The following is a 55,337-nucleotide window of genomic DNA, read 5'->3' on the forward strand; positions in this document are numbered from 1 at the left end:
AACTTCTTCTGGATGTCGGGGACGAAGAACGTCCAGCCGTATTGCAGGTTGGCGATCATCACCATGCAGATCACGCCGATCACCAGCTGACCCCAGCGCCCGAAGGGCGGTGCGGACGCCGTGCCCAGGGTCGGTTGGGCGGTCCCGCCCGAACGTGGGGTGGCGGCGCGAACGGTCATGACCGTCTTCCTCGGTGTCTCGTCTGTTGTTTGCGGAGTTCTAGCCGGGAATATTTTGAATTCAAGAAACTTTGCTGGCAATGGCGCCGCAAGCCGAAACAAAAAATTTGGATCACGCGTATAAAAAATTCAAACTCTTGCTGCCGAGGCCTTTAACTTCACACCAGTGCTGCGATGCGGAGTTCCTCACCCGGATCGGTCGGGAATCGTACAATTCCACGGCCTCGGATCGGAACATTTCAGCAATTGTTATCGTTCGGCTTTCGACTTCGCGGTGCCCGGCGCATGCCGTGTCCCGGCCTCCCACGCGATCATGAGGATCATTTCGATGAGCAGCACCACCGACAAGATCAAGGGTCTCGCCAACGAAGCCGTCGGCAACATCAAGCAGGGCGTCGGCTCGGTCACGGGCAACGAGAAACTGCAGGCCGAAGGCAAGGCGCAGGAGCTCAAGGGCGAGGCCCAGAAGACCGTGGGTGATGCCAAGGACGGGATCAAGGGCGCGGCTCAGAGCGCAGCCGACGCCGTCAAGAAGATCTGACGATCCGGCCCGAAGGCCAGTCCGGAGAGGGGAGTATCTGTCCACTCACCGTTGGACCGACGTCCAGGCGACGTCCGGCCGAGACAAGATCGAAGACCGAACAACGATTCCGGGGCCTAGACCATGGTTCAGGGCCGAGACCCGGATCGGTGCGACGGCAGGATGGATCGGGCTCACGCCCGTCCATCGGATCGCGAAAGGAGATGTGTCCATGAACAGAGATCATTTCGACGGTAGCGTCCGCAACCTTCAGGGTCGCGGCAAGACGGCTCTCGGCGCGGTGACCGGCCGCGCGCGTCAGCAGGTCGAAGGCGCGTACGATCAGGCCGCCGGCGCGGCCCAATACGCGTATGGCGAAGCGCGCGACACGGTGAACGACCTGCGTCGCGATGGCGAGCGCTTCATCGACGAGACGAGCGCGCGTGCCCATGCCCTGGCCGACGAAGCAGAGCAGCGTCGCCAAGCGATCGCCGACCGTGGGTATGCGCTCGCTGACGAAGCTCAGCGCCGCGGCCGTCATTACCGGGGTGAAGCCGTGCGGCACGGCCGGGCCGTGGCGGCTCGGGCGGACGAGAACAAGGCCGTCACGCTCGCCCTCGTGGCGGCGGCGGCCTTCGGGCTGGGATGGCTGCTGCGCCCCTCGCGCTGAGTTCCGAGATCCGGACACCCTTCTTGTAGAGCCCCATTCGGCCTAGAAGACCACCCTGGCGGCGCGGGGCCGCGAGGGACACGACGACCATGGCGGTGCGGAACTGGTTCGATCTCACGACCGGCGAGATCGCGTCCGCCATGGACCGCTCGATCGCGGTTCTCCCCGTGGCAGCGGTGGAGCAGCATGGACCGCACCTGCCGCTGTCCACCGACGTCACCATCGCTGAGGGCTATCTCGCCCGGCTGGCCGAACTCGATGCGGGCGACCTCGACATCCTGGTCCTGCCGGTCCAGAGCATCGGCAAATCGGACGAGCACGATGCGTTTCCCGGCACGCTGACCCTCACGGCCGAGACGGCCCTGCGGGCGTGGGGCGAGATCGGCCACAGCCTCCATCGCGCCGGATGCGGCAAGCTCGTCATCGTCACCTCCCATGGTGGCAATAGCGGGCTCATCGATCTCGTGGCGAGCGACCTGCGCAGTCTCGGCATGCTCGCCGTCACCACGGCCTGGAGCCGGTTCGGCTACCCGCCGGGCCTCTTTCCCGACGACGAAATCAGACATGGCATCCATGCCGGCGCCGTCGAGACGGCGCTGATGCTGGCGCTGAAGCCCGATGCGGTGCGCCGTCCGGCCATCGCCGATTTCGAGCCCCGCACGGTGGCGATAGAGCGAGACTTCACCCATCTGCGCGCCGGCCGCCCGGCGGCCTTCGCCTGGAAGTCGCAGGACCTTCACCCTTCGGGCGCCATCGGCAACGCGACGCTCGGCACGCGCGAGGCCGGCCTCGCGGCCCTCGACCACGGTGCGAGAGCCTTCCTCGAACTTCTGCGCGACGTGGACCGCTTCCGCCTCGATCCGTGAGGCGCCTTCGCGGCGCCTAATCCTCGTCCTCGGTCTCCGGGGTGCGGCCGGGCCAGGTGACGATCTGGTCGAGGAGTTCGTCGGTGGTGAACTCCTCTTCGTTGCCCGAGATCCGGCCGCGCACCGAGATGCCGGCTTCGTGGACGCTGGCCTGGCGGCCTGAGACGAGGGGATGCCACGGATAGAGATCCTGCCCGTCGCGCACGAGGCGATAGGCGCAGGTCGGCGGCAGCCAGGGGATGGTGCGGACCGCCTCCGGCGTCAGGCGGACGCAATCGGGCACCCGTCTCTGGCGGTTGACGTAATCGCGGCAGTTGCAGGCGAGCCCGTCGAGGAGGGTGCAGCCGACATCGGTGTGGTAGACCTCGCCGGTATCGTCATCCTCGAGCTTGAGCAGGCAGCACCGGCCGCAGCCGTCGCACAGGCTCTCCCACTCGGACGACGACATCTCGTCGAGGGTCTTCTCCCGCCAGAACGGCTTCGATGGCTCGGGCGCCACCGCGTCCGGGGCAAGGAGGGGGGATGTGCGGTCCCTCATCGGGAGCACCTTCGGGGTTCGGAACGGGAGGGCGGAGCGCGCAGGCTCCTTGACGCATGTGGGCGTGATCGGCAAGCCGCGCCACCTCCGTGCCCCATTCCCGGATCAAGGTTGACGAAGGGTTATTCTCGCCGACGTCGCGACGTTTTCGCTTTCCGACGCATTATGATGGGAAGCCGGCCGTGCCGCCCCCGCGGAAGGGCGGACGATGTGCTTTGCCGGGCCTCGCGAAGACGCGCGGAGCTTGGTAGTGCTTGACCTGCGGCATCGGTGAGCGGTGCCGGCCGTGCGTTGAGGGACAGAGATCACGTCGTGCGCCTGCCCAAAGCCACCTCGCTCCTGACGCGCCTGAAACGCGCCGCCCTCGGCTTCGACGCCTGGGTGAATGCGAGCCTGTACGACAGCGGCCGCTCCACTGCCGAGATCTACGAGCGTTTCCAGCAGCGTATGCAGGTCTTCTCGGTGCGCGGCTGGAAGCGCGTCGCCCTCGACCTCACCAGCGAGGGGGTGACGCTCGGCACCGGCGGCGCCGTGCTGATGCTGGCCCTCGCGCAGCCCGCCTTCAACCTCACCAGCGAGAATTGGCTGAAGCAGCAGGATCTCGCCGTCACCTTCCTCGACCGCTACGGCGTCGAGGTGGGGCGGCGCGGGATCAAGCACGACGACTCGCTGAAACTCGACGACTTTCCCGACAGCATGATCAAGGCGCTGGTCTCCACCGAGGACCGGCGCTTCTACGAGCATTGGGGCATCGACCCGATCGGCACGGCGCGCGCACTCGTGTCGAACTCGCGCGGCGGCGGCAACACGCAGGGCGGCTCCTCCATCACCCAGCAGCTCGCCAAGAACCTGTTCCTCACCAACGAACGCTCCCTGGAGCGCAAGATCAACGAGGCGTTCCTGGCGCTGTGGCTCGAGAGCCATCTCAGCAAGAACGAGATTCTCAAGCTCTATCTCGACCGTGCCTATATGGGCGGCGGCACCTTCGGTGCGGTCGCGGCGGCCGATTACTATTTCGGCAAGCCGCTGAAGGACGTGAGCCTCGCCGAAGCCGCGATGCTGGCCGGCCTGTTCAAGGCACCGACGAAATACGCGCCGCATGTGAACCTGCCGGCGGCCCGCGCCCGCGCCGTGGACGTGCTGCACAACATGGTGGAAGCCGGCTTCGTCACCGAAGGCCAGATCCAGACGGCATTGCGCAACCCGGCGACGCCGGTGACCCGCACCCGCGACATCACCGCCGATTACTACCTCGACTGGGCCTTCGGCGAGATCAAGGGCATGGCGGATGCCGGCAAACTGCGCGGCGACCGCGTGCTGATCGTGAAGACCCCCCTCGATATCGGTATCCAGAAACGTGCCGACCAGGCGGTGGAGAACATCCTGCGCCAGTACGGCGACCAGTACGACGTGGACGAGGCCGCCATGGTCATCCTCGATCCGGACGGGGCGCTGCGCGCCATGGTCGGCGGGGCCGATTACGGCGAGAGCCAGTTCAACCGGGCCACCGATTCCCTGCGCCAGCCGGGCTCCTCGTTCAAACCCTACGTCTATGCGGCGGGCCTCGCCGCCGGCCTCTACCGGCCCGACACCCGGGTGGTGGACCGGCCGATCTGCCTCGGGAACTGGTGCCCGCAGAATTACGGCCGCTCGTTCTCCGGCGCCACCAACCTCACCGTGGCGGTGGCGAAATCCATCAATACGATCCCGATCCAGATCTCGGTCGCGTTGGGCAAGGCCATCGGCATCAAGGGCGACTTCCCCGCCGCCAAGGCCGGGCGCGCCAAGATCATCGACATGGCCCATCGCATGGGCATCACCACCCCGCTCACCGATTCCGTTTCGCTTCCCATAGGCTCGGCGGAGGTGAACGTCATCGATCAGGCGGCAGCCTATGCGGTGTTCGCCAATGGCGGCCGCAAAGCCAAGCCCTATGCGGCCATGGAGGTGAAGAACTCCTCGGGCGAAGTGATCTACCGCCATGCCGACGAGAAGCCCGAGCAGATCCTCTCGCCCCAGGTTGTGGCCGACATGAACTTCATGTTGAACAAGGTGGTGGAGGAGGGGACCGGCCGTCGCGCGCAGCTCGACGGCATCAAGGTCGCGGGTAAATCCGGGACGACCAACGCCTACAAGGACGCCTGGTTCGTGGCCTATACCGGCAATTACGTGGGCGCCGTCTGGTTCGGAAACGACGATTCCACCTCCACCAACAAGATGACCGGCGGTTCGCTTCCCGCCATGGCCTGGCACGACGTGATGGAGACGGCCCACCAGGGCATCGAGTTGAAGGCGATGCCGGGCCTCAAGGAGAACACCCGTCCGATGGCGCAGGCGGGGTCGTCCTCGCCGCCCAACGCGGCCGCCAGCGCGGCCGGCAAGCTCTCGCGGCGCTCGTTCGAGGTCATCGGCAGCATGAACGGCCTGTTCCGCACCGTGGAGGCGGGGACGCCCGCCGGCGCCCGCGCCGCCGCTGGGGAGACCACGGGCGCCGTCGTCGATGGCGCCCGCCCGGTCGGCCGCATCGGCATTCCGTAGCGACGGTGTCCACACGGCCCCAGGATGTCAGCCGCCGCATGAGCACCACAGATCACCCTGCCCGGTCCGGCGCGATGCCCGGCATCGCGGGCGTCGCCGGCCGGGGAAGCCGGGTCTTTCGCGCCGTCCTGAGTCGGACCTCGCGCGTCGGGCTCGTCTTCTACACCCTCGCCCTCGGCGCGGGCTTGGGGTTGGCGACGGCGGATTACGCCACGCGGGGCGGCTATCCGTTCGGTGGCGTTTCGGTGGGGAGCTGGATCGCGTGGCCGCGCACGGGCTCCCTCGGCGCCGACCCCTATGCCCGCGCGGTGAATGCCCGGCGCGGTGAGATTCCCCTGGCGGTGGGAGAGGGGCTGCTTCTCACCGCCTCCCAGGACGACGAGGGCCGCGCCCTCAATGCCGCCTGCACCTACCGGATCGCCGGCGCGACGCCTCCCGCCAGGGCCTGGACCATCACCGTCGCCGGGCGCGGCAAGCGTGACTCCGAACGGCCTGTGCTGCGCGAGGGCTTCACCTCCACGGAGGTTCTGCGCGACGTCGACGGGCGCTTCTCCATCGTGCTCGCTTCGGACGTCCAGCCCGGCAACTGGCTGCCCATGCCGCGCGCCGCCGGGCCGGTGCGGCTCGCGCTCCGTCTCTACGACACGCCGGTGGCGGCCAGCGCCGGCACGGTGGAGCGGTCTGCGGTTCCCACGATCTCCCGCACGGAATGCGCGGAATGAACCCGACCGGCCGTTTCCTTCTCGCGACCCTCGCCGGCCTCGTCCTGGCGGGGCTGGTCCATATCGCCGTGGTGCTCGCGATCCCGAGCCTGTCGGAATCCGACGCCCTGACGAAGGCGCGCACCAGCGAGGCCCTGGACCACGCGATGCCGGTCTATACGCTCTCCACCGGCATCAACCCGGCCCCCACCGAGGCGTGGCTGCCGATCCCCGATCCCTCGGTCGCGGTGGGTATCTGCGCCTACAACCTCGCCGATGGCCCGATGCGGGTCTCCGCCCGGACCGGCGCGCTGATGCTGTCCCTGGCCGTCCATGGGCGGCGGGGAGCCTTCTACGCCGTCACCGACCAGGCGGCGGTTCGCGGCGCCCTGGACCTCGTGATCCTCACCCGCGCCCAATACGACGAGGCCCTGGCCAACGAGGACGAGAACGACGTGAGCCGCGACGTGCGCATCGTCGCCACAGAACGGGAGGGTTTCGTGGTGGTGCGCGTGGTCGCGGCCCTTCCGAGCCAGCGGCAGGCGGCGAACGAGGCGGTCCAGGCCGTCTCCTGCACCATCGACAGTCCCACCGAGGACGCCGCGAAATCCGGCGGCTGACGGCCGACCGACGCCCTGTCCGGGCGGGCGGCCCGTCTCAGTATTTCGCGACGATGGGTCGGGCGGCCTGGGGGGCGGGTGCCTCCACCAATCCGCACCGCGCTTCGGCCGCCGCCGGGAGCAGCGGGTCGAGTATCACCCGGCGCCCGTCGAGACCGGCGAGACTGCGCTCGACCGATACGGCCTCGACCGAGGGGACCTCCACGAGGAGATGCTGCAGGGCGTAGCGGTAACGCTCCGCGCGAACCCCCGTCTCCAGCCGGACCCAGGCCACGAGGCAGCGGTTCTCGGCCACCCGCATGGCGGCCTGCCGGATGCTCTCGTCGTCGAGGCTCTTCACGAAGGGCAGGCTGCGCAGGCGCAGGGTATCGGCATTCGCCACCCGCGCCGCCGTGGCCACGAAGAGCGGGATCAGGCGCGCATCCGCCGTGATGTCGTCCGCCAGTCGGCGATAGCGCGAGACGGGCGAGCGAAAGGGTTCCGCGACCAGGGCGGCATGATAGCTGGTGACGTCGTCCTCGCGCCAGCTCGGCGGCAGCACGCGGGTGCGGGTGAGGTTGGCCAGGGCGTCGGTGAAGGTCTCGCTCTCGGCCGCCGGCATCAGGAAGCGCCAGGCCCGGTCGCGCAGGGTGCGCTCGTCGTCGGTGAGGGAAAAATCCGAGGCCGGCTCGTTGCGGTATTGCGCGGCCAAGGTGCCGGTGGTCGCCACGAGGCTGTTCCAGGCGCTCGGGGCCGGGCGGCCGAAATCGCCTTTCTGGGCGCAGCCGCCCATCAGCAGCATCGCGGCAGCGGATGCGGTCTTGATCAAGCGCCCGGTGGGGGGGACGGGGTGGGACGCCGGCATCGCACTTCCTCGGGTTGACGGTGCCTGCTCGGGCCTCACGGTGACCGGAGGCGTGGGGTGTCAGGAGTGCCGGCGCTGCCGGGGAGCGGATATCGCCGGTTCGGGCATGCGCTCGTAGCGGACGCCGGTGAAAAGCAGGATCTCGCCGCGCGTGGCTCTGTCGTTCTCGTGGTCCCGGCGGAACCGGCGGCCGGAGCCCTGGCGGAACGCCACGACGCTGGCCGTCGGCAGCGGTAGCGAACGGTCTCCCAGACCGACCGATGGCTCACCGGGGTGTGTTTTGGCACTCTGGGACTTGCGGTCAGGCGTCATCGCTGGCGATCCCATCGATCCTCGATACGCACCACCCGAACCCGTCGGAAACGTCCCCTCGAACTCTCCCGGGGCGGATCCCGTCGAATTCTCAATCGATCGTGATGCAGAGCGGAGAGCATCACGAGGTGGTTAATGAAAAGTTTCCGCTCTCCATCGAATCGCGGGAGAGCGCCAGGCGGCGGCGGCAGGGACCGAACCTCCGTGGCAATATCGCCGCAGCCGCGACGACTGTCGGAACTGAAGCCGCGGAATCTGCTCTGGCTTGCAACTTGCTTTGAATTTTACTGCCCATGGCGGGCGTTTCCTCCCTTGCACTCGGCCCCGCTCCGAAATGAGCGGGGCCTTTTTGTCGAGGGATCTCGAAAAACTGTGACCGGGGCGCCACGCCCATGGTTCCGCTCATATCCAGCCGGAACCGGGACGGTGTCCCGCGCGCTTGCTAAGCCATGGCTGCGCCCGATATGCCGCCACACTCAGATCCGAGCGAAGGACAACGCAGAATGCGCGTGGCGACCACACGATCCTCCAGCCCCTCGAAGGGCCGGTCCCTGGCCCTGAAGGCTGCACCCTTCGCCCTTCTGCTTCTGGCCGCCGGCCCGGCCCAGGCCCAGCGCGAAGACCAGGGCCTGCAACTCGGCTGCGCCAACGATTATTTCCGCCTCTGTGCCGGCGTCGATCCCAACAGCAACGAGGCCGAAAAGTGCATGGAGCGCAACCGTCCCCGCCTGTCGGCCGAATGCCGCAACGCCATCGGCGATTACGACCGTCGCAGCGGTGGCAAGTCCCGGTAAGGGTCAGGCCCGGTCTCCGACATCTCCCGGCAAGAAGCCTGTCGACGGAAGCCAGGCCATCGAATAGGCCTGCGACTCCGGTGGAAGACCGGGGGGCGGCTCCCCCGACCTTCGACCATGCTCGATCGTGAATGAGGCTCGTGCGCCATGGCCCTGACCGTCGCGGTTCAGATGGACCCGATCCAGGCGATCAGGATCGCCGGTGACACCACCTTCGCTCTGCTCTTGGAAGCGCAGGCGCGGGGACACGATCTCCTGTTCTATACGCCGGACCGGCTCTCCATGCAGGGTCAGGTGGTGACGGCGCGGGTCGAGCCCCTCCGGGTCCAGGACGTGGAGGGCGCCCACGCGACCCTCGGGGCCATGCAGCGTGTCGATCTCGCCGATGTGGATGTGGTCCTGATGCGCCAGGACCCGCCCTTTGATATGGCCTACATCACCGCGACCCACATGCTGGAGCGGATCCATCCTCGGACCCTGGTGGTGAACAACCCGGCCGAGGTGCGCAATGCGCCCGAGAAGCTGTTCGTCCTCGATTTCCCGCAGCTGATGCCGCCGACCCTGATCACCCGCGACAAGGCGGAGATCGAGGCGTTCCGCGCCGAGCACGGCGCCATCGTCATGAAGCCCCTGCACGGGCATGGCGGCGCGGCGGTGTTCCGGGTGTTGCCGGAGGACGCCAATTTCGGTTCGATGTTCGACCTGTTCTCGGTGACGTTCCGCGAGCCCTGGGTAGTTCAGCGCTTCCTGCCGAAGATCACCGAGGGCGACAAGCGCATCATCTTGGTGGACGGTGAGCCTCTGGGCGCCATCAACCGTGTCCCGGCGCTCAACGACATCCGCTCCAACATGGTGCGCGGCGGGGCGGCCGCCGCCTCCGATTTCACCGAGCGCGAGCGGGACATCTGCGCCACGATCGGGCCGGAGCTTCGCCGGCGCGGCCTCATCCTCGTCGGTATCGACGTGATCGACGGCAACCTCACCGAGATCAACGTCACCTCTCCCACGGGTATCCGCGCGATCAAGCGGCTCGGTGGACCGGATCTCGCGGTCTCGGTCTGGGATGCGATCGAAGGGCGGCTCTCCGCCTCGGTTTGACGGGATTAAGCCGCCTTTAAGCGCGGCAGCCTAACGCTCGGGGCCGGTTTCAAACCCTCCGGCCCGGTCGATGCACCCCATCACGCAAAGCCATTCTTCCGGCTGGTTCTCCGGAACCTGCCGGTGAGTGGTCGCGCCCTGCCCATACGGCTCGCCCGGATGTTCCTGGTCGGCGGCATCGCGACCCTGCTCTATGCCTGCCTGAGCCTAGTGGGGACGACGGTGGTCGGGCTTCCGCTTCCCCTGGCCTCGCCCCTTTCCTACGCCCTCGCCTCGCTCTGGTCCTATGCCGGTCATCGCTGGCTGACCTTCGGCGACAGACGGCCGGCGCCTCGCGCGGCGTTGCGGTTTTCCCTTCTGACGATGGCCGGCTACGGCGCGGCCGCAGCGATCCCCGCCATCGTCGGCGGGATCTTCGAGGGGCCTTCCTGGCTCTCGATCCTCGCCGTCTGCACCGGGATTCCCGCTGGGAATTACGTGATCCTGAGCCGGCACATCTTTTCCGAGATGCCACAGGATCCTCGACAGCCGGTAGGGCATACGGGATGAGATCCGATCCGGCCTCCATCCCGGTCTCGAGGCAGTCCCCCGGCGGGGCGTCGCGACCGTTCGTGCCGGGGGCGTGGGGAGCCTCGTCGATCCTCGTGTTCCTGGTCGTGGTCCTCACGCTGTCCATCCGCGCCGGTCAGTTGCTCAACGATCCCGACAGCCAGTGGCACATGGCCATCGGCCGCTGGATCGTCGCACATCGCACCGTGCCCTGGACGGACCTGTTCTCCCACACCTTTGCCGGATCGCCCTGGATCGCAAAGGAATGGGCCTCGCAGGTGCTGTTTTATGGGGCCTATGCGGTCGCCGGCTGGTGGGGCGTCTGCATGCTCACCATCCTGGTCGTTGCCGGCTCGCTGGCCGGCCTGCACCTGTGGCTGCAATGCCGTGTTTCCGCCACCGCGGCGCTGTTGGCGATCACGGCCGTGTTCGTGGTCCTCGCGCCGCACCTGCTCGCACGCCCGCACATCCTCACGGTGCCGGTCCTCCTCGTCTGGATGACGGGCCTCGTGGCGGCACTGGAGCGGGGGAGGGCGCCGTCGTTCTGGCTCATCCCGGTGATGGTGGCCTGGGCCAATCTACACGGAAGCTACCCGATCGGCCTCGTCATCGCCGGTATCCTCGCAGGCGAGGGCGTGCTCTCCGGCTCCCGCTCCGAATGGATCGGCAGGGCTTTGCGATGGGCACGCTTCCTCGCCCTCGCCACGGTCGCATCCTGCCTGACGCCCTATGGCTACGTGCCGTTTCTCGTGAATCTCGGCCTGTTCAACAGTGGCGAATCCCTGCCCTTCATCGACGAATGGCAACCCCTCGGACTGAACGGCGCGGGCGTCGTTGCCGTTGCGATGTTCATCGGCAGTATCGTGGTGCTGCTGACAGCCCCCCGAAAAACCCTGTTCCGGCTCGGCGTGGTCACGCTCCTCGGGGTGATGATGATCCGCCACGCGCGCTTCGCGGATCTGTTCGTCCTGGCAGCGCCGATCCTCGTGGCGGGGCCTGCCATGGCGCGATTCCCTGCCCTGCGTGGCGCTCCGACCATCGCCGCCTCACGGGGGCTCGGCCTCATTATCCTGGCCTGTACCGTCGCGGCGATCACGATGGCGGCCCTGGTCTCGCCGCGCCCCAGCGAAGCGATGACGCCACAGGCCGCACTCGACGCGGCGCGCGCACTGCGCCTCACCGGCCCGGTCTACAACGACTACGATTTCGGCGGTTTCCTGATCCGCTCCGGCGTGCCGACCTTCATCGACGGGCGCAGCGATCAGCTCTTCCTCGGCGGCTTCATGAACGGCCTCGACCGGGCGCTCGCCGCATCGGAGCCCGACCGCTTCGCCGCCCTGCTGGCGCGTTACCGCGTCACCTGGGCGCTCGTGCGGCGGGAGGGGCGAAGCGCCGATCAGCTGCGCCGCCTGGAGGGCTGGCGCCTCCTCCATGAGGACGAGACCGCTGCGGTGTATCATCAGGCCGGCGACGCGCCCGCCGCGCGGTAACAGCCCGTATGTCCCCGGCCGAAGCGAATGCCGGCCGGGATCCGCTTCGGACGGAGCGGCCTCGTCGCTTCAGCCCTTCGAGGCGCGGACCGCCAGTTCCGGCTTGTGGTTCAGGGTCTGGAACACGACGCAATAGCGCTCGGTCAGCTTCAAGAGCTGGTCGAGCTTCTCCTGCGGCGCATCGGTGTCGAGGGCGAAGTTCAGGCGAATCGCGCGAAAGCCCACCGGGGCTTCCTTGTCGACGCCCAGCGTGCCGCGGAAGTCGAGGTCGCCCTCGGCGCTGACAGTTCCGGCGCGCAGCTCGATCTCGAGGGCGGTCGCCACCGCTTTGATCGTGACCCCGGCGCAGGCGACCAGCGCCTCGAGCAGCATGTCGCCCGAGCAGAGTTCGAGCCCCGACCCGCCGGTGGCCGGGTGAAGTCCGGCGACGGCGAGCGCCCGGCCGGTCTCGACCTTACAGGCGATGGAGCTGTCGTCCAGCGTGCCCTTGGCTTTCAGCGTGATGACGGCGGATTCCGGCGCGCTGCGGTACTGGTCTTTCAGCGGGGCCTGGAGCGAGCGCAGGGTGGTGGCGTCCATCGGGTGTGTCCTCGATCGTCTTGGTGCGATTGTGATCTTTTTGTTTGCTTGGGCATCTAACCTGGGATGGAGGCAGACGCCAGAGAAGCCCTCACCACCATTGCGCCGCCTCGGTGGGCGCCGCCGCCTGGGCCGGCTTCAGCGAGCGGTCCAGGGCGGCGAGGATGCGCCGGGTGGCGGCCTCGCTATGCGGCGAGGCCGGATCGCGCGGGCGGGCCAGCGCCAGGGGGATGGCATCGTCCAGGCGGCCGGGCTTGGGGCGCATCACCACCGCCCGGTCGGCCAGCGCCACCGCCTCTCCCACATCGTGGGTGACGATGAGGATCGTCGGCTTCGTCTCCTGCCAGAGGGCGAGGAGATGGCCGTGCAGGTCCTTTCGGGTGAAGGCGTCCAGCGCCGAGAACGGCTCGTCGAGGAGGAGCACGCGCGGGTTCGCCACGAAGGCACGGGCGATGGACACGCGCTGCTGCTGCCCGCCCGAGAGTTCCCTCGGCCAGCGGCGGGCATGTTCGCCGAGCCCGACCATCTCCAGGGCATGGGCGACGCGAGCCCTGCGCTCGGCCTTGGGGAGATGGCTCAGTCCGAAGCCCACATTTTCGGCGACATCGAGCCAGGGCAGCAGGCGGGGCTCCTGGAAGACGAGGCCGACTCCTGGATGCGGCGCTGCGATCGTCTCCCCGTCGAGGGCGATGCTGCCCTCGCTCGCCCGGTCGAGCCCGGCGACGAGCCGTAGCAAGGTGGTCTTGCCACAGCCCGATCCGCCGATGAGCGCCACGATCTCGCCCTGCGGCACGGCGAGGTCGATGCGCTCCAGCGCCCGCGTGCCGTCGGAATAGGTCTTGGACAGGCTATCGAGGGTGAGCATCGCGGGGCGCCAGCCTTCTTCGAACCGGTGAGGGGACCTACAACGTCTCCCGCGCCGTGTCCTGCCAGCGCGTGAGAGGCCGGGTCACGGCGACGAGAACGGTATCGGCGAGCTTGCCGAGGATGGCGAAGGCGATGATCGCGGCAAGGATCTGGTCGGCCTTACTGAATTGCTGCCCGTCGATGAGGAGGTAGCCGAGCCCTTCGGAGGCTCCCATCAGCTCGGCGGCGACCACGAACAGGAAGCCGAGGCCGAGGCCTGTGCGGAGCGCAGTGAGGGTCGCCGGAAGCACGGCGGGGAGCAGGATGCGCCGTGCGAGCTGCAGGGTCGAGAGCCGGAAGATGCGGCCCACCTCGATCAGCTTGCGGTCGACGGAGGCGATGGCCCCCGCTACCCCGATATAGACCGGGAAGAACACCCCTACCGCGATCAGCGCCACCTTCGGCGTCTCGAGGATGCCGAGCCAGAGGATGAACAGCGGAACCCAGGCCAGGGACGGCACGGCGCGCAACGCCTGGAGCGTCGGATCGAGGATATGGCGGGCGGTGGGAAGCGCCCCGGTGAGGGCGCCCGCCGCGATGCCGGCCACCGCGCCGAAGGCGAAGCCGAGGGCGACGCGCACCAGCGTCGCCTGAACGTGCATCCAGAGGTCGCCGGATGCGGCGAGATCGTAGAGGGTCACCGCGATCCGGCTCGGCGGGGGCATCAGCCGCCCCTGGGCGAGGCCGGTATGGACGGCGGATTCCCAGCCGATCACCAGGGCGAGGGGCAGGATTAGGCCGAGGGCGACGCGGCCGCCCTGGTCCCATACCGTCTCTCGCCGAGGCTTCGGTGCCGCCTTCGTGTCGTCCGCTTCGGGTCCGGCCACGGATCAGCGGGCGGCAGGCGCGAATTGCGGATCGATCAGCCCGTCCACCGCCGCCTTCACGTCGGTACCGGCGGGGATCACCCCCGCCTGCTGCAGGGCGATGCCGGCGGCGGCGATCGATTCGGCCTGAGCCTTGCCGATGGCGGGCTGGGTCAGGTCGGTGCGCTCGATCTGCCGGGCGATCACCGGTTCGGGCAGCTTCGTCACCGCCACGAGCGCGCTCTTCAGGGCGTCGGGATTCTTGATCGCATAGGTCCGGGCGGTCTCGTAGGCGGCGATCACGGTGCGGACGAGGTCCGGGTTGGCCTTGGCGAAATCCTCGCGCACGTCGAGGACGCCCCAGGTGTTGGCGGCGGCGTCCCGGTAGAACAGCACGTCGTCGCTCTCGATCTCGGAGGCCGCCATCATCGGGTCGAGGCCGGCCCAGGCATCGACATCGCCCCGGTCGAGGGCGGTACGCCCGTCGGCATGCTGGAGCAGGACGAGCTTGGCGTCTTTTTCGGTCAGGCCGGCGCCCTGGAGCGCACGGATGAGGAAGATGTGCGGGTCGGTGCCGCGGGTCACCGCGATGCGCTTGCCCTTGAGATCGGCGGGCTTGGTGATGCCGCTGTCCTTGCGGGTGACCAGCGCCGTCCATTCCGGTCGCGAGAAGACGTAGACCGCCTTGATCGGGTTGCCGTTGATCCGGGCGAGCAGGGCCGCGGCCCCGGCCGAGGACCCGAAATCGATGGCGCCGCCATTGAGGAATTCCAGCGCCTTGTTGGAGCCGAGGGACTGGGTCCAGCGGACCGTGATGCCCTTTTCCTTCAGGGCCTCTTCTAGGAAGCCCTTCTCCTTCAGGATCAGGCTCACCGGGTTGTAGGTCGCCCAATCGAGGCGGATCTCCTTGACCTCCGCCGCCTCACCGGGGCGCGGCATCAGCAGAAGCGACGCGGCGCCGCAGATGACACTCAGGATGGCGCGACGGGACAGAGTCATCGGTCAATCGTCTCCATGGTCCCGGCAGTGACGCGGGGCATCCGAGGTAGCCAGGACCGTTCGTTTCGTCAAACGAATTTTCCGGCAGAGAGAACGATATCCTACGGATTGCCTATCACATCTACGCAGCTGCCTAGCGTTGTCTCTGGTGTCCCTCCGGGAACATGATAACGGGTTTGCGCATGTTCGACGCCGCCGACGCCCTCAAGACGGTCCTCACCACTCTCGACCGCGACGTGCGCGAGGCGACGCAGCTGCGCGCGCTTCTCGTTCCGGAGCTTCGGCGCATCATCGAGCTCGGCCATGCCGATGCCGAAGCCCGGTTGATGGAGGAGCGCGACGGCACCGCCTGCGCCCAGCGGATCAGCAACCTCACCGATGCGGTGATCCGCACGATCCACGATGCGGTGGTGTGGCGGCTCTACCCCAACGACAATCCCTCCACCGGCGAACAGCTCGCCGTGGTGGCCACCGGCGGCTACGGTCGCGGGACGATGGCGCCGGGGTCGGACATCGATCTCCTGTTCCTGCTGCCTTACAAGCAGACCGCCTGGTCCGAGAGCGTCGTCGAGGCGATGCTCTACGTGCTGTGGGACCTCAAGCTGAAGGTCGGCCATGCCACGCGCTCGGTGGAGGAGTGCCTGCGCGAGGGGCGGGCCGACATGACGATCCGCACCTCGCTCCTCGAGGCGCGCTACCTCTTCGGCGCGAGGGCGCTGTACGAGGAGCTGGTGACCCGGTTTGACACCGAGCTCGTCATGTGGACGGCGCCGGAATTCGTCGAGGCCAAGCTGCGCGAGCGTGACACCCGCGTCACGAAGGCGGGCGCCTCGCGCTACCTCGTCGAGCCCAACGTCAAGGACGGGAAGGGCGGCCTGCGCGACCTCAACACCCTGTTCTGGATCGCGAAATATACCTACCGCGTCCGCGACCAGAGCGAACTCGTCCCCGCCGGCCTGTTCACGCCGGAGGAGTACCGGGTGTTCGAGCGCTGCGAGGAGCTGCTCTGGCGCGTCCGCTGCCACATGCATTTCGTCACCGGCCGGTCCGAGGAGCGCCTGTCCTTCGGCCTGCAGCCGAGGATCGCCGAGCGCTTCGGCTACGAGCCGCGCGGCGGCCTGTCGGGCGTCGAGCGCTTCATGAAGGCGTATTTCCTGATCGCCAAGGAAGTGGGCGATCTCACCGCCATCGTCTGCGCCGCCCTCGAGGCCCGCCACGCCAAGCGCACCCCGGTCCTCGACCGCTGGATCGGCCGCTTCCGCGATCGCTTCCGCGCCACCGCCATCGAGGCGGAGGATTTCATCGACGATCACGGCCGGATCAACCTGCGCACGGCGGATGCCTTCTCGCGGGATCCCGTGAACCTGATCCGCCTGTTCTGGCTCGCCGACCGCCACAACCTGCCGATCCATCCGGATGCGACGCGGGCCGCCACCCGTTCGCTCCGGCTCATCGGGCATTCCCTGCGCTCGGACAAGGAAGCCAATGGGCTCTTCCTCGACGTGCTGACGTCGAAGAACTCACCGGAGACGATCCTGCGGCTGATGAACGAGGTCGGCGTGCTCGGCCGGTTCATCCCCGATTTCGGCCGTATCGTCGCGCTGATGCAGTTCAACATGTACCACCATTATACGGTGGACGAGCATCTGCTGCGGTCCGTCGGCGTCCTGGCGGCCATCGATTCCGGCACGGTCTCCGAGGACCACCCCATCGCCACGCGGCTCATCGACACGATCAGCCACCGGCGCGCCCTCTACGTCGCGGTGCTCCTGCACGACATCGCCAAGGGGCGCCCGGAAGACCATTCCATCGCCGGCGCGGCCATCGCCGAGAAGATCGGCCCGCGCTTCGGCCTCACCCAGACCGAGACCGAGATCGTGGCCTGGCTGGTGGAGCACCACCTGCTGATGTCGATGACGGCCCAGAGCCGCGATCTCTCCGACCCCAAGACGATCCAGAAATTCGCCTCCGTGGTGCAGACCATGGAGCGGCTGAAGCTCCTGATGATCCTCACCGTCGCGGACATCAAGGCGGTGGGACCGGGCGTGTGGACCGCCTGGAAGGGGACGCTGCTGCGGACCCTCTACGACGAGACCGAGGTGCTCCTGTCGGGCGGTCATTCCGAGATCGCCCGGACCGATCGGGTCCGCCTCATCCAGATGGGACTGCGCGAGCAGCTGGCGGATTGGGATCCGGCCTTCTTCGACGCCTATTCCGCCCGGCACAACCAGGCTTACTGGCTGAAGGTCGACGCCGTCCGCCAGTTCAAGAATGCGGGGTTCGTGCGCGGTGTCATGGAAGACGGGCGCACCGTCGCCACCGTCTACGAGACCGATCCGACCCGGGGCGTGACAGAGATCACGATCTACTCGCCCGATCACCCGCGCCTTCTCGCCATCGTCACCGGGGCCTGCGCGGCGCTCGGCGGCAACATCGTCGACGCACAGATCTTCACCACCACCGACGGCTTCGCCCTCGACTCGATCTTCATCTCCCGCGCCTTCGAGCGGGACGACGACGAACTGCGCCGCGCCAAGCGCATCACCACGGCGATCGAGCGGGCGCTGAGGGGCGAGATCCGCATCGCCGATCTCGTGGCGGACCGGCACCCGCCGAGCAACCGCTCCAACACCTTCCTGATCCCTCCGGACATGGCGATCGACAACGCCCTGTCGAGCCGGGAGACCGTGGTGGAGATCACCGGCCTCGACCGGCCGGGCCTGCTCTACGAGCTGACCACCGCCCTCGGACGCCTGAGCCTCAACATCACGTCGGCCCATGTGGCGACCTTCGGCGAGCGGGCGGTGGACGTCTTCTACGTCACCGACCTCACCGGGACCCGCGTCACCCAGCCCGACCGGCAGGCCGCGATCCGCAACGCGGTGATGGAGATCTTCGCCAGCGACGTTGCCGCTTTGAGGGCGGAGGGGCTGGAAGCACTGGTGGAGTCCCCGCCTCCGCGGGAAGCCTGAGCCCCCTGCAGACCTGAATCTCGCGGGGGGCTGAGGCGGAGAAGAGGGGCGGGACGGCGCTCGGCTTGATTTCATCCCGCGCGCGTCTGATATCAGCTGCGATCCCGGAGCATGGTGCCGAACCCCGTCGAGCGGGTTCTCGGCGCCGTGGCCCGGCCCCATTCCGATCGACCGCGTGCCGACGGTCTCCGGCGACAGAGACCGGCGACTGGCGCGGGGCGAGCAACCTTGCGATCGACGAAGAGCGATGATGGCGAACGACATGGAGCATGACGGGCAGCGCGCCGAGACGGCGCCGGAGACCGACGTGAAGCCCGAGGCGCGCGCGGAGGACAACGCCGTCGCCTTGGCGAGCCTGATCACCGAGCGCGACGAGCTGAAGGATCGCGTCCTGCGCACCTTGGCCGAAATGGAGAACCTGCGCCGGCGCACCGAGCGCGAGGTCGCCGATGCGCGGACCTATGCGGTCACGAATTTCGCGCGCGACATGCTGAACGCGGCCGACAACATCCGTCGTGCGCTGGAGAGCGTGCCGGCGGAGGCCGCCTCCACCGCCGAGGGTCCGCTCAAGGCGCTGATCGACGGGATCGAGCTCACCGAGCGCGATCTCGCCAAGACCCTGGAGCGGCACGGGGTGAAACTCATCGAGCCTCAGGGCCAGCGCTTCGATCCCAACCGGCATCAGGCGATGTTCGAAGTCCCCAATGCCGAGGTCCCGAACGGCACGGTGGTGCAGGTGATGCAGTCCGGCTACGTCATCGGCGACCGGGTCCTGCGCCCGGCCCTCGTGGGTGTCGCCAAGGGCGGACCCAAGGCGGCGGCCAATCCTGCGGATGCCGCCTGAGGCATCCGCCCGAACGAATGGCCTCGTCCCGGTTGATGAATCCGCGACGAGGCGACGAGGCCGTTACTTCACCTCGACGCTGTCGATGACCTCCCGGAACTTCGACAGCATGGCACTGCGCTGGTCGGCCCTCACCACGCCGAGCGCGCGGAGGTAGCCGTCCGGCGCGAAGCGGATTGTCTGGGACACCACCACCGGCGTGTTCGAAGGGCCGTCGACCGCGCGGGCGACGATCTCGTGCCAGTCGACGCCGTTCTGGCGGTAGGTCTGCGAGCGCTCGACCGCGAAATCCTTCATCGTCTGGTTCGAATAGAGCGCGGCGCGGGCGAAGGCATCGCGCTGTTCCGGCTGCGGCGGCTGCTGGACGGCCTGGGCCAGGACCAGGATGGGCTGTTCGAGATTCAGCATCTGGTCCTTCGGGCCTTGCGTCATCAGGACCGAATTACCCGCGAGCACCCGGACGGGCCGGAACCCGGCCGACTCGCGAATGCGGAACGGCAGGGCCGCGACCTGCTCGTCGAGGGTGAGTTCCGGCCGGATCTTCACGCTGGTCAGCATGTTCCGCATGGTTTCCGGCGTCTCGGCATCCGGCACGGTCTGGGCGATGATGATGCCCGTGACCGTGGTGTCGCCGACGAGCAGGAGCCATTTCTTGATGGCCGGGGTGGCCGCGCCCTCCGGAGCCGGCTGCTCTCCCGTGAAGAGTACCGCGTCCACGTCGCCCGCGACCTTGATGGCCTCGCGCGTCGCGACGACGAACCCCTGCGTGCGCAGGTTCTCGTCGGTGAAGCTCTTCTCCAGGTCGACGAAGGCCGTCGACGGCAGTTCGACGATGGAGAGCGTCGCGCCGCCTTCCAGCCGCTCGAATCCCGAGAACCGCTTGGACAGCGCCATGTCCGAGGCCGGCGTGAAGCCGAAGCGCGAACTCGGCGGGAAGATCGCATCGGCGGCCCAGGCCACGGAGATGGCGCCCGACGAGAGCCCGGCGATCAGGGCCAGTGCCACGACCGGACGGACGAGATTACGCAGACGCATCGGATCCATTCTCCGCGACGGAGCCGCCTCTCGCGGCTCCGGGCCATGTGTTCGAATGCGAGACGTCTCCGTTCAAGGCGAAGGGCTCGCGCGGCCTCCGTGAGGAAGGCTCGCCGACGATGGGTCGGCCCACGCCTTCCCGCTGTCAAGCGTTGCGGTCGCCCCGCGACCGGGCCGTGGCTCCACGCCGCTGGCCCCGCGTCTCCCGGATGAGGGAGGGAGGGCACAGAGGCGTTCCGGATGTCCGTTCCCGAACTACGCACCGATGCCCGGCGCGGCCTTCGCCGCACTTTGCATTCAGGCGTCGTGGTCGATGTCCCTCTCGAGCACGGCCTTGCTCTCCACCGTGGTGTCGGATTTGAGCTGGTAGACGAGCGGGATGCCGGTGGCGATCTCGAGGCTGGCGATGGTCTTCGTGGTCATGCCGTCGAGCACCATCACGAGCGCGCGCAGCGAATTGCCGTGGGCGGCCACCAGGACGCGCTCGCCGGCCATCACGCGCGGCAGGATGGTCTGGATGTAATAGGGCAGCACGCGCGCCGCGGTGTCTTTCAGGCTTTCCCCGCCGGGGGGCGGAATGTCGTAGGACCGGCGCCACTGGTGGACCTGGGCGTCGCCCCAGCGCTCACGGGCATCGTCCTTGTTGAGGCCCGACAGGTCGCCGTAATCGCGCTCGTTGAGCGCCTCGGACCGGACCGTCTCGATGCCGCCCTGGCCCATCTCCTCCAGAATCAGCGCGCAGGTATGCTGCGCCCGCTGCAGGTTGGAGGTGAAGGCGACATCGAACGCATAGCCCTGCTGCTTCAGCCAGCGGCCGGCGGTCCTGGCCTCGGTGATGCCGAGCTCGGTGAGTTGCGGATCGCGCCAGCCGGTGAAAAGCTTCTTGAGGTTCCATTCGCTCTGGCCGTGGCGAGCGAGGACGAGCAGGCGCTCCATCGGACGTCCATCCTATTTCTCGGTGAATGGTGCGACGCAACAGAATCTGCGCCTGCGGGGCTGGTGTACCGGCCGACCTGAACAGTCAATGACCGGGCGCTCGTATCAGAGCCCGAGGACGTCGGCCATGCCATAGAGGCCCGGAGGTTTGTCATGGGCCCACAACGCCGCCCGCACGGCGCCACGGGCGAAGATCGCGCGATCCTCGGCATGGTGGCTGATGGTGATGCGCTCGCCGGGGCCGGCGAAGGTCACGCTGTGGTCGCCCACCACCGTGCCGCCGCGCAGGGTGGCAAAGCCGATATCGCCGGGACGCCGCGCGCCTGTATGGCCGTCACGGGTGGAGACGCGGGTCTCGGCGAGGCTGACGCCGCGCCCCTCCGCGGCCGCCTCCCCGAGGAGGAGCGCCGTGCCGGAGGGCGCGTCCACCTTCATGCGGTGATGCATCTCGACGATTTCGATGTCGAAATCCTCGCCCAAAGCCGCGGCGACCTTGCGGACTAGCCCGGCGAGCAGGTTCACGCCCAGCGACATGTTGCCCGAACGCACGATGCGGGCATGGTGCGCCGCCGCAATGAGCTTGGCGATGTCCGCGTCGGCGAGGCCGGTGGTGCCGACGACGTGGACGATGCGGGCCTGGGCGGCGAGTTCGGCAAAGAACGTCGTGGCCGCCGGCGTGGTGAAGTCGAGGACGCCGTCGGTGGCGGCAAAGACCGTGAGCGGATCGTCGGAGACGGCGACGCCGAGGGGCGGCAGGCCGGCCAGCGCCCCCGCATCCTGGCCGAGGGCCGGCGAACCTTCGCGCGCGATGACGCCGCTCAGGGTGCATCCCTCGGCTTCCGCCACCGCCCGGATCAGCATCCGCCCCATGCGCCCCCCGGCGCCGACCACTGCGAGCCGCATCCTGTCGCCCTTCCTCGAAACGTCGCGCCTGCGGTACAGCCTCGGCCGGCCTATGCCAAGGCGAGGGGGATGAGGGGTGAAAGCTCAGTGTCTCGTGGCGAGGATCGGTCCGAGCACGTCGCCGACGCCGTTCACGGTGATCTGAGTTCCGATGCACAGCAGCAGGAAGGCGAAGAGCCGGCCGAGGACCCGCGCTCCCACCGGACCGATGGCCGTCACCACCCTGTCGGCCGACCCGTAGGTGAATCTCACCAGGATCGCGAGGGCGAGGGCCGCCAGCGACATGCCGAGATAGAAGCCGATGCGGTCGGGGCCGGGAGCGGGCCGGTTCGACCCCAGGGCGATCGCTACCGCGATGGTGCCGGGGCCGGTGGTGAAGGGCAGGGTCAGGGGGAAGAACGCCACGTCGGCGACGCTGTCGGTGGTGTCATGGGTCGCCTCGGCATGTTTCCGGGCCTCGCGGACCTCGGGTGCGCTGAGCAGCGTCCAGGCGGAGGCCGCGACCACGAGGCCGCCGGCGATCCGCAGCGCACCCAGGGACACCCCGAAGAAGTTCAGGATCGGCGCCCCCGCCCATAGTGCAGCTAGCATGATCAAGGCGGAGTAGAAGCCGATGCGCTTGGCGATCTCCACCCGCTCCTGATGCGAGTTCTGGGCGGTGATCTGTGAGAAGATCAGCGCCGAGCCCACCGGGTTGACGATCGAGAACAGGCTGGAGAAGGCGAAGACGAAGCTGTGGAGCGCCGCCTCCGGGTCGATGAGGCTGAACATGGAAGCGAATGCCTTGAAGCGGGTGTTCGGGTTCAACCCGGAGAAGGGGTGGGAACGAGGACCCTCGCCGGAGCGAAGCGGGCGGCCCGTTGCACCTGACGGACCGCCACCGGACGGTAGAGTTGCTTCGTGGCGTCGATGACGTGGAGGCCTGCGAAGGGGAGGGAGAGGCCGGTGCCGACCTTCTCCCAGGCGCCGGCCGTCCTCAGCCAGAGCCGGCTGTTCACCGGAGGCATGTAGAGGGCCTCGGCCCATCCTTCCGGCGAGAACTGGGTGGTCCGCATCAGCCGTCCGAGCTGGGAGCGGCTGTAGGGCTGGCCGTGGCCGAACGGCGTCGTATCGCGGCGGGCCCAGACCCCGCGCCGATTGGGCACGACGAGGATCATCCGCCCGCCGGGCGTCAGCACTCGCCAGACGTCCTGCAGCAATTCGGTGGGGCTCTCCACCGATTCGAGGGCGTGGACCAGGATCACCCTGTCCACCGCCGCTTCCGGCAGGGGCATCATGGTCGGGTCGGCGAGGGCCGAGCAGGATCGTCCGCCGCCGGGCCAGTTCACGACGCCCTGGGTCGCCGGCATGAAGGCGAGGGTGCGCTCGGCGATCACGTGGACCGGCCCGAGATAGGGCGTCGCATAGCCGAGGCCGAGAACCCTCAGGCCCGAGACCGAGCCGAGGAACCCATGGATCGCCCGCCCGACGATGCGATGGGTCACACCGCCCAGCGGGCTGGCATAGAAGGCGCGCAGATCGGTCACGTCGAGGCGCATGGGGCGGCTTGCTCCGGCGCGGCCGGACGTTGTCGAGGTTGCAGGGTTCTTTGACGCAGGGTCGGAATCGGATCAATGGGGACGAGACCGTTCGCCCACAAGCCGGCATGCCGCGGAGGGCGGAACTCCTCGCCGCCGCGTCCGGTTCTTCCGCGAGCGACCCGCGCCACAGACAGGAACGCCTCGTGACCGTCTCCCGCCCCGAGATCCGCACCTTCCTCTGCCGCAGCGACAACATCGGCGTGCTGATCCGCGACCCCGCGACCGGAGCCTGCGCCGCCATCGACCTGCCCGAGGCGGCTCCCGTGCTGAAGGCCCTCGACGAGACGGGCTGGACTCTCACGGATATCCTCGTGACGCACCGGCATCTCGACCATGTGGAGGGGATTCCGGAGGTGAAGCGGCGCACGGGTGCGAGGGTGACCGCTCCGCGCAAGGCGGGCCCGGACGTGCCGGAGGTGGACGTCTCCGTCGCCGAGGGGGATCTCGTCAGGGTTGGCGACCTCGAAGCCGAAGTCTGGGAGACGCCCGGCCATTGCCTCGACCACGTCACCTACTGGTTCGCGGAGGCGGGGATCGTGTGCGCCGGCGACACTCTGTTCACCCTCGGCTGCGGACGGGTGCTGGAGGGCCGCCCCGAATCGCTGTGGCACTCGCTCGAGCGGTTTCTTCTCCTGCCCGACGACACCCAGGTCTTCAGCGGCCACGATTACGTCCTCGCCAACGCCCGTTTCGCCCTCGCCGCCGATCCCGACAACCAGTCGTTGAGGGATCGCATGGCGCAGGCTGAGGAGGCCAAGGCAGCCGGCCGCTTTCTCGTTCCGACGACGATGAAACACGAGCGGGCGACCAATCCATTCCTCCGTTCCACGGAGCCCGCTTTGGCTAAAGCAGTGAATCTTTCGCCTAATTCACCCGCTGAGGTAGTGTTCACTGCATTAAGGGCCTGGAAGAACAGCTTCTGACCGGCTATGGCCCTCTTGCTGTCTCGGACTCAGCGAGACGAGCGGGGGCGACGCCGACTCCGGATACGGCCCGCCCTCCTTATCAGCGCCGGCTGGAGTATCGATGGAGACGGCAGGTACGTCCTTTGTGGTCGGCTATGATTCGGCCGGCAGCGATGATGCTTCACCCATGATGGGTCTTCGTCCACCCGACAGGTCCAAGGCCCGAATTGGCCGGTCCAGCCCCGCACCGCTCTCGGTGGATGCCCGCCTCCTCGCGATTGCGACGGAACACTTGGCGCGCCTCGGGCACAAACGGGTGACGGTCGTGGCCGTGGCCGCCGAAGCCGGCATGACCCACGCCAACGTCTACCGATATTTTCCTTCCAAGGACGCCCTGCTCGATGCCGTCGCAGGGCGCTGGCTCCGGGATGTGGAAGCGGAACTCGCCCGCATCGCCGATGCGCCCGACCCCGCCGACGACAAGATCGAGCGCCTGCTGATGGCCCTGGCGAGCGCTCAGCGCGAGGTGCTGGCGCGGGAGCCTAACTTGTTCGCGGTTCATCTCGATGCGACAGTTGCGGCACGGCCCATCGCCCGGCGTCATCGGGTGCGCCTGCGCAGCCTGGTCGAACGGGTGGTGGAGGAGGGGATCGCGGCGGGCGCCTTCGTAGCCCGGGACCGCGAACGGGCGATCGCCTACATCTTCGACGCGAGCTACCGGTTCACCCATCCGCTGGCGATGCAGCACGATTCCGACCTGCCCGTCGACCTGATTCAGGCACGCTTCGGCGCCGTGATCCAGGCCATCCAGAAAGTGCTGCGGATGGGCGCACTTTAGGCAAAGTGACAATTATCTCAGCCTGTCACCGAAGCTTTGCCGTCGAACCGGCGGGAGCTTCGGCCGCCTAAATCCTTCGACCAACAGGATTTTATCTCGGCCGTCTTCGTTCGGCCCGATCCGCCTCTGGCCCGAACTCTGCTTGGCGCCGACCACGTCGGGTTGAAGCATGGGGACTTTTCCGCCACACCGTCGCGGCGAAATCAACGTGCGATCGCGACCTCGACAATCAGCCCGTCCGTTCGGACGGAGCATCGCGGATCGGCACCGATACTGGAGGTTCGTTTTCCATGGCACGCAGCAAGATCGCGCTCATCGGCGCCGGGCAGATCGGCGGAACCCTCGCGCATCTGGCGGGCCTGAAGGAACTCGGCGACGTCGTCCTGTTCGACATCGTCGATGGCGTTCCCCAGGGCAAATCCCTCGACATCGCGGAATCCGCTCCGGTCGACGGGTTCGATGCCACCTATACGGGCGCCAGCGATTATTCGGCCATTGCCGGGGCCGACGTGGTGATCGTCACCGCAGGCGTGCCACGTAAGCCCGGCATGAGCCGCGACGACCTGATCGGTATCAACCTCAAGGTAATGGAAGCCGTCGGTACCGGCATCAAGGAGCACGCTCCGGACGCGTTCGTGATCTGCATCACCAACCCGCTCGACGCCATGGTCTGGGCCCTGCAGAAGTTCTCGGGCCTGCCCACCAACAAGGTCGTCGGCATGGCCGGCGTGCTCGATTCGGCGCGCTTCCGCCACTTCCTGGCCGACGAGTTCAAGGTCTCGGTGGAGGATGTTACCGCCTTCGTGCTCGGCGGCCACGGCGACGACATGGTCCCGCTGGTGCGCTACTCCACCGTGGCCGGCGTGCCGCTGCCGGACCTCGTCAAGCTCGGCTGGACGACCCAGGAGAAGCTCGACGCCATGGTCGAGCGGACCCGGAAGGGCGGCGGCGAGATCGTGAACCTGCTCAAGACCGGCTCGGCCTTCTACGCCCCGGCCGCCTCCGCCATCGCCATGGCCGAGAGCTACCTGCGCGACAAGCGCCGGGTGCTGCCCTGCGCCGCCTATCTCAGCGGCGAGTACGGCATCGACGGCATGTATGTCGGCGTCCCGATCGTGATTGGTGCCGGCGGTGTCGAGCGCGTCCTTGAGGTGGAATTCAACGCCGACGAGAAGGCCATGTTCGACAAGTCGGTGGGCGCCGTGAAGACCCTGATCGAAGCCTGCAAGACCGTGAACCCGGCGCTGGCCTGAAATCTCACAAGAAGCGTCGCGCGTCGGCGGGTTTCCCGTCGGCGTGAACGAGGCCGGTGTGTCGTGTCTTCCAATCCCGCGTTGCCGCGGGACGAGGCGAGGAAATGTCCTAATGAACATCCATGAATATCAGGCGAAGGCGGTGCTCAAGGAGTTCGGCCTGCCCGTCTCCCGCGGCGTGCCGATCTTCAAGCCGGAAGAGGCCGAGGCAGCCGCCAAGGAACTGGGCGGTCCGGTCTGGGTGGTGAAGTCGCAGATCCATGCGGGTGGACGTGGCAAGGGCACCTTCAAGGGCGCGCCCGCCGGTGCCAAGGGCGGCGTGCGCGTCACCAAGTCCATCGACGAGGTCAAGCAGTTTGCCGGCGAAATGCTGGGCCAGACGCTGGTCACGATCCAGACCGGCGAGGCCGGCAAGCAGGTCAACCGCCTCTACATCGAAGAAGGCGCGCAGATCGCCGCCGAGTTCTACCTGTCGATGCTCGTCGACCGCGAGACCGGACGGGTCGCCTTCGTCGTCTCCACGGAAGGCGGCATGGATATCGAGACCGTGGCGCACGACACGCCCGAGAAGATCATCACCTTCTCGGTCGATCCTGCCACCGGGATCATGCCGCATCACGGCCGGGCCGTCGCCAAGGCTCTCGGCCTCACCGGCGCGCAGGCCAAGGAAGCCGGCGACCTCACCACCAAGCTCTACGCGGCTTTCACCGCCAAGGACATGAGCATGCTGGAGATCAACCCGCTGGTGCTCACCGGCGACGGCCATCTCAAATGCCTGGACGCCAAGATCTCGTTCGATTCGAACGCGCTGTACCGTCATCCGGACATCGTGGCGCTCCGCGACGAGACCGAGGAGGACGCCAAGGAGATCGAGGCGTCGAAATACGACCTCGCCTACATCGCGCTGGATGGCACCATCGGCTGCATGGTCAATGGCGCGGGCCTGGCCATGGCGACGCTGGACATCATCAAGCTCTACGGTGAGGAGCCGGCGAACTTCCTCGATGTCGGCGGCGGCGCGAGCGAGGAGAAGGTGACGGCGGCGTTCAAGATCATCACCGCCGATCCGCAGGTGAAGGGCATCCTCGTCAACATCTTCGGCGGGATCATGAAGTGCGACGTGATCGCCAACGGCGTGATCGCCGCGGTGAAGACGGTGGGCCTCGAAGTACCCCTGGTGGTGCGACTGGAGGGCACCAACGTCGAGAAGGGCAAGGAGATCATCCGGAATTCCGGCCTCAACGTGATCCCCGCCGACGACCTCGACGATGCCGCGCAGAAGATCGTCGCCGCCGTGAAGAAGGGCTGAGAGTACCCATGTCCATCCTGATCGACGCGAACACCAAGGTCATCTGCCAGGGCTTCACCGGCAAGAACGGGACCTTCCACTCCGAGCAGGCCATCGCCTACGGCACCAAGATGGTCGGCGGCACCTCACCGGGTAAGGGCGGCGCGAGCCATCTCGGCCTCCCGGTCTTCGACACCGTTGCCGAAGCCCGCGAGGCGACCGGCGCGACGGCATCGGTCGTCTATGTACCCCCGCCCGGTGCCGCCGATGCCATCTGCGAGGCGATCCAGGCGGAAATCCCGCTCATCGTCTGCATCACGGAGGGGATTCCGGTCCTCGACATGGTGCGGGTGAAGCGGTCGCTGGAGGGCTCGAAGTCGCGCCTCATCGGGCCGAACTGCCCCGGCGTTGTCACCGCCGGCGAGTGCAAGATCGGCATCATGCCGGCCAACATCTTCAAGCGCGGCTCGGTGGGCATCGTCTCGCGCTCCGGCACGCTGACCTACGAGGCCGTGTTCCAGACCTCGAATGCCGGTCTCGGCCAGACCACGGCGGTGGGCATCGGCGGCGATCCGGTGAAGGGCACCGAGTTCATCTCGATGCTCGAACTGTTCCTCGCCGACGACAAGACCGAGTCGATCGTGATGATCGGCGAGATCGGCGGTTCCGCCGAGGAAGAGGCGGCGCAGTTCATCGCCGACGAAGCCAGGCGCGGCCGCAAGAAACCCATGGTCGGCTTCATCGCCGGCCGCACGGCCCCGCCCGGCCGCCGCATGGGCCATGCCGGCGCCATCATCTCCGGCGGCAAGGGGGGCGCCGAGGACAAAATCGCGGCGATGGAAGCCGCCGGCATCCGAGTTTCGCCCTCGCCGGCACGCCTCGGCAGCACCCTCGTCGACGTCCTCAAGGGTTGAGGCTGACGGGAATCTGTCACTTGTGTTGCGGTGCAAAATCGTCCCGCAGCCTCTATCTAGGAAGCGACGCGGCCTGATCGCCGCGTCGACTCGGACATCCCCATCGAAGCGCCCATCGGCGCCACGGGGGGGAGCAGGGGCGGGCCGCAGGGGCGGCTTCCCCGACAAAAGCGGTAGGATGATCGACGATGGCCCGCCAGGACGCGCTTCTCGAAACCTCGTTCCTCACCGGTGGCAATGCCGCCTATCTCGAGGAATTGCAGGCGGCCTATGCCCGTGATCCGCATTCGGTCGATCAGCAGTGGCAGGATTTCTTCAAATCCCTCGGTGACGAGAGCGGCCTTGCCGAGAAGAACGCCGCGGGTGCCTCCTGGCAGAAGCCGAACTGGCCGGTTCATGCCAATGGCGAGATGGTCTCGGCCCTCGACGGTAATTGGGCCACGGTCGAGAAGGCGGTGGGCGACAAGATCCGCGCGAAATCGGACACCGCCAAGCTCGATGGCGCCAAGGTCGCCAACGGCGCGGCGGTGGTCGCCGCCAGCGGCGTATCGGTGGAGCAGGCCACCAAGGATTCCGTCCGCGCGATCATGTTGATCCGCGCCTACCGCATGCGCGGCCATCTCCACGCCAAGCTCGATCCCCTCGGGCTCGCCCCGCGCGGCGACCACGAGGAGTTGCATCCCCAGCATTACGGGTTCGAGGAGAAGGATTGGGACCGTCCGATCTTCCTCGATAACGTGCTCGGCCTGCAATATTCGACCATCCGCGAGATCGTCGAGATCCTGGAGCGCACCTACTGCCAGACTCTCGGCGTCGAATTCATGCACATCTCCAACCCGGAGGAGAAGGCGTGGATTCAGGAGCGCATCGAGGGCAAGGGCAAGGAGATCTCCTTCACGCCCGAGGGCCGGCGCGCGATCCTGAACAAGCTGGTGGAAGCGGAGGGCTTCGAGAAGTTCCTCGACCTCAAATACACCGGCACCAAGCGCTTCGGTCTCGACGGCTCGGAATCGATGATCCCGGCGCTGGAGCAGATCATCAAGCGCGGCGGCGCGCTGGGCGCCAAGGAGATCGTTCTCGGCATGGCCCATCGCGGCCGGCTCAACGTGCTCTCGAACGTCATGTCGAAGCCGTTCCGCGCGATCTTCAACGAGTTCAAGGGCGGCTCGGCCTCGCCCGCCGAGGTCGAGGGCTCGGGCGACGTGAAGTACCATCTCGGTGCCTCGTCGGACCGCACGTTCGATGACAACAACGTCCACCTCTCGCTGACCGCCAACCCGTCCCATCTCGAGATCGTCGATCCGGTGGTGCTGGGTAAGGTCCGTGCCAAGCAGGACCAGCGGGCCAAGCCGAACGTGCAGCGCACCAGCGTCGTGCCGCTTCTCATCCATGGCGACGCGGCCTTCGCCGGCCAGGGCGTGGTGGCGGAGTGCCTCGGCCTGTCGGGCCTGAAAGGACACCGCACCGGCGGCTCGATCCACTTCATCATCAACAATCAGATCGGCTTCACCACCGATCCGCGCTTCTCGCGTTCGTCGCCCTATCCGTCGGACGTCGCCAAGATGGTGGAGGCGCCGATCTTCCACTGCAACGGCGACGACCCGGAGGCCGTGACCTTCGCGGCCAAGATCGCCATCGAGTACCGCCAGAAGTTCGGCAAGCCCGTCGTCATCGACATGCTGTGCTACCGTCGCTTCGGCCATAACGAGGGCGACGAGCCGGCCTTCACCCAGCCGAAGATGTATCAGCGCATCCGCAAGCACCCGACGGCGCTGGAGACCTATGCCAAGAGGCTCATCGCCGAAGGCGTGCTGACGCAGGAGCAGTTCGACACGCGCAAGGCCGAATTCCGCGCCATGCTCGACGGGGAGCTGGAGGTCGCTGGCAACTACAAGGCCAACAAGGCCGATTGGCTCGACGGTCGCTGGTCCGGCTTCAAGGCGGTGCGCGAAGACGTGGACGATCCGCGCCGCGGCAAGACCGGCGTGCCCGCCGACACCCTGCGTGAGATCGCCCAGCGCATCACCACGCCGCCGCCGGGCTTCCATCTCCACCGCACCATCCAGCGCTTCTTCGACAACCGCGCCAAGGCGGTCGAGACGGGCAAGGGCATCGATTGGGCGACCGCCGAGGCTCTGGCCATCGGATCGCTCCTCATCGACGGTCACCGGGTCCGGCTGTCCGGCCAGGACGTGGAGCGCGGGACCTTCTCGCAGCGCCACGCCGTCGTGATCGATCAGGAGAACGAGCAGCGCTACACCTCGCTGAACTCGATCCGCGAGGGCCAAGCGAATCTCGAGGTCATCAACTCGATGCTCTCCGAGGAGGCCGTGCTCGGCTTCGAATACGGCTACTCCCTGGCCGAGCCCAACGCCCTGGTGCTGTGGGAGGCGCAGTTCGGCGACTTCGCCAACGGCGCGCAGGTGGTCATCGACCAGTTCATCTCATCCGGTGAGCGCAAGTGGCTGCGCATGTCCGGCCTGACGCTGCTGCTGCCGCACGGCTACGAGGGCCAGGGGCCGGAGCATTCCTCCGCGCGCCTCGAGCGCTTCCTGCAGATGTGCGCCGAGGACAACATGCAGGTCGCCAACTGCACCACGCCCTCGAACTACTTCCACATCCTGCGCCGACAGCTGAACCGCGAGTTCCGCAAGCCACTGGTGCTGATGACCCCGAAATCGCTCCTGCGCCACAAGCGTGCGGTGTCGAACCTCGACATGCTGGCCGAAGGGTCGACCTTCCACCGCGTGCTCTGGGACGATGCCGAGCACGAGGAGGACGGCGTCCGGCTGGTGAAGGACGACAAGGTCCGCCGCGTCGTGCTCTGCTCAGGCAAGGTGTATTACGACCTCTACGACGAGCGCGAGAAGCGCGGCGTCACCGACGTCTACCTGATGCGCGTGGAGCAACTCTATCCGTTCCCGCTCAAGGCGCTGGCCAACGAGATGGCGCGATTCCGCAACGCCGAGGTGGTGTGGTGCCAGGAGGAGCCCAAGAACATGGGCGCCTGGTCCTTCGTCGATCCGTATCTCGAATGGGTGCTCGGCCAGGCCCAGTCCCAGGTGAAGCGGGCCCGCTATGTCGGTCGCCCGGCCTCGGCTTCGACGGCGGTCGGCCTTCTCTCGAAACATCAGGCCCAGCTCCAGGCCTTCCTCAACGAGGCGCTGGCGGCCTGACGCCTCCGGCACTCCCCTTCATCCGACACGACCAACCATTCGGGCGGACTACACACCATGGCAACCGACATCATCGTCCCCACGCTTGGCGAATCCGTGAGCGAGGCCACCATCGGCCGCTGGTTCAAGAAGCCGGGCGACGCGGTGGCGGCGGACGAGCCCCTGGTGGAGCTGGAGACCGACAAGGTCACCCTCGAAGTCAACGCTCCCGCCGCCGGCGAACTCGGTGAGATCCTGGCGAAGGACGGCGAGACCGTGGAGCCCGGCGCCCTGCTGGGGTCCATCGTCGAGGCCGGTGCCGGCGGTGGCGCGAAGGCCGCCGCTCCGAAGAAGACCGAGACCAAGGCCGAGACCCGCACCGAGGAGCCGGCGAAGTCACAACCCGAAGGGGCAGCGAAGGCGCCGGCGGAAGAATCCTCTGCTGCTTACGGCAATCACGGCGACGCCGCCGCGCCGGCATCCGATCGCCCGGCGGGAGATAACGGCCCGGCTGTCGCCAAGATGGCGCGGGAATCCGGCATCGACCCATCGACGGTGAACGGCACCGGCAAGGACGGCCGCGTCACCAAGGGCGACATGATCGAGGCGACCTCCAAGGCGCCGTCCGCTCCGGCCCCTGCTCAGGAGCCGGCCCGCCAGGCCAAGGCTCCCTCGCCGCCGCGCCCGGCCTCGAAGCCCGACGATGCCGCGCGCGAAGAACGCGTGAAGATGACGAAGCTGCGCCAGACCATCGCGCGCCGCCTGAAGGACGCCCAGGACACGGCGGCGATGCTGACGACGTTCAACGACGTCGACATGTCCGCCGTCATGGCCCTCCGCTCCCAGTACAAGGACATCTTCGAGAAGAAGCACGGCACCAAGCTCGGCTTCATGGGCTTTTTCACCAAGGCGGTGATCGGCGCCCTCAAGGACGTGCCCGCGGTCAATGCCGAGATCGACGGGACCGACCTCGTCTACAAGAACTACTATCACATCGGCATCGCGGTCGGCACCGATAAGGGCCTCGTCGTGCCTGTGGTGCGCAATGCCGACGACCTCTCCATCGCCGGCATCGAGAAGACGATCGCCGGGTTCGGCAAGAAGGCGCGGGACGGCAAGCTCTCCATCGAGGAGATGCAGGGCGGAACCTTCACCATCACCAATGGCGGCATCTACGGCTCGTTGATGTCGACCCCGATCCTCAACGCGCCGCAATCGGGCATCCTCGGCATGCACCGCATCGAGGAGCGTCCCGTCGTCCGTGCCGGCAAGATCGAGGCGCGGCCGATGATGTATCTCGCGCTCTCCTACGATCACCGCATCGTCGACGGGAAGGAGGCGGTGACCTTCCTCGTGCGCGTCAAGGAGGCGCTCGAGGATCCGGCACGTCTCGTGCTGGATCTCTGACCCGGCTTCCGGCGCAGACGCGATGAATCGGCGCCTCGTGCTCACCGCCATCCCCGCGTTGGGGTTGGCGGCGCTGGCAGCGGTATGGTGGGGCCGGACGAGGGAGCTGCCGATTTACCCCGTCGACATACCGGCCGGCCCGAACCTCGCGGTCACGGCGCTCTCCGACACCATGCTGGCCGAGCGCGCCATCACCCGATTGCCGCTCGGCGAGGCGGACTTTCCGACCGGCGCCATCGTCGCCACCGATCCGGCCGTACAGCCGGAACGGCCCGCCTTCGCCCGCCGCGTGCCGCCGGGGCGCTACCCGATCACGATCTACAAGGCGCAGGACCGGGTTGCCCTCGCCGAAATCCGCTTCGCACGAGGCACGCCGTCTCACTGGCAGATGGCCCTGCTTCCCGGGCAGGATGCCCGGACGTTGAAGGACGACGAGGTGTACGGCTTTCCTGTCGATGCCGGGCTCGGCGCTCTGATGGACGTTGCGGCGCGGAGCGCTTTCCTGCGCCGCGACGCCCGGGAACAGAAGCGGCCCGGCTATGGGTCCTCTTATGACGACATCATTCACGCGCCCCTCGAAGCTGCTGGCGGCACCGAGGTGATGCTCAAGCCGCTGGCCGACGACCCGGCGACGCTCGCCGTGTTCCAGAGCGGCTGGGGCGACGGCGTCTACGCCTCCTATTGGGGCCTCGACGAGGAGGACCGGCCGGTCCTCCTCGTCACCGACCTGTCCGTCATCGAGGACGGCAACGGGGCTCCGTCCGTACAACCTTCGCTTTCCGGTTCGCCGGAGAGCACCGCATCAGGAACCGACCGCCCATGAGCACCTACGATCTCGTCGTCATCGGCACCGGCCCCGGCGGCTATGTCTGCGCCATTCGCGCCGCCCAGCTCGGTCTCAAGACCGCCGTGGTGGAGAAACGGGCCACCCATGGCGGCACCTGCCTCAATGTCGGCTGCATCCCGTCGAAGGCCCTGCTCCACGCCTCCGAGGCGTTCGAGGAGGCCTCGAAGCATTTCGGCGATATGGGCGTGATCGTCAGCGCACCCGAGCTCGACCTCAAGAAGATGATGTCGTTCAAGCAGGACGGCGTCGACGGCAACACCAAGGGCGTCGAGTTCCTGCTGAAGAAGAACGGGATCGACGCCTATCACGGCCTCGGCCGGGTCGCCGGTGCCGGCCGCGTCGAGGTGTTGTCCGAGGATGGCGGCAACCAGATGCTGGAGACGAAGAACATCGTCATCGCCACGGGCTCCGACGTGACGAAGCTGCCCGGCGTGACCATCGACGAGACGATCGTCGTCTCCTCCACCGGCGCCCTCGAACTTCAGGCCGTGCCGAAGAAGCTCCTCATCATCGGCGCCGGCGTGATCGGCCTCGAACTCGGCTCTGTCTGGCGCCGTCTTGGCTCCGAAGTGACCGTGGTGGAATATCTCGACCGCATCCTGCCGGGCATGGACGGCGAGGTCGGCAAGCAGTTCCAGCGCATCCTCGGCAAGCAGGGCATCGTCTTCAAGCTGTCCTCGAAGGTCACCGGCGTCGAGGTGAAGGACGGCGCCGCCACCGTGTCGATTGAGCCGGCCGCCGGCGGCGATGCCGAGAAGCTCGAAGCCGACGTGGTGCTCGTGGCCATCGGCCGCGTGCCCTACACCGAGAAGCTGGGTCTCGAAACGGTGGGCGTGCAGCTCGACAACAAGGGCCGCATCCAGACCGACAGCCACTACGCCACCAACGTCACCGGCATCTACGCCATCGGCGACGTGATCGCGGGGCCGATGCTCGCTCACAAGGCCGAGGACGAGGGTGTCGCCGTGGCGGAACTCCTCGCCGGGCAATCGGGCCATGTGAATTACGGGGTGATCCCGAACGTGGTCTACACCTATCCGGAGGTCGCCTCAGTGGGGAAGACCGAGGAGGAACTGAAGAAGGACGGCATTGCCTACAATGCGGGCAAGTTCCCCTTCACCGCGAACGGCCGCGCCAAGGTGAACCACACCACGGACGGGTTCGTGAAGATCCTGGCCGATGCCAAGACTGACCGGGTGCTCGGCGTCCATATCGTCGGCGCGGATGCGGGCAACCTCATCGCGGAACTGGCCGTCGCCATGGAGTTCGGTGCCAGTGCCGAGGACGTGGCCCGGACCTGCCATGCCCACCCGACGCTGACCGAGGCAGTCAAGGAAGCCGCCCTCGCCGTCGGCAAGCGGGCGATCCACATCTGAGAAGCAGGGCCACTCTCCCCACCCCGCTCCCTTCATCCTGAGGTGCGGCGACAGCCGCCTCGAAGGAGACCTCCAGGGATCGCTGCGCGAAGCGGAGCCCTCCTTCGAGGCCTCCGCTTCGCTCCTGCACCTCAGGATGAGGTGGCTGGCGGGATGCATGTCGTACTCAGCGGTTTGAAACCTGAGCGAGCCGGATGCCCTACGAACTCTATTATTGGCCGACGATCCAGGGCCGCGGCGAGTTCGTCCGTCTCGCCCTGGAGGAAGCCGGGGCGGAGTATGTCGATGTCGCCCGGGGGCGGGAGGAGGACGGACAGGGCCTCGGCGCCATGGCGGACTTGCTGGAAGATCCGTCGATCGCCCGGCCCGCCTACGCGCCGCCCTTCCTCCGGGATGGCGACGTCGTCATCGGCCAGACCGCGGCGATCCTGCTCTATCTCGGTCCCCGGATCGGTCTCGCACCCGCCAGCGAAGCCGACCGCCTCTGGACCCACCAGATCCAGCTGACCGTTGCCGATGTGGTGGCGGAAGCTCACGACACCCACCATCCCATCGCGGTGAGCCTCACCTACGAGGACCAGCAGCCCGAAGCGCTTCGGCGGGCGAAGGATTTCCAGGCGAACCGGATTCCGGAGTATCTCGCCTGGTTCGACCATGTGCTCGGCCGTAACGACGGCCTCCATCTCGTCGGAGGGGCCACGACTTACGTCGACCTGTCCCTGTTCCAACTCGTGGACGGGTTGCTCTACGCCTTCCCACGCGCGACGGAACGGACCCTCACCAAGAGCCGCCACGTCGCCGCCTTGCACGACGCCGTCCGGCAACGGCCGAGGATCGCGGCCTATCTGGCGAGCCCGCGCCGCATTCCCTTCAACCAGCAGGGGATCTTCCGGCACTATCCAGAACTCGATCCGTAGCGCGCGCACCCGCACGGGGATGGGCCTGATCGAACGCATCCATCAGGCGTGCGGCGTCGACCTTGGTGTAGAGCTGCGTCGTCGAGAGCGAGGCGTGGCCGAGCAGTTCCTGGATCGCGCGCAATTCTCCCTGCCGGGCCAGGAGGTGGGTGGCGAAGGAGTGCCGCAAGGCATGGGGGGTGGCGCTGTCCGGCAGGCCGAGGGCGCCGCGCAGGGAGGCCACCGCATATTGGATGATCCGTGGGGAGAGCCTGCCGCCTTTCACGCCCACGAAGAGAGGCCCTTCCGGATCGAGGGCATGGGGGCAGGCGGCGAGATAGGCCGCCACCGCCTCGGCCACCACGGGGAGGATCGGCACCATCCGCTCCTTGCCGCCCTTGCCCATCACCGTCACCGACTCCACTCCCGGTACGGGGGCATCGCGGCGGGTGAGCCCGAGGGCTTCGGAAATGCGCAAGCCGGACCCGTAAAGCAGGGCAAGGACGGCTGCGTCCCTTGCCAGAACCCAGGGCTCGCGCGTCTCCCCCGCGCGGATGTCGATATCGGTCAAGGCGCGGGCGGCGGCGATGGGAATCGGGCGCGGCAGGCGTCGCTCGACCTTGGGCGAGCGGATCGCGCCGAGGGCGGACACGCTGCCGTGGCCGTCCCGTTCGAGATGGCGCGCGAAGGAGCGCAGGCCCGCGAGTGCCCGCATCAGCGATCGACCGCTCACGCCCTCCGCTCTGCGCGCGGCCATGAACCCACGGATGTCGCGCGGCTTGAGGGCGACGAGCCCGGCGATGCGCACGGTACCGGTGCGGCTCTGCAGATGGCAGAGGAACTGCCTCAGGTCGCGGGCATAAGCCTCCACCGTGTTCGCGGCCATCCGGCGCTCGCGCAGTAGAGAGTCCTGCCACGCCATGGCGACGGACCGGACCGCATCGTCGCCGGGGAAAGCGACGGCGCAGGCTTCCGGAAACGGGGGAGGGACATGGAGCATCGCGCGGTGATCCGGGGGCGAAAAGCCCACTCAACGCCACCGAGGTTGACGGAGCGTTGCCGACGGAGCGAGTCCGTTACGGCGATGGCCGGCCTTTTCGCGGAACGGCATGCAGGCTAGGCGCTTGTCCAACGCATCCGACCCCTGTCGTTCCTCCCGATCCGAGCCCGCATGTCCGAGACACGCATCGTCTGCATCCGCCACGGCGAATCCACCTTCAACGCAGCCCATCGCCTCACCGGACGCGATCCCGGCCATATCGACGCCCGGCTGACGGACCGAGGCCTCACTCAGGTCGCGGCGGCCCGGGAGAGGCTGCGGGACATCCCATTCGATCTGGTGGTGACGTCTCCGCTCACCCGCGCCATCCAGACCACCGCCGGCATCTTCGGCGATCATCCGGCCAAGCCCGAGATCCTGGTGGAAGTGCTCCATCGCGAATGCCAGGAGAGCAGCTGCGACGTGGGGCGCGCCGCCTCCGTGCTGAAGGCGGAATTCCCGCATCTCGATATCGATCACCTGCCGGAGATCTGGTGGCATGCCGAGGGTGAGCCGATCGCGGAGGGCGTGCATGTTGAGCCGCGCCACCTGTTCGATCGTCGCGTGGCGACGTTCCGCGACTGGCTGACCGAGCGGCGCGAGCGTACCATCGCCGTCGTCGGCCATGGCACGTTCTTCTTCCACCTCACCGGCATCTGGCTCGACAACTGCCAGACCACCGAGCTCGACCTCGCATCTGGGCCGGTGGCGGGCTAACTCATCTGCCGGAGACGGCAGGCGTTCGCGCCGCGCCCGCCCGCGCCGCATCCAGCCGCTCCCGCGCCTGAACGAGATCGATGTCGGGCGCCCGTCGCCCGATGGCGAGGGCCTCGTGGAGGATGGTTGCGGCGCTGTCCCAGATGCCCTCGGCGAAGGGTGCTGCACCTTCCGCGACCTCGGCGGCGCAACGGGCATCGTTGGCCGATTTCACCGCGGCCGCCGCGCTGCGAGCGACGGAAGAGGCGAGGGCGCCCCGTCTCCAATCCCTCTGCCGCGAGGCGGCCTGCGCGATCGCACCTCCGCGCCACGCGGCGTCATGGGCTGCCGAGACACCGGCATCGAGATCTCGCGCTTCGTCGCAACGGGCGGCGAGATCCGCGAAACCCGCGCGGTCGAGGAGGGGAGGCAGGATGCGGCGGATGCTCTCGAGGGCGAGAAAGCGAACGCGCCGCTCCTCCACCTCCGGGGTATCGGCGGAGCCGGACAGGCGCAGGACGAAGGCCATCAATCGGGGGCGCTGGTCGTCCGGCATCGCATCGTTGAGGCCGAGGGCGTAGGCGGCGAGCGGTGCCGAGAAGCACGGCGGGCAATCCGACGAGGAACGGATCGTCCGGTAGGGCAAGCCTGCGGCGACGATTGCCGCCTCGTTGATGCAGGTGCCGCCATCGGGACCGGGGAAAGGGTGCGAGCCGGGCAGCAGACGCCAATGGAGGATGTGCTCGAAACCCGTTGCCATGCGTGCCGGCTCCCTCTGGTTTCACGGGAAAACCCCAGCGCGAACCGGCGGGGTACCCGGAACCTGCCACGGGATTGCGTGCCGTGACGAGGAAAATCTCAGTCGCCCACGCCCACGGCGAGCCCCGCCAGCATGGCGATGCCCAGCACGAGGACGAAGGCCCCGGCCAGGAGTTCGAGCCCGCCCACCGCAACGGCGCCGGACGCGCCGCGCCCGCCCGCGAGACGCAGGGCCAGGGCCTTGGCGAAGACCGCCAGGCTCGCCAGCAACCCGGTGGTCAGGGCCGTGCCCAGAGCCATGGCGAAAGTCGCCGCGATGCCCGCCGCCAGGATGCCCTGCGATGCGGAAAAGACGAGGATGAGGATCGCGCCGGCGCAGGGGCGCGATCCCGCTGCGATCACCACGCCCGCCCTCTCGCGCCAGGAATCGAGGCGGCCGATGGCGCTGGCGTCGGTGAGGTGGACATGGCCGCAGCCGGGCGCGCAGGCGGCAGCGTTACCACCGTGGACGAGTCCCGCCAGTCGTCCGGCCTTCCGCCACGTCACCGTGAGGCCGAGGAAGGCGACGAGGGCGAAGCTCACCGTCTCGATCACCGTGCCGGCCCGCGTCATCCCGGCGGCGGTGGCGTTGAGCAGGAGATTGCCGATGGCGACGATGGCGATGGCGACGAGGGCCTGCAGCAAGGCCGCGGCGGCGCTGAGCGAGAAGCCGCGCGCCAGCGCCCGTTCTCCGGCCACGATGTAACCGGCGATCACCGCCTTGCCATGGCCCGGCCCGGCGGCGTGGAACACGCCGTAGCTGAAGCCGATGAGGACCATCGGCCCCCAGCTTCCGCCCTGCTTGATCGCGGCGACGGTGGCCTGCAGGCTGCGTGAGAAGCTCGATTGCATGGCGAGCAGCCCGCCGCCGATCCCGGTGGCTGAGGGCGCGGCCTCGCGAAATCCGACCCCGAATGGGGAGCGGGGCGGCGGCGGAGCTACGCTGGAGCCGAGGAGCCACGACAGCGCCGTGAGGGCAAGGGCGACGAGGGCGATGGCCGCGATGGCCAGGGCGAACTGTAGGGGGAGCCTGCTGCGGGACGTCGCCGGCTCTGTGATGGCGGTGCCTACGGACATGCGACGATGATCCGGTTGGCGAACTGGACGCCGTAGCTGGAGGCGTTGGTGAGGGCTTCGAAGAAGGCCTCCGACATGCCCGGCTTGGCATCGGCGGTCTTCGGCGCCTCCTTCTTGGGGCGGGTCATCGTGGCGGCGCAGCCGGAGGGAGCCCCGACGAGGCGGGCGGTGTCGGCATCCTCCGAGAGGCTGAACGCGACGAAATAGGTCGGGTCGAAGACTTCCAAGGCAGCGACCCCGCGCCCCTGCGCCACCGGCGATTTCAGCGGGAGGAGAAAGCTGAGGGTCAGCTTGTCGCCGTCCATTCTCATGCGCGGCTCCACCGGGTCGCCGAAGGTCTGCTCCTTGCCGCCGACCTTGAGCTTGGTGAAGTAGGCGAATTCCGCGAGATTGGCGGTGTTGTCGGTGGCGAGACCCGCGAGTTCGTCGGGGGAGACCGTGCCATCCCCGTTAGCGTCGAGGCCCTGGATCGCCGAGGCCGAGTAGCTGGCATCGAAGGTCCAGGCGTGACGGATGCCCGTCACCTTGCCGCCCTCGCCGTAATTGATCTCCGCCTTCGACGTGACCCAGACATGCGGATGAGCCGATGCCGGAGCGGTAAGGCCGAGGCTGAGGACAAGCGCCGCCAGAGAGGAGGCGCCGAAGCAGCGGGCGGATTGGGGAGCGATCGGCGAAGCCATGCTGGACGCTCGCGAGTCAAGGTAAACAAAATCTCAATGCGCGGTGCGTCAGCGACCGGCGGCCTTGACGATCTCCTCCGATTTCACTGGGGCGAAAGCGAGGCGCGAGCTTCCGTCAAGCGGCCCGGACGCTGGCGAGAAACCCCGCAATGCTCTCGTCGAGGGCGAGGCTCGCCGCCGCCACGCGGCCGGCGACACTCCTCACCGATTCGGCGGCCTGCGCGCTGGACGCGGCGGCTTCCTCGACCGTGGCGATGCCGCCGGACACGGCGTCGGCGCTGGCCTCGGCATCGGCGACGCTGTCTGCGACGCGTGCGCCCGCGATCCGCTGGGCCTCGAGAGCGAGGGCCACGGCCGCATCCGCGCCCGCCATCTGATCCATCGTTCCGCCGATGGCCTCCACCGCCCGGAGGGTGTCCTGCGCGGCGCCCCGCATGGCTTCGATCTGTCCCTTGATCGCCTCGGTGGCGCCCGCCGTCTGGGCGGCGAGCGCCTTCACCTCGCCGGCGACCACCGCGAAGCCGCGTCCGGCTTCGCCCGCGCGCGCCGCCTCGATCGTGGCATTGAGGGCCAGGAGATTCGTCTGCGCGGCGACGGTGGCGATGGTCTCGACCACGGTGCCGATCTCGCGCCCCGCCTCGGTGAGCAACGCGGCGGCGCGGCGCGTGGCTGTGACCTCGCGGTGCGCCAGTTCGCCCAAGCCATCGCGGATGCGCGACTGCCGGTCGATGGCCTCGCTACCTCCCGCGACATCCGCGCTGGCGGCCGCAGCCCTGCGCACCTGTTGTCCCGCGCCGGCCGCACCTTCCGAAACGATGGTGGCCTGATCCCGCGTGAGCCGCACGGCGTCCGACACCGCCTCCGCCGCGCCCGCCATGGCAGTGGCGGCGCTCGACAGATCCTGCGCCACCCTCTGAGCCTCCTGCTCGAAGGCCTGGGCGGCTGCCTCCAGGCGCGCGGCCCGCTCGGCCTCCAGAGCGGAATGGGCGAGCGCGCGCGCATCGCCTTCGACCTTGTCGACGATGACGGTCCGCAGCACCGCAATGGAGCGGGCCATGATTCCGATCTCGTCGCGTCGTTCCAGCAACGGGATGGCCCGGGTGAGATCCATGGCGGCAAGGGCATCGATCGCCGATCCGAGGCGGGCCAGCGGTTGGCGGATCTCCTTGAGGACGAGCCAGTGAGCGAAACCGAAGGTGAAGAGGATCACCGCCCCGGAGGCCACGAGGCTTATGCTACGGGTCTGCTCGATCTCCGCCGCGGCGTCCGAGCGTTCGTCGGCGAGACGCACCAGGGTGTCCTTGCCGATCCGCGTGATCGCGGACACCATTCTGGCGCGGCTCGCCACCGTGGCCTCGTCGGTGCCCTGGATCAGCGCCGCCTTTGGGGAGATGGTGAGGCCGAGCTCCGCCGTATCGGTCTGATAGGCCAGGAACTCCTTCAGCATCAGATCGAGCTTGAGGCGTTCCGTTTCGGAGACATGCCCGGTGATCCGGCCCAGAAACGCGTCCTTCTGCTGACCGACCTCGGTGAGGGCGGTCTTCAGGGCGCCGAACTTCCCCTTGGCGTCCTCGGTGTCGTCCGCCGTGTAGACCGTCGTTGCCGCGACCACGGTGCGTTCGATCGCGAGGGCGAGGCCCTGGGCCGACAGGGTGCGTTCCCATACCGAATCCATCTCGGCCGTCCGCGCCTGCTGATGCAGGACCATCCGATCGTTGAAAAGGGACAGGGCGCAGGCACCGAGCGCCAGAACGCCCATCACGGCCGCGAGTTTGTTGCCGAGGGAGAGGCGCATGGACTCGTTCCGTCATCGAGGGCTTTCCGAAGCTGATGACGTCCCGAACCTTGCCGGGAGTTTAAATCGAGGCGGCTAACGAGCTGTAATACCTCATAAAAACGCTTGAGGCCGCCCGTTTCGAGGCGGCCTCCGGTGTCGGTGCCTGGCGAGGAGTCGCTGAAAAGCGTAGCTCAGTAGGCCGTGGAATCGGCGGAGGCGACGTCGACCCGGTCGCCGCTGCGCGAGAAGGCGATGGTGGTCTCGCGTCCGTCGGAACCGAGGGTTCCGGGCACCGAGAGATGCACGGTCTGCTCGGGGTTGAGGGTGGTCACGAGCCGGATCACCTGCGGCTGGTAGTTGCCGGAATTGACGCTGGCCAGGGTGGCGACGACGCGGTAGCGGCCCTTCTCCACCGTGTAATAGGCTGAGCCCCGATAGGCACCGAGGTCGACGCTCTGTGCGCTTGCCGGCGAAAGCTCGGTCGCCGGGGAGGCCGTGGCGGAGGCGAGGGTGAGCGCTACGGCGAGGAGGGTTTTGGACGAGATGCGCATGATGAGGGAACCTGTGCGGTTACTGTCCGCCGGGAGTGCCCGTTCGGAGAGCCGGTTGCACCGGGAGACCGACATATGCGGATTCTATGCTGCGCTGCGAAGAGGAGAATGTTGCAATGCGTCAATGCTTGGATTGCATGACTCGTCAAAAAATATCTTGATACATGTCAATAATACATAGCTCGACAGCATGACAGATAGAAACTGCCGCTCCCAGGACCGGAAATGGACGTTCGACCGAAAGGCGGTTCGATGCGGGATTGGCTTAGGAAGATAACATGCTGCGATGCAGCGCGAGCGTTCCGTCAGTCGCGCCGGGTCAGCGCGGCGATCTCGGCTTCTTCCGCCGGGCTCAGCTTGGTCTCGTGATCCGCGCGCCGGCGCGACAGACGCCAGAGCCCAAAGACACCAAGGCCGAGGGCCATGAGGGGCGTCAGCCAGAGCAGCAGCGTGTGCAGGGCGAGGACCGGCCGCAGCAGGACGTATTCCCCGTAGCGGCCGACCACATAATCCTGCACCTGCCGGTCGTCGTCCCCCGCCTTCAGGCGCTCCCGCACAATGAGCCGGAGGTCGCGCGCCAGGGGCGCATCGGAATCGTCGATGGACTGGTTCTGGCAAACGAGGCAGCGCAGGCCGGAGGAGATCACGCGCGCCCGCGCTTCGAGCTTGGCGTCCGGCAGGACCTCGTCCGGCTGGACGGCCAGGGTGGTGCCCGTCGAGCCGGCGAGAAGCGCCAGCGCGACGAGCAGGCGGGGAAGACGGGCCGCGCTCATTCGGCGGGGGCCATGGTGCCGGGCATGGTCTTGGCCTTTTCCTTCGCCCGTGCGGGCGCGCCCACCCGCATCCTACGGTCGGTGAGGGACACCGCCCCGCCCAGCGCCATGACGACGGAACCGAGCCAGATCAACAGCACCAGGGGCTTGTAGTAGAGCCGCAGGCCGATGGCCCCGCCGGGGACCATCTCGCCGAGGCTGGCATAGACCTGGCTGACGCCGACGGTGAGCAGGCCGGATTCCGTCACGTTCATCTTGCGGCTCGGATAGAACCGCTTGCCCGTCTCCACGGTGCCGATGAAGTCACCGGCCGTGTTGCGCATGGTCAGGAAGGCCGTCGTCTCCTCGTAATTCTCGCCCGTGCGCGGGCCGACCCGGTCGAGGGTCGCCACGTAAGGGCCGGAGGCGAGGGACTCGCCCGGCTTCACCGTGCTCAGGGCTTCCGTGGCCCAACCTTGCGCGGCGATACCGAGAACTACGATTCCGACGCCCGCATGAGCGAGCGCCGTGCCCCAGGCCGAGCGGGGCAGGCCCAGCGCCCGTCGCATGACGCCGCTCACCGTCCGTGCCCGGCTGTTGCCGTAGCCACGGGCCCGCGACACGATCTCCATGGCCGAGCCGACGACGAGATAGGCGCCGAGCCCGATGCCGATGGGCGCCATCATCGGGCCGCCCCAGGTCCAGGCCAGCACGGCGAGGCCCACCGCGAGGGCGACACCCATGGCGGCGAACAGGCGCTGCGAGGCCGCGTGCACGTCGCCGCGCTTCCAGGCCAGGGTCTGGCCGAAGGGAACGATGAGGAGGAGCGGGATCGCCAGGGGGATGAAGGTGTAGTTGAAGAAGGGCGGCCCCACCGAGATCTTCTCGGAAGTCAGGGATTCGAGGAGCAGCGGGTAGAGCGTGCCGACGAAGACCGTGGCGCAGGCGGCGGCGAGGAACAGGTTGTTCATCACCAGGGCGCCCTCGCGCGAGATCGGCGCGAACAGGCCGCCCTGCCGCAGCATCGGCGCGCGCCAGGCGAAGAGGCTGAGCGAGCCGCCGATGAACAGGATCAGGATGGCGAGGATGAAGACGCCGCGCGTCGGGTCGGTGGCGAAGGAATGCACCGAGGTGAGCACGCCCGAGCGGACGATGAAGGTGCCCAGCAGCGACAGCGAGAAAGTGAGGATGGCGAGCAGCACCGTCCAGACCTTGAGCGCGTCGCGCTTCTCCATGACCACGGTGGAATGAAGCAGCGCCGTGCCTGCGAGCCAGGGCATCAGCGAGGCGTTCTCCACCGGATCCCAGAACCACCAGCCGCCCCAGCCGAGCTCGTAATAGGCCCAGTACGATCCCATCGCGATGCCCAGGGTCAGGAAGCTCCAGGCGATCAGCGTCCAGGGGCGCACGGCGCGCGCCCAGACCGCGTCGATGCGACCGTCGATCAGCGCCGCGATGGCGAAGGCGAAGGTGATCGAGAAGCCGACATAGCCGACATAGAGGAGGGGCGGATGGATCGCGAGGCCGAAATCCTGCAGCAGCGGATTGAGGTCGTTGCCCTCGACCGGCGCCGGGCTCACCCGCATGAACGGGTTCGAGGTCGTGATGATGAACAGCACGAAGACGAAGGTGATGAGGCCCTGGACCGCCAGGGTGTTGGCCCGGAGCACCGGCGGAACCGAGTTCCGGGACACGGCGACCAGGGCGCCGAACAGGGCCAGGATGAGGACCCATAGCAGCATCGAGCCCTCATGGTTCCCCCACACGCCCGAGAGCTTGTAGAGGAAGGGCTTGGCCGTGTGCGAGTTCTCGATCACGTTCTGGACCGAGAAGTCCGAGGTGGCATGGGCGTAGGTGAGCGCCCCGAACGAGAACAGGATGCAGGCGAAGGTGCCGAGCGCCGCCGGAGTGGCCACGGCGCGCAGGGCCGCATCCCCAGAGCGGGCGGCCCAGACCGGCATCACCGCCTGGACCAGGGAAAGCGCCAGCGCCAATGCCAGCGCGAAATGTCCGACTTCGATCAGCACGTCGGATTGTCCTTCCTCAGGGTCATACCGGTCATCGTTCGCTGCGTCGTCCGAGCGTCGGCTCGCCGTCGGCGGTCTTCACGCCCTCGGCGGCTTTCCCGGCGGAGGCTCCCTTGGAGCCGCCCTCCTGCCACCGTCCCTGCGCCTTGAGCGCATCGGCGACCTCGCGGGGCATGTAGGATTCGTCGTGCTTGGCCAGCACCGTGTCGGCGCGGAAGATGCCGCCCGGCTCGAGCCGCCCTTCGGCGACGATGCCCTGGCCTTCGCGGAACAGGTCCGGCAGCAGGCCGCGATACTGGACCTGGACCGTCGCGTTGGTGTCGGTCACGGCGAAATCGATGTTCTGGTCCGGGCCGCGCTGGAGCGAGCCTTCCTTCACCAGCCCGCCGAGGCGGAAGCGGGTGCCCGGCGCCACGCCCTGCGCGGTCACCTCGGTGGGCGACCGGAAGAACACGATCGACCCGCTCATGGCGGACAGGATCAGGCCGAGGGCCAGGGCGAGCACGGCACCGCAGGCGGCGATCAGGATCAGGCGGCGGCTCTTGCGAGTCACGAGTTTCGTCCCGTTTCTGTTCCGGCGCCTCATGATGGGCGCTGAGGAGGCCCGGAAAGGTGGATCCGGCTGTCCTGTCGTCTGGCGTCTTTTAGGTACTGGCGTATCTTGGGTTTCGGCCCCATGGCACTCCGGGTCAAGGGCCGTGGCCGGGGCGGATTGTCAGGGGGCGTCCTGCGGCGCGGCCCGCATCACGGCTTGTCGTTGCCGCCGCGCAGGCCGAGCTCCTGGGCCAGGATGTCGAGCTTCTCCATGGCGCGGGCATCCGGGCTGAGGGCCATGCGGCCGCGGTCGAGGGCATGGCTCGCCTGCTGGCGCTCGCCCAATACGCTGTACGAACGCACGAGACGCAGCCAATCATCCACCGTGCCGCCCTTGGAGGCGAGGCGCCGGTCGAGGCCGGCGACCATGCCGCGGATGGCCGCGTCCCGTTCGGGCGCCGGCATCGCCTTCACGGCAGCCACGGCGGCGTCCGTCCCAGCGCGTTCGGCCGCATCGGCAGCAGTTACCGGCGGTACGGGCGCCGAGGCGAGGCCGAACTCGCGGGCGAGCTCATCGAGCTTGGCTCCGGCTCCATCCTCGCTGCCGACCGCGTTCCGCGCCCGGTCGAGGGCCGCCTTCATCTTTTCGCGATCTCCCAGCACGCCGTAGGACCGGACGAGGCGGACCCACTCGTCGGCGGTGCCTCCCTTTTCCGTCAGGCGCCGGTCGAGCCCGTCGACCATGCCCCGGATCGCCGCGTCGCGATTGGCGGCGGGCATCGCCTGCAGATCCGCCGCAGCACTGGAATCGGGAGCCTGGGCCGATGGGCCGGGCTTGGCGGCCGTGGCCGGCGCCTCGCCTTGCAGGCGGGTCAGGGTCTCGCGCACGAGCGGCAGCCAGGGCGCATCGGCCGGAGCATTCTCCATCAAGGCGGTCAGCCGCCGGACCGCGCCGGGGATGTCGCCTTCGAGCTCGGCGGCGCGCGCGAGGTAGAAGCGCGGCTTGGCGGCGCCGGCATCGAGGCTCGCCGCGCGCTCGAAGATCTCCTTCGCCCGGGGCGTCACGGTCCCGTTGGCGCCGGCGACCAGGGCCTCGCCCCAGTCGGAGAGGCGCTGCGGCGACTCGCCGAGCACGCGGGTCGCGGCCTCGTAGGCATGGGCCGCATCGTCGAAGCGCCCGAGCCGGACATAGACCGGAGCGAGCACCGACCAGCCGCGGCCGTCGCTCGGATCGCTGGCGAGCCGTGCCTCGATCTGTCCGATGGCCTTGAGCATGTCCTGTCCGCCCGACTGCACCGCCTGCCGGTCGGAGGCCGTCTGGGACGGCATGTGCGGCGAGCCGTAGAGCCCGTAGGCGATGAGCGCCACGAGGGGGATCGTCGAAAGCGCGAAGGCCGAGGCCGCCCGACGCTGGCGCAGGGCCGGCTCGGCGATCCCGTCGGAGACGGCTTCGGGGTTTTCGCGGCTCGCACGCAGAAGACGGCGGCCCGCCTCGGTGCGGGCGGCCTCGGCCTCACCGGGGGCGATCAGCCCCCGCGTCAGGTCGCGCTCGATTTCGCGGAGCTGATCCTCGTAGAAGCCGGTCTCGGTGACGAGCGCTCCGGCCGGTGGCGGGGAAGCGGCGTCCGCCCGCCGTGTCTTGGACCACAGCGACATCGGCCAGAGCAGGGCCAGCACGGTGCCCCCCGTCATCACCGCCAGTATGAACCAGATCGCCGTCATCTCACTCCGAACTCATGCCATACCATGTAAGCGCCGGACGGGTCCGAGCGCAGGGACCGGTCCGGCGACACGGTGTCACGCGAACCTGTGCCGTTTCGGACGGGCCGGCCTCGGCGGCATCCCCGCCTGAAACACCATTCGGGGCGTTTCGCATAGCCCGACGCTCATCCCGCGCTGGCATTCGGCGCGTCTCCGGGCACCTCGATCACGGCCCGCACACCGCCGAGCGTCGCCTCCTCCAGGCGGAAGCGCCCGCGATAGAGCGCCGCCAGATCGGCGACGATGGAAAGGCCGAGCCCTGAGCCTGGCTTGGTCTCGTCGAGCCGCCGGCCGCGGCCGAGTACCGCCGCGCGGTCTTCCGGCTGCAGGCCCGGCCCGTCATCCTCGATGGAGACGAGAAGGTGGGGATAATGGTGCTCGCTCACCGTCTCCGCCCGGATCGAGACGCGGCTGCGCGCCCATTTCGAGGCGTTGTCGACGAGGTTGCCGATCATCTCCTCGAAATCCTGGCGCTCGCCGCGAAAGCGCAGGCCCGGCGGCACGTGGACCTCGTAGGCGATGTCCTTGTCGCGGTAGATCTTGCCGAAGGTGCGCACGAGGCCCGCGAGCGCCGGCTCCACCTCGGTGGAGGTGCCGAGGGTGCCGGCCAAAGCCGCCGCCCGCGCCCGGTCGAGGTGGTAGTTCACTTGGTCGCGCATCACCGCCGCCTGCTCGCGGATCTTCGCGGCGAGGTCGTCCGACGCGTCGCTGGCGCCGACCTCGTTGACGATGATCGACAGCGGCGTCTTCAGGGCATGGGCGAGGTTGCCCACCTGCGTGCGCGCCCGCTCCAGGATCTCGCGGTTGGTCTCAATCAGGAGGTTCACCTCCCCGGCGAGGGGGGCGATGTCGCGCGGATACTCGCCGTCGATCCGGTCGGCCTCGCCCCGGCGGATCGCGCCCAGAGCCGTGCGGAGCTTCGCCAGGGGGGCCAGGCCGAAGCGGATCTGCAGCAGGGTCGTGAGCGCCAGGAACAGGCCGAGCAAACCGAACGTCACCATCAGCGAGAAACGGAAGCGGCCGACATCGTTCTCGATCTCGTCGGCGGGGCCGGCGACGCGCACGGTGTAGCGCCCCTCCTCGCCGAGATCGACGTCGCGCTCGATGATGCGCAGGGGCCGGTCGTCCTGGGCCTTGCCGTAGCCCTGGCGGATCTGGCCGATGCCGGCATTGTTGTCCGGGGTGCCGGCCGGCTTCAGGGGCACGCCGACGAGGGAACGCGAGGTGCGCAGGTCGCGCGGGCGCGCATCCGGCCGCCCCACCTGCCAGTACCAGCCCGAGAGGGGCAGGTCGAAGCGCGGGTCGCTCAGGTTGAAGGAGCGGCTCTCGGGATCGTTGGGCGAGACGAGATCGGTGGCGAGGTTGTTGGCGTAGACGAGGAGCCGGCTGTCGAAGGAGCGCTCGGTGTTCTCGCGGTAGAGCGTGGTGAGGATCCAGGCCGCGATCAGCAGGATCGCCGAACTCGCGATCAGGGCCGAGCCTGCCAGGCGCACGGCGATGGAGCGCCGCCGGAACGGCAGCCAGGAGGGAAAGGCGATCATCTGGGCGCGGCTGTCGTGGGGGCTATGCCCTGGTACACGACAGGTGCCGGAAAGGTGCGTCTTGCGAGGCACAGAGATGGTGTAGACGGCCCGTCCATATTATGTACACATCTCTTGGAAGAGGAACGGACCATGGCTCTTCATATTCGCGACGAGGAAGCGGATCGTCTTGTGCGTGCTCTTGCCGAGCGCAAGCACATTTCGCTGACGGACGCCATCAAGCTCGGTGTGGGCAACGAGCTCAAGCGCGAGGACGAGAAGCTGTCCTTGTGGGAGCGTATTCGTCCGATCCGGGAGCGCGTCGCATCCCGGCCGGATACCGGCCTCAAGGCGGACAAGGCCTTCTATGACGAGATGAGCGGCGACGCTTGATGTTCATCGACGCGTCGGCACTGGTCGCCATCCTGACGGGAGAATCCGATGCGTCGGACCTCGCTGCTCGTCTAGAAGGCGCGACGACGCTGATCACGTCGCCCATCGCGGTCTACGAATCCGTTCTTGCCATCGCACGGACCAAGCAGGGCGGTATTGGGGAAGCCCGAATCGATGTCGAGATGTTCCTTGCCGCTGTCCCGATCCGCGTCGTTGCAGTGACGCCTCTCGATGCGTCCACCGCTCTCGACGCGTTCGAGACATACGGAAAGGGCAGAGGGCACCCCGCACAGCTCAATATGGGCGATTGCTTCGCCTATGCGGCGGCTAAGAACAAAGGCGTCCCGCTCCTCTTCAAGGGCCAGGATTTCATCCACACCGATATCGCGCAGGCTCCAGCCTGAACCCCATCGAAGCTACACCCGCGGCGCGGGCTGGTTCGGGTCGACGAGGTAGCCCAGACCGCGCACGGTCTGGATCAGGTCCACCGCGAGCTTCTTGCGCAGGCGGCCGACGAAGACTTCGATCGTGTTGGAATCCCTGTCGAAATCCTGGTCGTAGAGATGCTCGGTCAACTCGGCGCGGGAGACCACGCGGCCGGTGTGGTGCATCAGATAAGCGAGCAGGCGGTATTCGTGGCTCGTGAGCTTGATCGGGTTGCCGTCCACATAGACGCGGCCCGAGCGGGTATCGAGCACGACGGGCCCGCAGGAGATCTGGCTCGTGGCGTGGCCGGTGGCGCGGCGCAGGAGCGCGCGCACGCGGGCCATCAGCTCTTCCATGTGGAAGGGCTTGGTCACGTAATCGTCGGCCCCGGCATCGAACCCGTCGACCTTGTCCGACCAGCGATCGCGGGCGGTGAGGATGATGACCGGCGTCTTGATGCCGGCGCGGCGCCATTTCTGCAGCACGGTGACGCCGTCCGCCTTCGGCAGGCCCATGTCGAGGATGATCGCGTCGTAGGGTTCGCTCTCGCCGAGATAGGCACCCTCTTCGCCGTCGAAGGCCTTGTCGGCGACGTAGCCGGCCTCCTCGAGCGCGCTGACCACTTGCCGGTTGATGTCCCGGTCATCCTCGACGACGAGCAGACGCACTGCGATTCACTCCCAAGATGAGGCGGCGCTGAGGCCCCCGTCGCGGAGAACGATAGGCGCCCCCGCCTTTATTTGCCGATAACCCGCCCGGTGGTGGCATCCACCAACACGTGGACGAACTGTCCGTCCCGGCGCAAGGCCGTCAGGAGATAGGCGAGGCCCTCCCCGTGCCGGCAGAGCCGGGCGCGCTGGATCTCGGCCCGGGAGATCACCGTCCGGGCGGCGCGGATCGCGGCCACCGGCTCGATCACCCGCTTGTCCGCCACCGCCTCGCGCAGATCTGCCGGGCTGAGACAGCTCTCGCTCGGCGGGACCGCTTGCATGGGCGCCGAGACCTCGGCCGTTCCGGGCGCCATCGTCTCCTCCGCCAGCGTGCGAATCGGCCCCGTCGCGAAAGCCGCGACGGTCAGGCCGATAAACAGCAGGGCGAGGAGGATACGCATGGATTGAGTCAATGGTCTTCGGGCACTGAATGCGCCCTGAATGCGGGGTCCGTCGCGCCCCGTGTCCGAACGATCGGATCGTGGCGCGACAGGCGGTGAGCGGGCAAGCCGATGGCGGGCCCTCCGGTTCCCGGACGGCGGCGTCACGAGGGGCCGGCGCGCTGGGCGACGAGGCGCTGCAGGGCGAGGCCGAGGAGGTGCTGGCGGTCGATATGGTCGAGGGCCGCCCGGCACAGGTCGGTCATCGAGCGCTCGAAACGGGTCTCGGCGGCCCGGAGGCGGAAGGAGGCGGCGCGCAGCCGCGAGGAAGGCGGGAAGAGGCGGGTCATCGGGTGTTCTCCGTCGTATGGGCACGGGGCGTCATCGCCCCTCGTGGCGGGTGTCCGACAGGCGGCGCAGGATCTCGTCGAACTTCTCCCGCGCCCGCTCGTCGCTGCGGTCGACGCCGCGCGAGATCTCGCTCGCGAGACGGGACAGGTCTTCGAGCACCCGCGTCCGGCTCTCGATGGCCAAAGCCACGGCGGAATTCGCCTGGGAGGCCCGTTCCAAAGCCGTCGCGGTGGCGCCGGTATCGCCGATGCGGGCCTCCTGGGAGCGGCCCACTTCCCGGTAGAGGTGCAGGCAGGCGAAGCCGAGAAGGGCGGCGACGATCCAGCCCGCGCCCTCCTCCGAGAACAACAGGCGGGCGGCTTCGAGCGCGATCCTGTCCATGGGAACCTCCCTTCCGCTGCCCCGGCTGGATTCACCCATCTGCTCTTTCAGGCGATCCGCGTCCCTCTCCCCCTTGTGGGGAGAGGTCAGGAGTGGGGGTGGCTCCGCCAGCCTCCGCAAGCGGAGGGTCGCTCAACCACCCCCACCTCCAACTCCTCCCCACAAGGGGGAGGAGGGTAGGGCAGCGCTGCCCGCGGAACGCGGCTCAGGTCGGCGATGCCCGGTCCCGGCCCGCTCGCAGGGTGTCGAGGGCGGGGGGCAGGGTGTTGCCGGTGGTGGCCTCCTCGTCGAGGGGCAGGCTGCGGAAGACCTTTTCGGCGAGGCCCTCCGCCCCGCCCGCCGCCGTCACCAGCCAGGCCGGCGCCTGGTCGAGCGCCCGCTGGACCGCCTGCGCGATAACCGCCGAGCCCACCGGCACCGACAAGGTCCGCCCGCGCACCGCGCCGGCCACGGCATTGATCGCGTAATCGCCGACGTTGCGCACGAGGCGCTCCACGAGGGAGGTCGTGATCAGGACCTGCAACGGGCCGGCGATCCGCGCCACTGCGGCGGTCGCCGCGGTGATCGCGAGCGGCACCAGGAAGGCGGTGATCAGGTGGGCCAGCGCGATCGCGCCGTCGCCCCAGGGCAGGAGGACGGTGGCATCCGTGGGCGACGCCATGCAGGGCGAGGCGGCGCAGGAGGAGAGGAGGGCGGCAAGGCCGGCAAGGACGAGGGGCGAGGGTCTCATGGCGATCTCCGGGATGCGGCAGGGGAGGGAGAACCGGGTGCTCCGGGCTCAGGCGCGTGCGCCGAACAGCGCCCGGAGCGAGGTCTTGAGGCGCGCCCAGGCACTCACGGGCGCGGTGCTCCGCTGGGGCGGCGCGGCCCGCACCGAGGGCGTGCGGGGGAGGGGGCGGCGCTCGGAACCGATGGCCGGGTTCGGAACGATCCCCGGCCGCTCCTCCGGTCGCTCCATCACCGGGCCGGCGGGGCGCGGGATCGCCGTGGGATCGGTGGAGCGGGCGCGCGGCAGGGCCGTCGCGTAGGGCGTGCGGAACTGGTCGTACTCGGCCCGCCGGCGCGGGATCAGCGAGGCGGGCCGGTTCCACATCAGGATCGCCTCGGCGGCGCCCGCCCGGTCACCGGCATTCAGGCGCCGCACGACGGTCGAGCGGCGGAACGCGCCTTCGCCGATGTTGAAGCAGAGGGAGACCAAGGCATCGAAGGCATGGTCGGGCAGATCGTTTGGCACCACCGTCGCGACGGTGCGCACGAAGCGGCCGACATCGCGGGCGAAGAGCGCGTCGCATTCCGCCGCCGTCAGGCGCAGGCCCGGTGTCACCACGGGTGGCCCCGCCGCGCTGGTATGGCCGATGCCGATGGTCCAGATGCTGACGGAATCGCGGTAAGCCTCGAGGCGCCGTCCCTCGCGGGCAACGAGCACGGCATGGCCGATGGCGCTGAGATCCATGGTTCACTCCGGGTTTGGGAACGGGGAAGACGCGTCGTGCGGCGACGCGCGATCAGGAGGACATTGCCTCCCGGGCGGCTCAGGGCATTGCGAGGCCCCAGAACGCCGTGTCGGCGGCGAGGATGCCACCCTCGGCGCCGGTGAAATGCGCGAACACCTCCACCGTGTCGCCCGCCGCCAGAGTGAGGGTGGCCGTGAGGGCGAGGGTCGAGACGCTGTCCACGAGACCGGTCACGCCCGCCCGGTGGCGGGGGGAGGCCGTGCCGTTGCGGTAGAACCGTGCCTGGAGCGCGGTGGGCGACGCGCTGCCGATCCTGCGGTAGGCGAGGCCCACGCCGAACGTGTAGGTGCCGGGCTCGGGCGCGACGAACCGGTTCGTCGCGGGCACGAACGCGCCCTGGTCGTTCACCTCGGCGGTGTTGAACGCCACCTTGGTCCAGACGCCCGCCGGAATCGTCGCGTCAGCGCTCATGGCGGCTGCGAAGCGGGGCAGGTTGGTGAGGCGGGACCAGCGCGTCCCGTTATAGCCCTTGAACGCGGCGGCGGTGCCGTCGAACAGGATCTGTCCGGGCGCGAGCCCTGCGCCGGGCGTGCCGGCACGGGGGACGAGTTCGAGGGCGCCGTTGCCCCTGAACTTGACCACGGACCGGCGCGTGCTCGTGCCGATCTCCGTCGTCTGGAAGTCGACGAGCGTCCCCTGTGCCGTGGCCGTGAAATCCTCCTCGGCGAGGCCGTTGAAGGTGACCATGTTGCCGGAGAACCCGCCCGTCGCCTGGTAGCCCCGGCCGAAGAAACCGAAGAAGCGGTCTCCGGCGAGAATGCCGGTGGGGGCGGCCGGGGTGCCGCGGGCGATGCGCGTGGTGATGTTGGCCACCGGCGAGCCGGCGCTGTAGCATTCGAGCTGGAGCAGGGCGGAACTCGACGAGCCCGAGACGAAGAGCGGGGCGGCCGGCACCGGGCCGCCCGGTGCCGCGGACGAGCCGAATCCCACGAAGCCGCTATTCCCCAGCGCCCGCCAGGCATGGGACCAGCTGGCGCCGTCCGCCGAGACCTTCGCCGTCAGGCTGTCGTCACCCACGAGGCCGATCTCGGCGCGGCCTGAGAAGCCCGTCTGCATCAGCAGCGACAGGACGTTGCCCGTGGCCGCCTTGTTCAGGGCGAACCGCAGGTCGCCGGTGCCGCCTTCCGCCGTGGCGCGTGCGGTCCAGAGGGCCTTGTTGAGCTTGGCCGAGAACGGATCCTCCGCATCCGCCTGGGTGCCGAGGCCGAGGAGGACGAGGTTCTGCAACGCGGAGATCGTCGCGGCGAGGCCGGTCCAGGCGGTACCGTCGAAACGGTAGAAGGCGTCCTCGTCGGCCAGATAGGCGAGCCACCCGGCCCTCGGCGCGAGCCCGGTCCAGACGCCGTCATGGAAATGGACGATGTGGCCGGAGAGACCGGTCCAGGCGCCCGTGGGCGCGGCGCCGGCGACGAGGTAGCGGTCTCCCTCGGCGGGCGAGGAGGGCGGGGAGGTCAGGTCCTTGTCGAGGCAGGCGAGCTGCACGAGCCTGTCGAGGACCACCAGGGCCTCGTTGTGGGTGACGTGTTTTCCCGCCTGCGCCGCCGCGATCAGCGGCAAAGCGAGGTTGTCTGTCGTCAGCGACATGGGGATGACTCCGGGTCGGTCGGGTCGCTCAGGCGGAGCGGACGGGCAGGAGGGCGCGGCGGCTCGGGCCGGGTCCGGCGACGGTGCCGACCTGGGCGACGCTCACGTCGAGGCGGGTCTGCTTCGCGCCGAAATCGGCGGCCTCGTCGGCGGTGGCGTAGAGGAGCGCCGGCTCGGTCGTTCGGGCGGTCCGCAGAGTCGATCCGTCCGCCGCATGGATTTCGACGA

General features: G+C 68.3%; 56 protein-coding genes and 1 pseudogene (1 of these 57 running past the window's edge). 25 read left to right on the forward strand and 32 right to left on the reverse strand.

The window, feature by feature from the left end; translation table 11 throughout:
* Nucleotides 1–179, reverse strand: a pseudogene (locus ASF08_RS25695) (oxalate/formate MFS antiporter); the annotation flags it as partial.
* 328 nt (nt 180–507) lie between these two features.
* Here ASF08_RS25695 and ASF08_RS07105 point away from each other — a divergent pair.
* From ASF08_RS07105 to ASF08_RS07115, 3 genes are all read left to right on the forward strand, one after another.
* Nucleotides 508–720: a CsbD family protein gene (locus ASF08_RS07105; RefSeq protein WP_018045822.1), complete on the forward strand. Its 213-nt coding sequence runs from the start codon at nt 508–510 to the stop codon at nt 718–720.
* A gap of 211 nt (nt 721–931) precedes the next feature.
* Nucleotides 932–1,369: a CsbD family protein gene (locus ASF08_RS07110; protein WP_056143114.1), complete on the forward strand. Its 438-nt coding sequence runs from the start codon at nt 932–934 to the stop codon at nt 1,367–1,369.
* Nucleotides 1,370–1,458: 89 nt separating this feature from the next.
* Nucleotides 1,459–2,235: a creatininase family protein gene (locus tag ASF08_RS07115; protein WP_056143117.1), complete on the forward strand. Its 777-nt coding sequence runs from the start codon at nt 1,459–1,461 to the stop codon at nt 2,233–2,235.
* A gap of 16 nt (nt 2,236–2,251) precedes the next feature.
* On the opposite strand, the gene ASF08_RS07120 is transcribed toward ASF08_RS07115, so the two are convergent.
* A complete protein-coding gene (locus tag ASF08_RS07120; RefSeq protein ID WP_056143119.1) occupies nt 2,252–2,773 on the reverse strand; it encodes a YcgN family cysteine cluster protein in 522 nt (173 codons plus the stop codon).
* A 312-nt stretch (nt 2,774–3,085) separates the two neighbouring features.
* Here ASF08_RS07120 and ASF08_RS07125 point away from each other — a divergent pair, with 312 nt between their 5' ends.
* From ASF08_RS07125 to ASF08_RS07135, 3 genes are all read left to right on the forward strand, one after another.
* Complete coding sequence (locus ASF08_RS07125; protein ID WP_056143122.1) at nt 3,086–5,311, forward strand: transglycosylase domain-containing protein; 2,226 nt, start codon at nt 3,086–3,088, stop codon at nt 5,309–5,311.
* A gap of 74 nt (nt 5,312–5,385) precedes the next feature.
* Nucleotides 5,386–6,033: a DUF1214 domain-containing protein gene (locus ASF08_RS07130; protein WP_156629499.1), complete on the forward strand. Its 648-nt coding sequence runs from the start codon at nt 5,386–5,388 to the stop codon at nt 6,031–6,033.
* A complete protein-coding gene (locus ASF08_RS07135) occupies nt 6,030–6,632 on the forward strand; it encodes a DUF1254 domain-containing protein (RefSeq protein WP_026176270.1) in 603 nt (200 codons plus the stop codon). The genes ASF08_RS07130 and ASF08_RS07135 overlap by 4 nt, the downstream gene beginning before the upstream one ends.
* A gap of 37 nt (nt 6,633–6,669) precedes the next feature.
* Here the strand turns inward: ASF08_RS07135 and ASF08_RS07140 are convergent, their stop codons facing one another.
* Together ASF08_RS07140 and ASF08_RS07145 are read right to left on the reverse strand one after the other, a co-directional pair.
* Nucleotides 6,670–7,476 carry a hypothetical protein gene (locus ASF08_RS07140; RefSeq protein ID WP_443136805.1) on the reverse strand — a complete coding sequence of 269 codons (807 nt, stop codon included), beginning with the start codon at nt 7,474–7,476 and terminating at the stop codon, nt 6,670–6,672.
* 60 nt (nt 7,477–7,536) lie between these two features.
* Nucleotides 7,537–7,788: a hypothetical protein gene (locus ASF08_RS07145; RefSeq protein ID WP_056143127.1), complete on the reverse strand. Its 252-nt coding sequence runs from the start codon at nt 7,786–7,788 to the stop codon at nt 7,537–7,539.
* 503 nt (nt 7,789–8,291) lie between these two features.
* Between ASF08_RS07145 and ASF08_RS07150 the strand changes: the two genes are divergently transcribed.
* The 4 genes from ASF08_RS07150 to ASF08_RS07165 all read left to right on the forward strand — a co-directional run bounded on the left by ASF08_RS07150 (nt 8,292) and on the right by ASF08_RS07165 (nt 11,719).
* The gene (locus ASF08_RS07150) at nt 8,292–8,582 is read left to right on the forward strand and encodes a hypothetical protein (RefSeq protein WP_018045813.1); all 291 of its coding nucleotides are present in this window, start codon (nt 8,292–8,294) and stop codon (nt 8,580–8,582) included.
* Nucleotides 8,583–8,729: 147 nt separating this feature from the next.
* On the forward strand, nt 8,730–9,680 hold the full coding sequence (gene gshB, locus ASF08_RS07155; RefSeq protein ID WP_056143130.1) for a glutathione synthase: 951 nt from the start codon (nt 8,730–8,732) through the stop codon (nt 9,678–9,680).
* 123 nt (nt 9,681–9,803) lie between these two features.
* Nucleotides 9,804–10,229, forward strand: a complete 426-nt coding sequence (locus ASF08_RS07160; protein ID WP_244474475.1) for a GtrA family protein — start codon at nt 9,804–9,806, stop codon at nt 10,227–10,229.
* A complete protein-coding gene (locus ASF08_RS07165; protein ID WP_056143136.1) occupies nt 10,226–11,719 on the forward strand; it encodes a hypothetical protein in 1,494 nt (497 codons plus the stop codon). Before ASF08_RS07160 ends, ASF08_RS07165 begins: the two co-directional genes overlap by 4 nt.
* Nucleotides 11,720–11,788: 69 nt before the next feature.
* On the opposite strand, the gene ASF08_RS07170 is transcribed toward ASF08_RS07165, so the two are convergent.
* The 4 genes from ASF08_RS07170 to ASF08_RS07185 all read right to left on the reverse strand — a co-directional run bounded on the left by ASF08_RS07170 (nt 11,789) and on the right by ASF08_RS07185 (nt 15,009).
* Entirely contained in the window at nt 11,789–12,298 is a 510-nt protein-coding gene (locus ASF08_RS07170) for an OsmC family protein (RefSeq protein WP_056143139.1), read from the reverse strand.
* A gap of 91 nt (nt 12,299–12,389) precedes the next feature.
* A complete protein-coding gene (locus ASF08_RS07175) occupies nt 12,390–13,163 on the reverse strand; it encodes an ABC transporter ATP-binding protein (RefSeq protein ID WP_056143142.1) in 774 nt (257 codons plus the stop codon).
* A 37-nt stretch (nt 13,164–13,200) separates the two neighbouring features.
* A complete protein-coding gene (locus tag ASF08_RS07180; RefSeq protein ID WP_056143146.1) occupies nt 13,201–14,031 on the reverse strand; it encodes an ABC transporter permease in 831 nt (276 codons plus the stop codon).
* 3 nt (nt 14,032–14,034) lie between these two features.
* Nucleotides 14,035–15,009, reverse strand: a complete 975-nt coding sequence (locus ASF08_RS07185) for an aliphatic sulfonate ABC transporter substrate-binding protein (RefSeq protein WP_147832616.1) — start codon at nt 15,007–15,009, stop codon at nt 14,035–14,037.
* A gap of 182 nt (nt 15,010–15,191) precedes the next feature.
* Between ASF08_RS07185 and ASF08_RS07190 the strand changes: the two genes are divergently transcribed.
* Nucleotides 15,192–17,981: a [protein-PII] uridylyltransferase gene (locus tag ASF08_RS07190; protein ID WP_056143149.1), complete on the forward strand. Its 2,790-nt coding sequence runs from the start codon at nt 15,192–15,194 to the stop codon at nt 17,979–17,981.
* Nucleotides 17,982–18,228: 247 nt separating this feature from the next.
* On the forward strand, nt 18,229–18,825 hold the full coding sequence (grpE, locus tag ASF08_RS07195) for a nucleotide exchange factor GrpE (RefSeq protein ID WP_056143153.1): 597 nt from the start codon (nt 18,229–18,231) through the stop codon (nt 18,823–18,825).
* Between the two features lie 63 nt (nt 18,826–18,888).
* On the opposite strand, the gene ASF08_RS07200 is transcribed toward grpE, so the two are convergent.
* The 5 genes from ASF08_RS07200 to ASF08_RS07220 form a co-directional block, all read right to left on the reverse strand.
* On the reverse strand, nt 18,889–19,860 hold the full coding sequence (locus ASF08_RS07200; protein ID WP_056143341.1) for a hypothetical protein: 972 nt from the start codon (nt 19,858–19,860) through the stop codon (nt 18,889–18,891).
* 297 nt (nt 19,861–20,157) lie between these two features.
* Nucleotides 20,158–20,796 (reverse strand): 2,3-bisphosphoglycerate-dependent phosphoglycerate mutase, encoded by a 639-nt coding sequence (locus tag ASF08_RS07205; protein WP_056143159.1) that lies wholly within the window; start codon nt 20,794–20,796, stop codon nt 20,158–20,160.
* Between the two features lie 105 nt (nt 20,797–20,901).
* A complete protein-coding gene (gene dapB / locus ASF08_RS07210) occupies nt 20,902–21,699 on the reverse strand; it encodes a 4-hydroxy-tetrahydrodipicolinate reductase (protein WP_056143162.1) in 798 nt (265 codons plus the stop codon).
* Nucleotides 21,700–21,783: 84 nt separating this feature from the next.
* Nucleotides 21,784–22,470 (reverse strand): MarC family protein, encoded by a 687-nt coding sequence (locus ASF08_RS07215; protein ID WP_056143344.1) that lies wholly within the window; start codon nt 22,468–22,470, stop codon nt 21,784–21,786.
* Nucleotides 22,471–22,502: 32 nt separating this feature from the next.
* The gene (locus ASF08_RS07220; protein ID WP_018045799.1) at nt 22,503–23,237 is read right to left on the reverse strand and encodes a class I SAM-dependent methyltransferase; all 735 of its coding nucleotides are present in this window, start codon (nt 23,235–23,237) and stop codon (nt 22,503–22,505) included.
* A gap of 185 nt (nt 23,238–23,422) precedes the next feature.
* Here ASF08_RS07220 and gloB point away from each other — a divergent pair, with 185 nt between their 5' ends.
* The 10 genes from gloB (at nt 23,423) to ASF08_RS07270 (ending at nt 36,179) form a co-directional block, all read left to right on the forward strand.
* Nucleotides 23,423–24,202: a hydroxyacylglutathione hydrolase gene (gene gloB, locus ASF08_RS07225; protein ID WP_056143347.1), complete on the forward strand. Its 780-nt coding sequence runs from the start codon at nt 23,423–23,425 to the stop codon at nt 24,200–24,202.
* Between the two features lie 169 nt (nt 24,203–24,371).
* Nucleotides 24,372–25,022 carry a TetR family transcriptional regulator gene (locus ASF08_RS07230; RefSeq protein ID WP_238254204.1) on the forward strand — a complete coding sequence of 217 codons (651 nt, stop codon included), beginning with the start codon at nt 24,372–24,374 and terminating at the stop codon, nt 25,020–25,022.
* A 290-nt stretch (nt 25,023–25,312) separates the two neighbouring features.
* The gene (mdh, locus tag ASF08_RS07235; RefSeq protein WP_018045796.1) at nt 25,313–26,275 is read left to right on the forward strand and encodes a malate dehydrogenase; all 963 of its coding nucleotides are present in this window, start codon (nt 25,313–25,315) and stop codon (nt 26,273–26,275) included.
* Between the two features lie 112 nt (nt 26,276–26,387).
* A complete protein-coding gene (gene sucC, locus ASF08_RS07240) occupies nt 26,388–27,584 on the forward strand; it encodes an ADP-forming succinate--CoA ligase subunit beta (RefSeq protein ID WP_018045795.1) in 1,197 nt (398 codons plus the stop codon).
* Between the two features lie 8 nt (nt 27,585–27,592).
* A complete protein-coding gene (gene sucD / locus ASF08_RS07245) occupies nt 27,593–28,477 on the forward strand; it encodes a succinate--CoA ligase subunit alpha (protein ID WP_056143170.1) in 885 nt (294 codons plus the stop codon).
* 188 nt (nt 28,478–28,665) lie between these two features.
* Nucleotides 28,666–31,653 (forward strand): 2-oxoglutarate dehydrogenase E1 component, encoded by a 2,988-nt coding sequence (locus ASF08_RS07250; RefSeq protein ID WP_056143172.1) that lies wholly within the window; start codon nt 28,666–28,668, stop codon nt 31,651–31,653.
* Nucleotides 31,654–31,710: 57 nt separating this feature from the next.
* Nucleotides 31,711–33,039: a 2-oxoglutarate dehydrogenase complex dihydrolipoyllysine-residue succinyltransferase gene (gene odhB / locus ASF08_RS07255; protein WP_056143174.1), complete on the forward strand. Its 1,329-nt coding sequence runs from the start codon at nt 31,711–31,713 to the stop codon at nt 33,037–33,039.
* A gap of 22 nt (nt 33,040–33,061) precedes the next feature.
* Entirely contained in the window at nt 33,062–33,862 is an 801-nt protein-coding gene (locus ASF08_RS07260; RefSeq protein ID WP_056143178.1) for a DUF4241 domain-containing protein, read from the forward strand.
* Entirely contained in the window at nt 33,859–35,262 is a 1,404-nt protein-coding gene (gene lpdA, locus ASF08_RS07265; protein ID WP_056143181.1) for a dihydrolipoyl dehydrogenase, read from the forward strand. Before ASF08_RS07260 ends, lpdA begins: the two co-directional genes overlap by 4 nt.
* Nucleotides 35,263–35,456: 194 nt before the next feature.
* Nucleotides 35,457–36,179: a glutathione S-transferase gene (locus ASF08_RS07270; protein ID WP_056143184.1), complete on the forward strand. Its 723-nt coding sequence runs from the start codon at nt 35,457–35,459 to the stop codon at nt 36,177–36,179.
* On the opposite strand, the gene ASF08_RS07275 is transcribed toward ASF08_RS07270, so the two are convergent.
* Nucleotides 36,133–37,158 carry a tyrosine recombinase XerC gene (locus tag ASF08_RS07275; protein WP_056143187.1) on the reverse strand — a complete coding sequence of 342 codons (1,026 nt, stop codon included), beginning with the start codon at nt 37,156–37,158 and terminating at the stop codon, nt 36,133–36,135. The genes ASF08_RS07270 and ASF08_RS07275 overlap by 47 nt on opposite strands.
* 171 nt (nt 37,159–37,329) lie before the next feature.
* On the opposite strand from ASF08_RS07275, the gene ASF08_RS07280 reads away from it, so the two are divergent.
* Nucleotides 37,330–37,914, forward strand: coding sequence for a histidine phosphatase family protein (locus ASF08_RS07280; RefSeq protein WP_056143194.1), 585 nt, complete (start codon nt 37,330–37,332; stop codon nt 37,912–37,914).
* Between the two features lies 1 nt (nt 37,915).
* Here ASF08_RS07280 and ASF08_RS07285 read toward each other — a convergent pair whose 3' ends face one another.
* From ASF08_RS07285 to ASF08_RS07330, 10 genes are all read right to left on the reverse strand, one after another.
* Complete coding sequence (locus ASF08_RS07285; protein WP_056143197.1) at nt 37,916–38,653, reverse strand: hypothetical protein; 738 nt, start codon at nt 38,651–38,653, stop codon at nt 37,916–37,918.
* A 98-nt stretch (nt 38,654–38,751) separates the two neighbouring features.
* Nucleotides 38,752–39,768 (reverse strand): nickel/cobalt transporter, encoded by a 1,017-nt coding sequence (locus tag ASF08_RS07290; RefSeq protein ID WP_056143198.1) that lies wholly within the window; start codon nt 39,766–39,768, stop codon nt 38,752–38,754.
* On the reverse strand, nt 39,759–40,448 hold the full coding sequence (locus ASF08_RS07295; protein WP_056143201.1) for a DUF1007 family protein: 690 nt from the start codon (nt 40,446–40,448) through the stop codon (nt 39,759–39,761). The genes ASF08_RS07290 and ASF08_RS07295 overlap by 10 nt, the downstream gene beginning before the upstream one ends.
* A 115-nt stretch (nt 40,449–40,563) precedes the next feature.
* Nucleotides 40,564–42,243 (reverse strand): methyl-accepting chemotaxis protein, encoded by a 1,680-nt coding sequence (locus ASF08_RS07300; protein WP_056143203.1) that lies wholly within the window; start codon nt 42,241–42,243, stop codon nt 40,564–40,566.
* Between the two features lie 173 nt (nt 42,244–42,416).
* Complete coding sequence (locus ASF08_RS07305; protein WP_056143206.1) at nt 42,417–42,776, reverse strand: hypothetical protein; 360 nt, start codon at nt 42,774–42,776, stop codon at nt 42,417–42,419.
* 305 nt (nt 42,777–43,081) lie between these two features.
* Nucleotides 43,082–43,549 (reverse strand): cytochrome c-type biogenesis protein, encoded by a 468-nt coding sequence (locus ASF08_RS07310; RefSeq protein ID WP_056143209.1) that lies wholly within the window; start codon nt 43,547–43,549, stop codon nt 43,082–43,084.
* The gene (locus ASF08_RS07315; protein WP_056143213.1) at nt 43,546–45,555 is read right to left on the reverse strand and encodes a heme lyase CcmF/NrfE family subunit; all 2,010 of its coding nucleotides are present in this window, start codon (nt 45,553–45,555) and stop codon (nt 43,546–43,548) included. Before ASF08_RS07315 ends, ASF08_RS07310 begins: the two co-directional genes overlap by 4 nt.
* 31 nt (nt 45,556–45,586) lie before the next feature.
* Entirely contained in the window at nt 45,587–46,108 is a 522-nt protein-coding gene (ccmE, locus tag ASF08_RS07320) for a cytochrome c maturation protein CcmE (RefSeq protein ID WP_018045779.1), read from the reverse strand.
* Between the two features lie 191 nt (nt 46,109–46,299).
* Complete coding sequence (gene ccmI, locus ASF08_RS07325; RefSeq protein ID WP_056143216.1) at nt 46,300–47,811, reverse strand: c-type cytochrome biogenesis protein CcmI; 1,512 nt, start codon at nt 47,809–47,811, stop codon at nt 46,300–46,302.
* Between the two features lie 164 nt (nt 47,812–47,975).
* Nucleotides 47,976–49,391 (reverse strand): sensor histidine kinase, encoded by a 1,416-nt coding sequence (locus ASF08_RS07330; protein ID WP_018045777.1) that lies wholly within the window; start codon nt 49,389–49,391, stop codon nt 47,976–47,978.
* Nucleotides 49,392–49,523: 132 nt separating this feature from the next.
* On the opposite strand from ASF08_RS07330, the gene ASF08_RS07335 reads away from it, so the two are divergent.
* Both ASF08_RS07335 and ASF08_RS07340 read left to right on the forward strand, forming a co-directional pair.
* Nucleotides 49,524–49,763 (forward strand): type II toxin-antitoxin system VapB family antitoxin, encoded by a 240-nt coding sequence (locus ASF08_RS07335; RefSeq protein WP_056143219.1) that lies wholly within the window; start codon nt 49,524–49,526, stop codon nt 49,761–49,763.
* On the forward strand, nt 49,763–50,167 hold the full coding sequence (locus ASF08_RS07340) for a type II toxin-antitoxin system VapC family toxin (protein ID WP_056143222.1): 405 nt from the start codon (nt 49,763–49,765) through the stop codon (nt 50,165–50,167). Before ASF08_RS07335 ends, ASF08_RS07340 begins: the two co-directional genes overlap by 1 nt.
* 12 nt (nt 50,168–50,179) lie before the next feature.
* Here the strand turns inward: ASF08_RS07340 and ASF08_RS07345 are convergent, their stop codons facing one another.
* The 8 genes from ASF08_RS07345 to ASF08_RS07380 all read right to left on the reverse strand — a co-directional run.
* Nucleotides 50,180–50,857: a response regulator transcription factor gene (locus ASF08_RS07345; RefSeq protein WP_056143225.1), complete on the reverse strand. Its 678-nt coding sequence runs from the start codon at nt 50,855–50,857 to the stop codon at nt 50,180–50,182.
* A 68-nt stretch (nt 50,858–50,925) separates the two neighbouring features.
* Nucleotides 50,926–51,300, reverse strand: coding sequence for a PepSY domain-containing protein (locus ASF08_RS07350; protein ID WP_056143228.1), 375 nt, complete (start codon nt 51,298–51,300; stop codon nt 50,926–50,928).
* A gap of 143 nt (nt 51,301–51,443) precedes the next feature.
* Nucleotides 51,444–51,629 (reverse strand): hypothetical protein, encoded by a 186-nt coding sequence (locus ASF08_RS07355; RefSeq protein ID WP_056143231.1) that lies wholly within the window; start codon nt 51,627–51,629, stop codon nt 51,444–51,446.
* 31 nt (nt 51,630–51,660) lie between these two features.
* Nucleotides 51,661–52,011 (reverse strand): hypothetical protein, encoded by a 351-nt coding sequence (locus ASF08_RS07360; RefSeq protein WP_018045771.1) that lies wholly within the window; start codon nt 52,009–52,011, stop codon nt 51,661–51,663.
* A gap of 205 nt (nt 52,012–52,216) precedes the next feature.
* The gene (locus ASF08_RS07365; RefSeq protein ID WP_056143234.1) at nt 52,217–52,741 is read right to left on the reverse strand and encodes a hypothetical protein; all 525 of its coding nucleotides are present in this window, start codon (nt 52,739–52,741) and stop codon (nt 52,217–52,219) included.
* Nucleotides 52,742–52,789: 48 nt separating this feature from the next.
* Entirely contained in the window at nt 52,790–53,464 is a 675-nt protein-coding gene (locus ASF08_RS07370) for a lysozyme (protein ID WP_056143236.1), read from the reverse strand.
* A gap of 79 nt (nt 53,465–53,543) precedes the next feature.
* A complete protein-coding gene (locus ASF08_RS07375) occupies nt 53,544–55,109 on the reverse strand; it encodes a DUF2793 domain-containing protein (RefSeq protein ID WP_056143239.1) in 1,566 nt (521 codons plus the stop codon).
* A gap of 28 nt (nt 55,110–55,137) precedes the next feature.
* Nucleotides 55,138–55,337, reverse strand: partial view of a baseplate multidomain protein megatron gene (locus ASF08_RS07380; RefSeq protein WP_056143242.1) — the end only. It continues 3,709 nt past the right edge of the window; only the last 200 of its 3,909 coding nucleotides appear in the window; its start codon lies off the right edge, out of view; the stop codon is at nt 55,138–55,140.

The organism is Methylobacterium sp. Leaf85, assembly GCF_001422125.1.
GTDB lineage: Bacteria > Pseudomonadota > Alphaproteobacteria > Rhizobiales > Beijerinckiaceae > Methylobacterium > Methylobacterium bullatum.

Excerpts from the sequence above, each read along its gene's own strand:
- ASF08_RS07260 (WP_056143178.1), top strand. The coding sequence starts at position 33,062 with ATGAATCGGCGCCTCGTGCTCACCGCCATCCCCGCGTTGGGGTTGGCG.
- ASF08_RS07150 (WP_018045813.1), top strand. The coding sequence starts at position 8,292 with ATGCGCGTGGCGACCACACGATCCTCCAGCCCCTCGAAGGGCCGGTCC.
- ASF08_RS07220 (WP_018045799.1), bottom strand. The coding sequence starts at position 23,237 with ATGCGCCTCGACGTGACCGATCTGCGCGCCTTCTATGCCAGCCCGCTG.
- ASF08_RS07340 (WP_056143222.1), top strand. The coding sequence starts at position 49,763 with ATGTTCATCGACGCGTCGGCACTGGTCGCCATCCTGACGGGAGAATCC.
- ASF08_RS07375 (WP_056143239.1), bottom strand. The coding sequence starts at position 55,109 with ATGTCGCTGACGACAGACAACCTCGCTTTGCCGCTGATCGCGGCGGCG.
- ASF08_RS07190 (WP_056143149.1), top strand. The coding sequence starts at position 15,192 with ATGTTCGACGCCGCCGACGCCCTCAAGACGGTCCTCACCACTCTCGAC.
- ASF08_RS07120 (WP_056143119.1), bottom strand. The coding sequence starts at position 2,773 with ATGAGGGACCGCACATCCCCCCTCCTTGCCCCGGACGCGGTGGCGCCC.
- ASF08_RS07230 (WP_238254204.1), top strand. The coding sequence starts at position 24,372 with ATGATGGGTCTTCGTCCACCCGACAGGTCCAAGGCCCGAATTGGCCGG.
- ASF08_RS07305 (WP_056143206.1), bottom strand. The coding sequence starts at position 42,776 with ATGCGCATCTCGTCCAAAACCCTCCTCGCCGTAGCGCTCACCCTCGCC.
- sucD (WP_056143170.1), top strand. The coding sequence starts at position 27,593 with ATGTCCATCCTGATCGACGCGAACACCAAGGTCATCTGCCAGGGCTTC.
- ASF08_RS07275 (WP_056143187.1), bottom strand. The coding sequence starts at position 37,158 with ATGCTCCATGTCCCTCCCCCGTTTCCGGAAGCCTGCGCCGTCGCTTTC.
- sucC (WP_018045795.1), top strand. The coding sequence starts at position 26,388 with ATGAACATCCATGAATATCAGGCGAAGGCGGTGCTCAAGGAGTTCGGC.
- ASF08_RS07135 (WP_026176270.1), top strand. The coding sequence starts at position 6,030 with ATGAACCCGACCGGCCGTTTCCTTCTCGCGACCCTCGCCGGCCTCGTC.
- dapB (WP_056143162.1), bottom strand. The coding sequence starts at position 21,699 with ATGCGGCTCGCAGTGGTCGGCGCCGGGGGGCGCATGGGGCGGATGCTG.
- ASF08_RS07310 (WP_056143209.1), bottom strand. The coding sequence starts at position 43,549 with ATGAGCGCGGCCCGTCTTCCCCGCCTGCTCGTCGCGCTGGCGCTTCTC.
- ASF08_RS07200 (WP_056143341.1), bottom strand. The coding sequence starts at position 19,860 with ATGCGTCTGCGTAATCTCGTCCGTCCGGTCGTGGCACTGGCCCTGATC.
- ASF08_RS07110 (WP_056143114.1), top strand. The coding sequence starts at position 932 with ATGAACAGAGATCATTTCGACGGTAGCGTCCGCAACCTTCAGGGTCGC.
- ASF08_RS07295 (WP_056143201.1), bottom strand. The coding sequence starts at position 40,448 with ATGGCTTCGCCGATCGCTCCCCAATCCGCCCGCTGCTTCGGCGCCTCC.
- gshB (WP_056143130.1), top strand. The coding sequence starts at position 8,730 with ATGGCCCTGACCGTCGCGGTTCAGATGGACCCGATCCAGGCGATCAGG.
- ASF08_RS07370 (WP_056143236.1), bottom strand. The coding sequence starts at position 53,464 with ATGGATCTCAGCGCCATCGGCCATGCCGTGCTCGTTGCCCGCGAGGGA.
- ASF08_RS07360 (WP_018045771.1), bottom strand. The coding sequence starts at position 52,011 with ATGGACAGGATCGCGCTCGAAGCCGCCCGCCTGTTGTTCTCGGAGGAG.
- ASF08_RS07335 (WP_056143219.1), top strand. The coding sequence starts at position 49,524 with ATGGCTCTTCATATTCGCGACGAGGAAGCGGATCGTCTTGTGCGTGCT.
- ASF08_RS07145 (WP_056143127.1), bottom strand. The coding sequence starts at position 7,788 with ATGACGCCTGACCGCAAGTCCCAGAGTGCCAAAACACACCCCGGTGAG.
- ASF08_RS07250 (WP_056143172.1), top strand. The coding sequence starts at position 28,666 with ATGGCCCGCCAGGACGCGCTTCTCGAAACCTCGTTCCTCACCGGTGGC.
- grpE (WP_056143153.1), top strand. The coding sequence starts at position 18,229 with ATGATGGCGAACGACATGGAGCATGACGGGCAGCGCGCCGAGACGGCG.
- ASF08_RS07115 (WP_056143117.1), top strand. The coding sequence starts at position 1,459 with ATGGCGGTGCGGAACTGGTTCGATCTCACGACCGGCGAGATCGCGTCC.
- ASF08_RS07285 (WP_056143197.1), bottom strand. The coding sequence starts at position 38,653 with ATGGCAACGGGTTTCGAGCACATCCTCCATTGGCGTCTGCTGCCCGGC.
- ASF08_RS07165 (WP_056143136.1), top strand. The coding sequence starts at position 10,226 with ATGAGATCCGATCCGGCCTCCATCCCGGTCTCGAGGCAGTCCCCCGGC.
- odhB (WP_056143174.1), top strand. The coding sequence starts at position 31,711 with ATGGCAACCGACATCATCGTCCCCACGCTTGGCGAATCCGTGAGCGAG.
- ASF08_RS07330 (WP_018045777.1), bottom strand. The coding sequence starts at position 49,391 with ATGATCGCCTTTCCCTCCTGGCTGCCGTTCCGGCGGCGCTCCATCGCC.
- ASF08_RS07130 (WP_156629499.1), top strand. The coding sequence starts at position 5,386 with ATGCCCGGCATCGCGGGCGTCGCCGGCCGGGGAAGCCGGGTCTTTCGC.
- ASF08_RS07105 (WP_018045822.1), top strand. The coding sequence starts at position 508 with ATGAGCAGCACCACCGACAAGATCAAGGGTCTCGCCAACGAAGCCGTC.
- ASF08_RS07185 (WP_147832616.1), bottom strand. The coding sequence starts at position 15,009 with ATGACTCTGTCCCGTCGCGCCATCCTGAGTGTCATCTGCGGCGCCGCG.
- ASF08_RS07280 (WP_056143194.1), top strand. The coding sequence starts at position 37,330 with ATGTCCGAGACACGCATCGTCTGCATCCGCCACGGCGAATCCACCTTC.
- ASF08_RS07140 (WP_443136805.1), bottom strand. The coding sequence starts at position 7,476 with ATGCCGGCGTCCCACCCCGTCCCCCCCACCGGGCGCTTGATCAAGACC.
- ASF08_RS07355 (WP_056143231.1), bottom strand. The coding sequence starts at position 51,629 with ATGACCCGCCTCTTCCCGCCTTCCTCGCGGCTGCGCGCCGCCTCCTTC.
- ccmI (WP_056143216.1), bottom strand. The coding sequence starts at position 47,811 with ATGACGGCGATCTGGTTCATACTGGCGGTGATGACGGGGGGCACCGTG.
- ASF08_RS07170 (WP_056143139.1), bottom strand. The coding sequence starts at position 12,298 with ATGGACGCCACCACCCTGCGCTCGCTCCAGGCCCCGCTGAAAGACCAG.
- ASF08_RS07365 (WP_056143234.1), bottom strand. The coding sequence starts at position 52,741 with ATGAGACCCTCGCCCCTCGTCCTTGCCGGCCTTGCCGCCCTCCTCTCC.
- ASF08_RS07175 (WP_056143142.1), bottom strand. The coding sequence starts at position 13,163 with ATGCTCACCCTCGATAGCCTGTCCAAGACCTATTCCGACGGCACGCGG.
- ASF08_RS07290 (WP_056143198.1), bottom strand. The coding sequence starts at position 39,768 with ATGTCCGTAGGCACCGCCATCACAGAGCCGGCGACGTCCCGCAGCAGG.
- mdh (WP_018045796.1), top strand. The coding sequence starts at position 25,313 with ATGGCACGCAGCAAGATCGCGCTCATCGGCGCCGGGCAGATCGGCGGA.
- ASF08_RS07300 (WP_056143203.1), bottom strand. The coding sequence starts at position 42,243 with ATGCGCCTCTCCCTCGGCAACAAACTCGCGGCCGTGATGGGCGTTCTG.
- ASF08_RS07205 (WP_056143159.1), bottom strand. The coding sequence starts at position 20,796 with ATGGAGCGCCTGCTCGTCCTCGCTCGCCACGGCCAGAGCGAATGGAAC.
- ASF08_RS07215 (WP_056143344.1), bottom strand. The coding sequence starts at position 22,470 with ATGTTCAGCCTCATCGACCCGGAGGCGGCGCTCCACAGCTTCGTCTTC.
- ASF08_RS07350 (WP_056143228.1), bottom strand. The coding sequence starts at position 51,300 with ATGCGTATCCTCCTCGCCCTGCTGTTTATCGGCCTGACCGTCGCGGCT.
- ASF08_RS07270 (WP_056143184.1), top strand. The coding sequence starts at position 35,457 with ATGCCCTACGAACTCTATTATTGGCCGACGATCCAGGGCCGCGGCGAG.
- lpdA (WP_056143181.1), top strand. The coding sequence starts at position 33,859 with ATGAGCACCTACGATCTCGTCGTCATCGGCACCGGCCCCGGCGGCTAT.